This window comes from Lentibacillus populi (assembly GCA_014642895.1).
Classification (GTDB): Bacteria; Bacillota; Bacilli; order Bacillales; family Amphibacillaceae; genus Lentibacillus_C; species Lentibacillus_C populi.
On the sequence record BMJD01000038.1, the window covers coordinates 1 to 40,538 of the forward strand.

43 protein-coding genes, 2 pseudogenes and 1 riboswitch are annotated in these 40,538 nt (G+C 36.0%); of the genes and pseudogenes, 11 read left to right on the forward strand and 34 right to left on the reverse strand.

Going from position 1 to position 40,538, the window contains the following annotated elements; all coding sequences use genetic code 11:
• Positions 1 to 58: 58 nt before the first annotated feature.
• Positions 59 to 301, reverse strand: a pseudogene (locus tag IEX12_RS17660) (hypothetical protein); the annotation flags it as partial.
• A 240-nt stretch (positions 302 to 541) separates the two neighbouring features.
• Here IEX12_RS17660 and IEX12_RS17665 point away from each other — a divergent pair.
• A complete protein-coding gene (locus IEX12_RS17665) occupies positions 542 to 1,714 on the forward strand; it encodes an MFS transporter (RefSeq protein WP_188725605.1) in 1,173 nt (390 codons plus the stop codon).
• Positions 1,715 to 1,784: 70 nt separating this feature from the next.
• Here IEX12_RS17665 and IEX12_RS17670 read toward each other — a convergent pair whose 3' ends face one another.
• From IEX12_RS17670 to IEX12_RS17685, 5 genes are all read right to left on the reverse strand, one after another.
• Positions 1,785 to 3,119: an NCS2 family permease gene (locus tag IEX12_RS17670; RefSeq protein WP_188725606.1), complete on the reverse strand. Its 1,335-nt coding sequence runs from the start codon at positions 3,117 to 3,119 to the stop codon at positions 1,785 to 1,787.
• 125 nt (positions 3,120 to 3,244) lie between these two features.
• Positions 3,245 to 3,345, reverse strand: a riboswitch (purine riboswitch).
• A gap of 69 nt (positions 3,346 to 3,414) precedes the next feature.
• Positions 3,415 to 3,540, reverse strand: coding sequence for a hypothetical protein (locus IEX12_RS23535; RefSeq protein WP_269058809.1), 126 nt, complete (start codon positions 3,538 to 3,540; stop codon positions 3,415 to 3,417).
• Between the two features lie 143 nt (positions 3,541 to 3,683).
• The gene (locus tag IEX12_RS17675) at positions 3,684 to 4,601 is read right to left on the reverse strand and encodes an NAD(P)/FAD-dependent oxidoreductase (protein ID WP_102415868.1); all 918 of its coding nucleotides are present in this window, start codon (positions 4,599 to 4,601) and stop codon (positions 3,684 to 3,686) included.
• A gap of 58 nt (positions 4,602 to 4,659) precedes the next feature.
• Positions 4,660 to 5,145: an RrF2 family transcriptional regulator gene (locus IEX12_RS17680; protein ID WP_088053238.1), complete on the reverse strand. Its 486-nt coding sequence runs from the start codon at positions 5,143 to 5,145 to the stop codon at positions 4,660 to 4,662.
• A 197-nt stretch (positions 5,146 to 5,342) separates the two neighbouring features.
• The gene (locus tag IEX12_RS17685) at positions 5,343 to 5,918 is read right to left on the reverse strand and encodes a sensor domain-containing protein (protein WP_088053237.1); all 576 of its coding nucleotides are present in this window, start codon (positions 5,916 to 5,918) and stop codon (positions 5,343 to 5,345) included.
• 239 nt (positions 5,919 to 6,157) lie between these two features.
• Between IEX12_RS17685 and IEX12_RS17690 the strand changes: the two genes are divergently transcribed.
• Entirely contained in the window at positions 6,158 to 7,966 is a 1,809-nt protein-coding gene (locus tag IEX12_RS17690; RefSeq protein WP_188725607.1) for a helix-turn-helix transcriptional regulator, read from the forward strand.
• A gap of 64 nt (positions 7,967 to 8,030) precedes the next feature.
• Here the strand turns inward: IEX12_RS17690 and IEX12_RS17695 are convergent, their stop codons facing one another.
• From IEX12_RS17695 to IEX12_RS17725, 7 genes are all read right to left on the reverse strand, one after another.
• Positions 8,031 to 8,516, reverse strand: coding sequence for an anthrone oxygenase family protein (locus tag IEX12_RS17695; protein WP_155555554.1), 486 nt, complete (start codon positions 8,514 to 8,516; stop codon positions 8,031 to 8,033).
• The gene (locus IEX12_RS17700; protein ID WP_088053234.1) at positions 8,513 to 8,893 is read right to left on the reverse strand and encodes a hypothetical protein; all 381 of its coding nucleotides are present in this window, start codon (positions 8,891 to 8,893) and stop codon (positions 8,513 to 8,515) included. Before IEX12_RS17700 ends, IEX12_RS17695 begins: the two co-directional genes overlap by 4 nt.
• 69 nt (positions 8,894 to 8,962) lie before the next feature.
• Entirely contained in the window at positions 8,963 to 9,748 is a 786-nt protein-coding gene (locus tag IEX12_RS17705; protein ID WP_155555553.1) for a DUF2705 family protein, read from the reverse strand.
• Positions 9,745 to 10,650, reverse strand: coding sequence for an ABC transporter ATP-binding protein (locus IEX12_RS17710; protein ID WP_102415873.1), 906 nt, complete (start codon positions 10,648 to 10,650; stop codon positions 9,745 to 9,747). Before IEX12_RS17710 ends, IEX12_RS17705 begins: the two co-directional genes overlap by 4 nt.
• The gene (locus tag IEX12_RS17715) at positions 10,601 to 10,873 is read right to left on the reverse strand and encodes a PLDc N-terminal domain-containing protein (RefSeq protein WP_102415874.1); all 273 of its coding nucleotides are present in this window, start codon (positions 10,871 to 10,873) and stop codon (positions 10,601 to 10,603) included. The genes IEX12_RS17710 and IEX12_RS17715 overlap by 50 nt, the downstream gene beginning before the upstream one ends.
• Before the next feature lie 12 nt (positions 10,874 to 10,885).
• A complete protein-coding gene (locus IEX12_RS17720) occupies positions 10,886 to 11,428 on the reverse strand; it encodes a helix-turn-helix domain-containing protein (RefSeq protein WP_188725608.1) in 543 nt (180 codons plus the stop codon).
• 225 nt (positions 11,429 to 11,653) lie between these two features.
• Entirely contained in the window at positions 11,654 to 12,850 is a 1,197-nt protein-coding gene (locus IEX12_RS17725; protein WP_230856236.1) for an MFS transporter, read from the reverse strand.
• Positions 12,851 to 13,671: 821 nt separating this feature from the next.
• Between IEX12_RS17725 and IEX12_RS17730 the strand changes: the two are divergent.
• Positions 13,672 to 13,770: pseudogene (locus IEX12_RS17730) on the forward strand (recombinase family protein); the annotation flags it as partial.
• Positions 13,771 to 14,242: 472 nt separating this feature from the next.
• Here the strand turns inward: IEX12_RS17730 and IEX12_RS17735 are convergent.
• Positions 14,243 to 14,746, reverse strand: coding sequence for a MarR family transcriptional regulator (locus IEX12_RS17735; RefSeq protein ID WP_188725609.1), 504 nt, complete (start codon positions 14,744 to 14,746; stop codon positions 14,243 to 14,245).
• 967 nt (positions 14,747 to 15,713) lie between these two features.
• On the opposite strand from IEX12_RS17735, the gene mgtE reads away from it, so the two are divergent.
• On the forward strand, positions 15,714 to 17,072 hold the full coding sequence (gene mgtE, locus IEX12_RS17740; protein ID WP_088053227.1) for a magnesium transporter: 1,359 nt from the start codon (positions 15,714 to 15,716) through the stop codon (positions 17,070 to 17,072).
• Between the two features lie 639 nt (positions 17,073 to 17,711).
• Entirely contained in the window at positions 17,712 to 18,734 is a 1,023-nt protein-coding gene (locus tag IEX12_RS17745) for a nitroreductase family protein (protein ID WP_188725610.1), read from the forward strand.
• A gap of 219 nt (positions 18,735 to 18,953) precedes the next feature.
• Here IEX12_RS17745 and IEX12_RS17750 read toward each other — a convergent pair whose 3' ends face one another.
• Together IEX12_RS17750 and IEX12_RS17755 are read right to left on the reverse strand one after the other, a co-directional pair.
• A complete protein-coding gene (locus IEX12_RS17750) occupies positions 18,954 to 19,949 on the reverse strand; it encodes an ABC transporter permease subunit (protein WP_188725611.1) in 996 nt (331 codons plus the stop codon).
• Positions 19,950 to 20,444: 495 nt separating this feature from the next.
• Positions 20,445 to 21,050: a TetR/AcrR family transcriptional regulator gene (locus IEX12_RS17755; protein ID WP_188725612.1), complete on the reverse strand. Its 606-nt coding sequence runs from the start codon at positions 21,048 to 21,050 to the stop codon at positions 20,445 to 20,447.
• 96 nt (positions 21,051 to 21,146) lie between these two features.
• On the opposite strand from IEX12_RS17755, the gene IEX12_RS17760 reads away from it, so the two are divergent.
• The 5 genes from IEX12_RS17760 to IEX12_RS17780 all read left to right on the forward strand — a co-directional run bounded on the left by IEX12_RS17760 (position 21,147) and on the right by IEX12_RS17780 (position 24,608).
• The gene (locus tag IEX12_RS17760) at positions 21,147 to 21,860 is read left to right on the forward strand and encodes a GAP family protein (RefSeq protein WP_102415880.1); all 714 of its coding nucleotides are present in this window, start codon (positions 21,147 to 21,149) and stop codon (positions 21,858 to 21,860) included.
• A gap of 22 nt (positions 21,861 to 21,882) precedes the next feature.
• The gene (locus tag IEX12_RS17765; protein ID WP_088053216.1) at positions 21,883 to 22,104 is read left to right on the forward strand and encodes a hypothetical protein; all 222 of its coding nucleotides are present in this window, start codon (positions 21,883 to 21,885) and stop codon (positions 22,102 to 22,104) included.
• Between the two features lie 181 nt (positions 22,105 to 22,285).
• Complete coding sequence (locus IEX12_RS17770) at positions 22,286 to 23,440, forward strand: acyltransferase family protein (protein ID WP_286171243.1); 1,155 nt, start codon at positions 22,286 to 22,288, stop codon at positions 23,438 to 23,440.
• A 285-nt stretch (positions 23,441 to 23,725) separates the two neighbouring features.
• Positions 23,726 to 24,076: an ArsR/SmtB family transcription factor gene (locus IEX12_RS17775; protein ID WP_188725613.1), complete on the forward strand. Its 351-nt coding sequence runs from the start codon at positions 23,726 to 23,728 to the stop codon at positions 24,074 to 24,076.
• A 19-nt stretch (positions 24,077 to 24,095) separates the two neighbouring features.
• Positions 24,096 to 24,608, forward strand: coding sequence for an SRPBCC domain-containing protein (locus tag IEX12_RS17780; protein WP_088053215.1), 513 nt, complete (start codon positions 24,096 to 24,098; stop codon positions 24,606 to 24,608).
• Between the two features lie 696 nt (positions 24,609 to 25,304).
• On the opposite strand, the gene IEX12_RS17785 is transcribed toward IEX12_RS17780, so the two are convergent.
• Positions 25,305 to 26,744 carry a DUF6179 domain-containing protein gene (locus IEX12_RS17785; RefSeq protein ID WP_088053214.1) on the reverse strand — a complete coding sequence of 480 codons (1,440 nt, stop codon included), beginning with the start codon at positions 26,742 to 26,744 and terminating at the stop codon, positions 25,305 to 25,307.
• Positions 26,744 to 27,214: a DUF6323 family protein gene (locus tag IEX12_RS17790; protein ID WP_088053213.1), complete on the reverse strand. Its 471-nt coding sequence runs from the start codon at positions 27,212 to 27,214 to the stop codon at positions 26,744 to 26,746. Before IEX12_RS17790 ends, IEX12_RS17785 begins: the two co-directional genes overlap by 1 nt.
• Before the next feature lie 252 nt (positions 27,215 to 27,466).
• Here IEX12_RS17790 and IEX12_RS17795 point away from each other — a divergent pair, with 252 nt between their 5' ends.
• Entirely contained in the window at positions 27,467 to 27,856 is a 390-nt protein-coding gene (locus IEX12_RS17795; protein ID WP_214613745.1) for a type I restriction endonuclease subunit R, EcoR124 family, read from the forward strand.
• 93 nt (positions 27,857 to 27,949) lie between these two features.
• On the opposite strand, the gene IEX12_RS17800 is transcribed toward IEX12_RS17795, so the two are convergent.
• The 16 genes from IEX12_RS17800 to IEX12_RS17870 all read right to left on the reverse strand — a co-directional run bounded on the left by IEX12_RS17800 (position 27,950) and on the right by IEX12_RS17870 (position 40,388).
• Positions 27,950 to 29,224 carry a tyrosine-type recombinase/integrase gene (locus tag IEX12_RS17800; RefSeq protein WP_188725614.1) on the reverse strand — a complete coding sequence of 425 codons (1,275 nt, stop codon included), beginning with the start codon at positions 29,222 to 29,224 and terminating at the stop codon, positions 27,950 to 27,952.
• Positions 29,217 to 29,417, reverse strand: coding sequence for a DUF3173 domain-containing protein (locus IEX12_RS17805; RefSeq protein ID WP_088612325.1), 201 nt, complete (start codon positions 29,415 to 29,417; stop codon positions 29,217 to 29,219). The genes IEX12_RS17800 and IEX12_RS17805 overlap by 8 nt, the downstream gene beginning before the upstream one ends.
• Positions 29,418 to 29,600: 183 nt before the next feature.
• The gene (locus tag IEX12_RS17810; RefSeq protein WP_188725615.1) at positions 29,601 to 30,011 is read right to left on the reverse strand and encodes a hypothetical protein; all 411 of its coding nucleotides are present in this window, start codon (positions 30,009 to 30,011) and stop codon (positions 29,601 to 29,603) included.
• Positions 30,012 to 30,064: 53 nt separating this feature from the next.
• A complete protein-coding gene (locus tag IEX12_RS17815) occupies positions 30,065 to 30,556 on the reverse strand; it encodes a YddI family membrane protein (RefSeq protein WP_188725616.1) in 492 nt (163 codons plus the stop codon).
• A 31-nt stretch (positions 30,557 to 30,587) separates the two neighbouring features.
• Positions 30,588 to 31,655, reverse strand: coding sequence for a lysozyme family protein (locus IEX12_RS17820; protein ID WP_188725617.1), 1,068 nt, complete (start codon positions 31,653 to 31,655; stop codon positions 30,588 to 30,590).
• Positions 31,656 to 31,708: 53 nt separating this feature from the next.
• Positions 31,709 to 33,910, reverse strand: a complete 2,202-nt coding sequence (locus tag IEX12_RS17825) for a CD3337/EF1877 family mobilome membrane protein (RefSeq protein WP_188725618.1) — start codon at positions 33,908 to 33,910, stop codon at positions 31,709 to 31,711.
• Positions 33,900 to 34,091 (reverse strand): hypothetical protein, encoded by a 192-nt coding sequence (locus IEX12_RS17830; protein WP_188725619.1) that lies wholly within the window; start codon positions 34,089 to 34,091, stop codon positions 33,900 to 33,902. The genes IEX12_RS17825 and IEX12_RS17830 overlap by 11 nt, the downstream gene beginning before the upstream one ends.
• A 75-nt stretch (positions 34,092 to 34,166) precedes the next feature.
• On the reverse strand, positions 34,167 to 34,433 hold the full coding sequence (locus IEX12_RS17835; RefSeq protein ID WP_188725620.1) for a hypothetical protein: 267 nt from the start codon (positions 34,431 to 34,433) through the stop codon (positions 34,167 to 34,169).
• 58 nt (positions 34,434 to 34,491) lie between these two features.
• Positions 34,492 to 35,649 carry an ATP-binding protein gene (locus tag IEX12_RS23540; protein ID WP_286171246.1) on the reverse strand — a complete coding sequence of 386 codons (1,158 nt, stop codon included), beginning with the start codon at positions 35,647 to 35,649 and terminating at the stop codon, positions 34,492 to 34,494.
• The gene (locus tag IEX12_RS23545; RefSeq protein WP_286171247.1) at positions 35,595 to 36,719 is read right to left on the reverse strand and encodes a hypothetical protein; all 1,125 of its coding nucleotides are present in this window, start codon (positions 36,717 to 36,719) and stop codon (positions 35,595 to 35,597) included. Before IEX12_RS23545 ends, IEX12_RS23540 begins: the two co-directional genes overlap by 55 nt.
• Positions 36,625 to 37,146 (reverse strand): conjugal transfer protein, encoded by a 522-nt coding sequence (locus IEX12_RS17845; protein WP_188725621.1) that lies wholly within the window; start codon positions 37,144 to 37,146, stop codon positions 36,625 to 36,627. Before IEX12_RS17845 ends, IEX12_RS23545 begins: the two co-directional genes overlap by 95 nt.
• A gap of 12 nt (positions 37,147 to 37,158) precedes the next feature.
• Positions 37,159 to 37,410, reverse strand: a complete 252-nt coding sequence (locus tag IEX12_RS17850) for a TcpD family membrane protein (protein ID WP_188725622.1) — start codon at positions 37,408 to 37,410, stop codon at positions 37,159 to 37,161.
• A 12-nt stretch (positions 37,411 to 37,422) separates the two neighbouring features.
• Positions 37,423 to 38,469 (reverse strand): conjugal transfer protein, encoded by a 1,047-nt coding sequence (locus tag IEX12_RS17855; protein ID WP_188725623.1) that lies wholly within the window; start codon positions 38,467 to 38,469, stop codon positions 37,423 to 37,425.
• Positions 38,469 to 38,771: a hypothetical protein gene (locus IEX12_RS17860; RefSeq protein ID WP_188725624.1), complete on the reverse strand. Its 303-nt coding sequence runs from the start codon at positions 38,769 to 38,771 to the stop codon at positions 38,469 to 38,471. The genes IEX12_RS17855 and IEX12_RS17860 overlap by 1 nt, the downstream gene beginning before the upstream one ends.
• The gene (locus IEX12_RS17865; protein ID WP_188725625.1) at positions 38,771 to 39,061 is read right to left on the reverse strand and encodes a hypothetical protein; all 291 of its coding nucleotides are present in this window, start codon (positions 39,059 to 39,061) and stop codon (positions 38,771 to 38,773) included. The genes IEX12_RS17860 and IEX12_RS17865 overlap by 1 nt, the downstream gene beginning before the upstream one ends.
• A gap of 355 nt (positions 39,062 to 39,416) precedes the next feature.
• On the reverse strand, positions 39,417 to 40,388 hold the full coding sequence (locus tag IEX12_RS17870; protein WP_188725626.1) for a replication initiation factor domain-containing protein: 972 nt from the start codon (positions 40,386 to 40,388) through the stop codon (positions 39,417 to 39,419).
• Between the last annotated feature and the right edge of the window lie 150 nt (positions 40,389 to 40,538).

The window sequence follows — 40,538 nt, forward strand, 5'->3', positions numbered from 1 at the left end:
GGACGGTGCCACCTTTGATTGGACTTTGACTTTTTGGCAAAAATTACGGGAATAGTACTTACTGAACATTTTGACTATATTTATGCAATGCTAGTGTCTTCATATAAATAAATCCATCCCAGTCTATTACATAAACCATATGTGACCTTTTTAAAGGTTCAATTTCCTTATGAGTTATACCATAAAAATTACCGGAGTAATTGGTTTTGGCAATCCATTCTTTTTGAAAAAATTCTTCTTTTGTAATAAAGTAACCATCTTTTCCTTCTGTCTCCCCCACTCTTTTTGGTCGTGTACGATAGGATACAACGTAAGGAAGCCCTGACGCAAACTTGGATTTAGGTTCTTAGTTCCTGTTCCTATGGTCGGACACCTACGGGAAGTTGATCCCCCACTTATAATCCTCGGCTGCTCTCGAATTCTTGAAGTGGGGTTTACTGCCAGTTAATGAGGGATGTTTCGTTCATTTTGTATTCCGTTTTATTTCACATCATAGTATAATAATCTCTTACATAGCTTTTTGCAGATTAGGAGAGTGTGCATGTCAAAAAATGAATCGTTAACACCGCTTAAAATGCTATTATTTTGCTTTCATGCGACAAATACTATTATCTTGAGTTACTTGCCTATCTATTTAAAGTACAAAGGGTTAGACGGTACCGAAATTGGCTGGGTTCTTGCTGTTGGTCCATTCGCAGCTATTTTTTCACAGCCTTTCTGGGGCTACATGAGCGATAAGTATAAAACGGTCAAATGGACGTTAGTAATTTGTATTATCGGACTGTTAATCAGTAGTGTCCTATTCTTTCAGATGAATCAATTAATCGCAATCATCTTAATGGGAGCCGTTTTTTACTTTTTCACCACACCGATCGGAGCACTAGGTGACAGCCTTGCCCAGCGGCGGGCAGATGACTTGAATGTAAACTTTGGCGGAATTCGCATGTGGGGGTCGATTGGCTTTGCAACATCTTCCCTAATTGTCGGTAAGGTGCTGTCTACTGTTGGTGTGCGATATATGATCTTGCCGTATCTGTTTTTTGGAGCATGTGCATTAATGGTAGCATTGCGATTAACCGACGTGAAAGTCGAAACCGAACCCGTTCAGCTAAAAGATGTTATGAAAATTATTAGAAATAAGCCGTTTTTTATATTTTTATTTATCATCATGTTAATTTCCGTTTCTCATCGGGCAAATGACAGTTTTATCGGGCTTTACATCGAACAGCTTGGTGGAGATGAAACAATGATTGGTCTGGCATGGTTTGTTGGCGTCGTGAGCGAGGCTGCTGTATTCGCGTTTGCCGGGCTCTGGTTTCAAAAATTCCATACATTGATTTTCATCATGATTGCTGGCATTTTATATACCATTCGTTGGTTTATTTACGCAGCAATTAATGACCCCATTTACATCGTTTCATTACAAGTACTGCACGGGGTAACATTTGGCGTGTTTTATCTGGCAGCATTTCAATACATTACCAGATTGATTCCAAAGCTATTGCAATCAACCGGGCATCTTGTTTTTTACGCCGTTTTTTTCGGGGTATCAGGCATTTTCGGCTCCCTTATCGGGGGTGCGTTAATTGATTCATATGGAGGAAATACACTTTACTTTATAATGGGATGTTTTGCCTTGGCGGGTACGATTTTCTTAACACTCTACCATGTTTTACCGTTTGGGAAAGAACATGCAGCAAGGGAAGTGGAGTAACGTTTGTTAGGTTAGCCATTAGAAGATTTTTACACCAAAAAAGCGGAGCCACTATGCTCCGCTTTTTAATCTAACTTAGGAATATAAAATACAATACAAAAATCACAAACAGTAAATACATAATCGGGTTGATTTCCTTGATCCGACCTTTCATGATCATCGTAATCGGATAGAAAATAAAGCCGATCGCGATTCCGGTTGCAATGCTGTAGGTTAATGGCATTGCAGCAATCGTCAAGAATGCTGGTACTGCAATCTCAAATTTATCCCACTCAATATCCTTTAGCGATGACGACATCAGAACACCGACAATAATTAGTGCTGGTGCAGTCACTTCCGGAGTAATCACACTAAGTAACGGTGAGAAAAACAACGCTAAAATAAAAAGTCCTGCCGTAACGACAGCGGTAAAGCCTGATCGTCCCCCTGCTGCAACACCTGCTGATGATTCGATATACGATGTAGTTGTCGATGTTCCAACTACCGCACCAGCAACCGTAGCCGCGGAATCAGCAAACAATGCTTTTCCAGCCCTTGGCAATTTGTTGTCCTTCATCAAACCAGCCTGTGTTGCAACTGCCACCAGTGTTCCTGCTGTATCAAAGAAGTCGACAAATAAAAAGGTTAAAATAACGACAAGCATATCCATGTTAAAAATATCACCAAAATGGGCAAATGCTTGTCCGAACGTTGGTGCTAAGCTTGGTACTTCGCCGACAATTCCGCCTAATCCTGATGGCGGATCAATTAATCCCGTTACCATGCCGACAATTGCTGTCAAAATCATCCCAAAGAAGATGCCACCCTTGATATTCAAACTGAGCAAGACGACCGAAATGACAATACCAAACGTTGCCAGCATCACAGTTGGTGATGTTAAATCACCGATAGCCACTAATGTTGACTCATTGCCAACAATGATCCCGGCATTTTGAAATCCGATAAATGCAATAAAGAATCCAATTCCAACACCGACAGCTAATTTCAAGTTAGCTGGAATGGCATTAATAATTTTTTCACGCAAGCCTGTCAATGTTAATAAAACAAAAATAAGTCCAGATGCTAATACCCCAGATAAAGCTGTTTGCCACGGGATTCCATAACCGAGAACAACGGTATAAGCAAAAAACGCACTTAACCCAATTCCGGGTGCAAGTCCAATTGGGTATTTGGCAATAACCCCCATAAACAGGGAGCCAATCGCACCAGAAATGGCTGTTGCCGTAAACACTGCCCCTTGATCAATCCGGGTTACCCCTTCCGGAAGGTTTTCGACCCCGACTAAAGCAAGATTTGCCGGATTTACAAATAAGATATAGGCCATTGCCAAAAAGGTCGTTAACCCCGCCATGAATTCAGTTTTATAATTTGTGCCTAACTCCTCAAAACGGAAGTATTTTTTCATGCTTCCCCTCCTCGAACGAAAAATTAAAAACACTCTTGATCCACGACCAAGAGTGCTAACTATGCAAGAAAGAGTTATTGAAGAACATGAAACACGAATTATTCGATAGTCGTGTCAACGAACCTAAATTACCTCTTAACCTGCGTAGTCAGACCATTTACGGTGATCTGGTAGATACTTTGGGCCATATTCCCGAAATTATACGCTAGTGTTATCTAAAGATATGTTACAAGAAAACATACTTGCAGTCAATAAAAAACCGAATAATAATATTTATTATATAATAAATATTCGTTTATTCCCACTCCAAATCGGCAGGCGGCAGCTGTTTTGGGGGTATATCTCCTCTTCTTTCAGGATTATCAAGGAATTCAACTTTTTTTGCAAAAATGTCATTAGAATTATACTCTCTTTTTTGCATATGATTTAACCTCCTCTTACTAAAATGGAACTGATATAGCATAGTCCAGAATTTCTGCAATCACAATGGCGCTATTGGTCAATCCAATACCGAATGACTGGCCTATCCTCCAATATAACCTGTCATACATGTTGCAAAAATCTTCATTCATTTCTACTCCATGCTTCCATATTGAGTTCATTGTTTATGGCCGCTGCAGTAAATGCGCCCATAGAAGCGGCGGCAATCAACTGATGCATTCGTGATGCTGCATCCCCGGCGCTATATACACCCGGAATGGTCGTTTTTCCAAAGTCATCCGTGACAACCATTCCCGCATCCGTGATGTCACATCCTATGGTTTGCGGTAAGTCCGATCCTGTAATTAGATCCGGTTTAAAAAAGATTCCTCTACAGGGAATGGTCGTTCCGTCTTCGAGAACAACTTGCCGCACGAGCCCGTCGTTTGAATCGATGTACCGGATCGCCGAGTCGAACAGAGGTACTTGATGCCGCTGCAGTTCCTCGCGCTGAGCATCTGTAAGCTCATCAGGGCCATTCGTGCAGATGGTAAAATGGTTCGTCCATCCAGATATGAGTGGAGCGAAATGCATGACCTCAGACCCCTTGATAATAATGACTAGCGGTTCATCCCTTAATTCCCACCCATCGCAATATGGGCAGACGAAGGCGCTTTTTCCATAGACCTCTGCTAAGCCCGGTATGTCCAGCGGCCGATCCTTCATGCCGACAGCAAACAATATCTTTTTGCTTGTAAAGGTTTTTCCTTGCTTAGTCGTGATTTGAAACTGACCGTCCGTTCCCTCAATCGACGTAGCGATATCCGCTACAAAAGACACAGAGGGATAGGTGCTTATCTCTTTCTTCGCAATCCGTCGCAATTCACTAGGGCTAATCCCGTCACGAGTAAGAAACCCGTGAGACTCCCGAGTCACCGCGTTACGCGGACGCCCTTCATCGATCACCGTCACATTTTTCCTTGCTCTTCCTAAAACGAGGGCAGCGTTCAAACCTGCTGGGCCTCCGCCAATAATGGCTACATCGAGAATTTGTTTTTCCATTGTTAATTTAAACCTCCATAGACCTATAATATCCATAATTAAAGTACAAGAAGGTGTATCACTTCTTGTTTGCCAAATGGTTGCAGTTCTTGGCAACCGTATCCAACACGGACTGAATCGTATGCTCCTGCAAGTATTGATGCAAATGCTGTTCAGCTCCGTCCATCACTTTTTTAACCAGGCATTCGCCGTGAACAGAATCGTTTTGAATCGGTTCGGCATCTTTCACTTCGGCTAACAACCGATGCTGCTGCGAATTTAAATTAGAGCATTCGAACATCTGCTGCCTGCCTTCGATCGCCTGAATAACCTCAAGAAACGTAATCTCTCCAGCCGGTCGTGCAAGCTCATAACCGCCTTTCACTCCGGGTACAGCACGTACGATCCCATCCCTTCTAAGCTTGGACATGATTTTGGATAAGTAGCTTTCCGAAACGCTAAGCATTGCAGATAACTCCTTGATACCGATGTTGTTGCGGTGCTCCGAGTGAGCCAAATGAATTAAAGCGTGCAGGGCGTAATCGGTGCTTTTAGAATACTGCATGTTTTCCTCCTCCTTTACCAATATTACTTTTTATTATGGACCTACAATATCCATAATAAACGACTTGGTTCCTATTTGCAACAACATATTGGTCTGCAATCCTAAAGACAGACCGAATTTTTTAATAGTGACTACTTTATTAGAATATACAATCAGAAAATGATCCCTCTAATTGTTTTTGTACCATCATCAAAAGTTCATCGCCAACTTCGAATCGTTTCCATTATATTTTCTGTATAACTCCCTGCCCATTTTACAATTTTTGCTGCCAAACGGGATAACAACAACAACAAAATGATTCCTGATATGCAAGCAATAACAGCACGTGGTAATGTATCGATCGAAATCATCATGATCGTCATATCAAATAATCTGTACAAATAGGGTGATAGGATCATAGCGATTGGCAGCAAATAACATACAAAAGCAGCAATAAAACTTAAAAAGCCGAAAAGAAACCTTGGAAAAATCATGATTCCCGCAGCAAACCAATTTCTTTTGTCTGATACTTCCCTTGTTACTTTATCTTGTGGATCCCACTTTAAGCTAGGAATATTTATGTTCGCATATTTCTCCGCTGCCTTTCGATCAATATCCAATAAAAAAGGGATGGTTCGAAAAACTCCCGCCAAAATCGGAATTCCAACTACTGTAAAGCTTACTCCTACGGAAAAGGTAATGCTTATTAAATAAAACGAAAAATATAAAAATCCAATGAAAAACCAGGAAAGCATATACACCAAATTTTTAAAATTAGTTACAATAAATCCCATAACGGAAACCCACCTTTTCTTTTTTAATGAAATAATAATTTATTGATTGGCTTATTCATCATATTTCCATTCGATGATCCCTCCATCAGGTCCTTAACACCATTTGGTTATTCATTATCCATACTTTGTGTCATAAGGCATAGTGATATTTTGTCATTTGTTTTAGTGACTGATATTCCTAGTAGCTTGTAGTAAAATGATGATAGTAACAGTGTGAAAAGATAAGTGAGGGTACTATTATGTATGACATAATAAAAAAGTGGTACTGGTATGACTGGATGGTATTTGCTGTTCGCTCCATTTGGTTACTCTCGGTACTAATCGGCTTATGGGAATTTCATGATGATTTATCATTTCCGCTTTGGATTCTGTTTGGATTGCCTTTTATCGTCTTTTCAGTTCCGTTTTTAATTCAGCAATTTTACAGAAAATATTTCATACTTACCGAGATCATCATTTCTGGGAGCTACTGTATTATTTTAGCTTTCGTTCTTCACGATGCATTATGGCAGTTTATCCCGATCGCTTTTGTTATAGGTTTTTACAGCATTCAAAGCGTATATATTTGGTCTGGCCCCCTAACCATCGTGGCCATTCCTTTTATCATAGGGATGGTGACCGATCAGTCTTTGGCCGACACCGTTGTTCGTTTAATGACGAATTATGGTGTAGCGTTTGGACTCGGCTATGCTTTTCAATTACTTGTAACTAACCACAAGCAAGGTTTGATCATACGTGAGCAAAACAGCGTGCTTGAACAATATGTGCACCAGGTGGAGCAACTCACATTGTTGGAGGAACGGAATCGTTTATCACGCGAATTGCGTGATACGGTCGGTCATACCTTTACAACTATGATCATGGGGATGGAGTCGATCAGTTCTTCATTGGCTGATGAAAAGGTTGAACATAAACTGAATGCTTTGCTGGATTCAGCACGTGACGGCTTAAAAGATATGCGATTGCTTGTAAACCAGTTGGAACCATCAACAATGGATCTATCCCTTATTCAATATGCAAAGCAGTTAATGAACAAATTTATGGAGAGTACGGATACTTCTGTGAAGTTTCGGTGTTTTGGAGATGAGTACAGCTTACCGAAGGCAGTCAAATTAACAATCATTCGTTGCATACAGGAAGCATTAACGAACGCTGTCAGACACGGGCGGGCAAGTGAGATCAAAGTATCCCTTTATTTCGACAGCCTGGAGTTACGCTTACAAGTTGAAGACAATGGTGTAAAAGAACGAGGAAAAAAAATGGAGCTGGGCTTTGGCTTAAGCGCTATGAAAGAAAGATTGCAGGCCTTGCAAGGAAACTTATCCATACATACAGACAATATTGAAGAAACGGTGGTGATCTGCACGATTCCAAGAAACTCAGAAGACAACACTGAAGCCATCAAGGTAGTCCTGGTGGATGATCAACGTATTATTTTAGATAGTTTGAGGACGGCATTGGAGATTCAAAGTCAGTTGCAAATTGTCGGCATGGCTGAATCGGGAGAGGAGGCCCTGACATTATGCACTCAAACCCAGCCCGATATCGTACTCATGGATGTAAACATGCCTAATATGAACGGAATAGAGGCCATGGAGGTGATAAAGGAAAAGAACTCCATGATAAAAGTTGTCATCCTTTCATCCTTCGAGGACGTCAATCAAGCTGTAGAGGCTCTGCAAAAAGGAGCAAACGGGTATTTGCTCAAGTCCATTCAACCGAAAGAGCTGATGGAGACCCTTCGCTTCATACACCGTGGAGATACCATTATTCATCATGAAATTGCCAATCAGGTGTTTGAAGAACTGAAAGACCGAAATGTTTCATATGAAGAATATAACAAAAATGATTATGGACTTACGCCGCGGGAGCTTGAGATTATCAACTATTTAGCCAAGGGTTTGCGATATAAGGCCATTGCTGCCAGACTTTACTTATCGGAAGGTACAGTTAGAAACTATGCTTCCGATATGTATGCGAAGCTCAATGTAAGTAATCGTGATCAAGCCATAGAAAAATGTTTGGAAGAAGGTTTAATAGCGAAATGAAGATCGGACAAGAGAAATCAGGAATGCCCTTAGGTATTCCTGATTGATGATGAAAGAAAGTGGATTACATTCGCCAGAGTACGTAAACGAATATAGTTAATGCAGCAAAACTTGCCATGGTCCGTACATGGTTCCAAACGGTCCATTTTAAATGATAATCTTTCCATAGACCCACACTTTCTGCGTCCGTGGCCATTACTTTGGCTAACACATCGTTTAGAGGAACATTGCATACCGCTGTGACTAGCAAGCTACCTAGAAGATAAAGTAAACTACCAGCAAGTATATAAATGGCATTCGGATCTTTCCAATTAAATAATGAAATGATCACTAGTACCATACAAACGAGAGATGTCCCCATAAATACAGTCAGGAATAGTCGGTTTAGCACAGCGCTGTTTATGGACTGCATAGCCGAAATTCCTTGTTCTGGAGGGATCCGGTAGAGAGCGTTCATGACAAATGACGAAAATGCAAAGAACAATCCTGCAATCAGCCCAGATCCCAACGCTGCGCAAAAAATTAGAAAGGGAGTAAGTTTTTCAATCATATTTCATCATCCTTTGTAACATTGAGTGAAGGACAACGCCTCAGAATATCATTTACCAGTTGTTCTTGATCTCCCCTTTCAAATACAACTTGATCAAACTCACACCCCTTCAAACGAAGCATAACGACTTCATTTGTACTACGATAGACTAAAAAGTATTTCTCGCCTTCAATAATGAATATTCCGGCTTTATAGTCAAGTGTCGTGATGCCCGTTCTCTTAATAGCAGCTGTCAATGGAAAATGAAATTTCCCCACCCGAATTTCTTCAATTGAGGTGTAAGGTATTTTGATCTCCTTCCTCAAAGTCAAAGCCGCTGTCCATCCTGAAATATTTAGTAGTAACACACGATCACCCGCCACAACTTGAAAACTCATCTTGTATCCCCTCCAATTTAGACAGCATATCATCCATGGATTATTTAACCAGTAACCTAATTAAAAAAATCACATAGAAGGCAGTTCCTTTCGGGATAAATATGATGTTGCAAATAATAAACACAAAACAATAAGCGATAACGTTACAGCCACTGTTATGAAAAAGTATGGTAACATATTACCGGACGTTATGATGCTAACAGCCTGATTGGTCAAATGCGCCGGATTTAAGACCTGAAATCCTCCACCTAATAAGGTAACAATTTTCAACAGGATTAAAACTAAAATGGACAATAGTACAATAACCGATGATCTTGCCAATAAAGTGCCCATGACGATTACGAAGGTCAACATAAACAGGCTCCAGATGAGATAAACACCCAGTCCTGCCACAACCCTAGCCACGGAAACCGTTTGATATAAATGAAAAGTATAAAAAACTGCCGTCAGGAATCCGAGGAATACGGAACCTAGAATCATTACTGCATGCCCCAACAACTTACTTAACAAATATTCAACAAGTGTCGTGTTGCGCGTCAAAATAAACGCTAACATACCATTATTTTTATCCGATGCGATGATACCCATCGCCGCTATAACGATGACGATTAAGCCCATTTGGTCAAATTGATCGGTTAAGGTACCAGCTAATACTTCGTCAGCCGTTAACTCGGGTAATGAAATAGCCATTCCTTCAGGCAGTCCACCGGCCATTTTTAAAATTTTCGGTAAATAAAAAGACGATAAAGGTTGAAGGACTCCCAAAAACATAAATACGACGGGCAACCATAATATTTTGTAACTTCTCCTTGCATCCAACCACTCTCTCTTTAACAGAACAGTGAAGTGATTCATGATGATTTCACCATCCTTATAAAGATCTCTTCCAAGCTTTCCTGTACGAGTTCAAGCTTTTGAACCGGGAGTTGTAAACGCGTGATATTGCGTAACAGCCAGTTTCTCCCCCGCTCGATATTTTTAACCCGCACCTTGGCAGCATTTCCTGTTAGTTCAATAGATTCAACAATGTCCTCATTAACAAGCTCGTGTGTCCATTCGCCTATTCGAGGTGCCTGAATAATAAAAATAGGTTGTTGAGTCTCTTCAATGATTTGATTAATGGATCCGTTAACAAGTAATTGCCCCTGATTTATGATAAGGATCTTATCGCAAAGCTCTTCAGCATCATGCAGAATATGCGTGGAAAAAAGAATGGTTGATGTCTGTTTGATCACTTTAAGCAATTCCAATATATCCCTTCGTCCTAATGGATCCAATGCAGAAACCGGTTCATCCATGATCAATAATTTTGGTTGATGGATAAGTGCCTGTGCAATTCCTAACCTTTGCTTCATCCCTCCCGAATAGGTCCCAATAAGCTGATTTTTCACCCCACCCAGTCCTACCAGATCCAGCAATTCGTTGATTCTTTGTTCCAATACCTCCTTATCTATATTTGAAAGTCCGCCCATGAATGTAAGCAATTCCTTTCCTGTCATCCACGGATCAAAAGTGGGATGCTGCGGTAAATATCCAATAAATTGACACATTTGGTCATGGCGTTTTCCGTTAAGCAAGATTTGACCACCTGTAAGTTTGTTTATATTTAAGATCATTTTAATAATCGTTGTTTTACCTGCCCCGTTAGGACCAAGAAGAGCGACACATTCCCCCCGATTAATGTGAAAATTAATGTTTTGAACAACCTCATGACTTCCGTACTTTTTTTGAAGATGACTTACCTGAAGTAGATGCATATGTTCGTTCCTTCCTACCGAAGATAAAGTATAAAATGGGGCCGATTATATTAATCAAAATAATAATCGCTCCCCACATCCATTTATAATCCGCACTTTGATCTCTTCTTACTAAATCCCATAATGCCACAGATAATAATATGAGATGTAGGATCAAGATGGGTAAAAGCAGCGGTAACCAATCTGCGAATTCGTCGATCCCAATGTGATACCCATAATGCATGTGTGGACCCCCTTACTCTTTTGGTGATTTTTGTGGGATAAACATACTAGCAAAAATTCGAGTGGTTCGTGCAGGTGTTAGCTGATTGTGGATCACTTTCTCAATGGCCTGTTGAATGGATTGTGTAAGTTCATGAAATTCTTCATCGGATAGATGCAAAGGTGTATACGCATAACTAAATCCCTCTTTTTTATATTGTTCAGGAGACGTATCCGCCAAATAAGACGTCGCTAATTGAAGCAAATTACCGTGAAATACGGAAAAATGACGGATGTGATCTTCCCGTGATGTCGTTTCAATTTCGCTTTCAGGAATTTGCAAGTTATCTATTTTAACTGAGAATTTGCGTTCCTCTGTTCCTTTTACCTTTTTTGTTTCAATGACTTCAATAAGATTTGCCTCGAGTAAAAGATTTATATGACGATATAGCGTAGCTTGAGGAACATCACCGAGTATCTCTACAAGTTGAGCTATCGTCAGCGGTTTGTTTAGCAACAATTGTTGTACAATTCGCATTCGCACGGGATGAAGAAGTAAATCGGCCTTTCCTTTCATTGGATTACCCTCCATTTACATTATCATTTTATAAAATGATAATACCATTTCAATATACCGTTGTCAATTTGTAAGAGATTCTATTCAGATTCAGCAAAATCCAATCAGATATCCACGTTGGGCTTTAATTATGTATCTCATTGGCTGCATTTCTAAACAGCTCGATTCTTAAATCATCACGGGTACTATCAACCTATTACCAAGCCTTTTATAACTATAATGCAATTACGAAATGCTTGTTGACAAAAGGGATTTATGCTTCCATGTTACCAGCACTGAGCCAGCCAAAAAAGCTAATACTCCTACTATATAAGGGAAATAAGTGTTAATATCAAATAAAATCCCCCCTAATATAGGACCGACTACACTCCCTAGGCTTACATATGCATTGTTCATACCTGCAATAAATCCTTGTTCATTTACAGCTAACTTGGATAGCACTGTATTGATAACTGGACGCAGTATGGAAGTCGCAGTGTAAAGCAAACATGTCATCAATAAGATACTAAAAAAGCGTGTGGTGAATAAGAGCAATAAAAAACTTAAGCCACCAGCTACCAATGTACCGTTCATAACCTTCGATTCACCAAAAAGGGAAACAAATTTATTCGTAAATGTTAGTTGAACAATGACACTTACAAACGCTGCAATCGAAATCACCATCGCAATATCTTTTGCTGTAAAACCAAATTGCTTGTCGACAAACAGTCCAAAAATCGCTTCAAAAATGTATAAGGATACACTATAGAGAAAAACCAAAAGCAATGGAACAACGTAAGGTGCCCGAATTGAACGTAATAATTGCTGTATCATTGATTGGGTTGAAGTGGTGGCTTCTTTTGGCATCTGTCCCTTCTTTTCTAAGGTTTCAGGTAGTAAAAAAAACGAAAGTAAAAAGGAAACAAAAGATACGGCAGCAGCAAAATAAAAAGGTACATATAAACCATACGCTGTCAAAAAACCCCCAATTCCAGGGCCTATGACAAAACCAAATGATATGGAGGCATTAAGGAAACTCAGGCCCTTAGCCCTTTCTTCTTCTGCCGTTATATCAATAATGCATGCCATCGCACCGGGAATTAAAAGCGAGACTGCGATACCCGTGAGAAATCTTCCCAAAAAAAGCAACCAAAAATGGAAAGAAAAAGCAAAGAATAATTGAGATAAAGTAAGACAAATTAAACCCATCACAATGATTCTTTTTCGACCATAGCGATCAGCAAAACGTCCAGCAATTGGAGATAAAAAAAGCTGAATAATGCCGTATGTCGCAACTAGTAACCCCATCATTTGTCCGTTTGTATTGAATTTATCCATAAAGGCCGGTAATATCGGGATAATCAACCCAAATGCAGCCGTGGCGATAAACACACAAACCATTAAAAGAAAAAGTGTATTTATCTTACTAGGTTTAGAAATCAAATCATTCACCTCATAAACTTTTAATTTGCTGGTTTGCAGGTAATTTAAAATAAATATTCGTGACTTCGTTCATTTCCTTCCATATTGCTCTATTTTTTTCAATAGCATCCCGAGATCAAAAGCATTGGACTATTATTCCAACAACTTCAGATAATAAACAAACCTGTATTTTACTGCAAAAGACCCTCAAAAGAGTATCACACCAAACATGGTCATGATTATACGATTTAAGGATCCCAGATAGGCTTTAGTGATTGGAGAATTAAAATAGTTAATTAACACCTACTCCCAATTTGATCGTCGCCGTAATAAGTACTCAAAATATTTCATTATCATACACGATCAAGATATAAATTAGTCTTTTCTTTTCCATATACCCTCAAACCATTATCATTTTATAAAATGATAATACCATCCAGGTTTAATACTGTCAACATGTAAGAATACTGTTATTGTGACAACGCTAGAAGATTCACCAAAGGATGTCGTGCAATTTTACGCAGAATTTCCTTCAACAGGATACATATGCCCTTTTTTAGCCCCACTACTAAAGCTTAAAAGAATCGATTTAAGCCATCCAGCATGTAGAGGTTGATAAACAGAAATTGTAAAACTATTACCCAACAAAATCTTTCTGTTTTTGAATTTTCCTTTTAAGCCAATCTCTTAATCCCCGTCTTGTCTTAACTCTAACTAAATTCTTAATTTCCATTTTTAAAATTATCCTTTCTAAAATGAACATTTGTACCAAGTATAACTGTTTAATTAATTTATTAGAAATACCCAATGACTAAGGGTTCTATTATAATGATTGAAAGAAGGAAGTTTTACATAGTGGCGATAAAATTGTAGTATATAAACTTGATCGTATTTCTCGTTCCACAACGCATCTAATTCAACTTAGCGAATTGTTCAGTAATAAACGTCAAATAGACCCCACCTATATTTTTAGATGGGGTCTGGGTTATTATTTAGATAACTTGTTAAAGTAAATGCAAGTAACTGGTAAAGTTGTTGACCATGGAAGTAATTAGTCTAAGACATCAATATCTGTCAAATCTATGTTGGGAAGGTTCCCGGAAAGATAGCGAAGATAGTAATTTGGATTTAATCCATTTGCCTTACCTGTCTCCACAAAATTTTCTTCTTTTTATGCAAAAGTATTCAATACGAATTTTAAGGAATGCTGTACATATGATAGATGGATTATTATCTCATGAATCTGACCTTTAAATGGAAGAGTATTATACTGATATGGCGGGATACGAAATACGTGATGACCAATGGGGGCAAATTAAAGATTTTCTTCCACCAGAACGAAAACGGCCAGTTGTATGGCTTTTCCTACCCGGACCTTCTGTTACGGACTTTCATTCGAGTTGTAGCCTCGCGTCACGCCCTTCCGTCTCCTCTCACGATGTTGTCACTTTGATCGATCATCGTTTGAAAAAATTTCAGCGATGCCTGCAGCTCCGATTCCGAAAATGAGTTCAATAAACTGATAAATCTACGCTCTATTATTTCATGCATCATGGCGTGCACCTCGAAGATCTGTCTGCCTTTGGATGAAAGGCTGAAATACACTTCTTTCTTGTTGTCGTTCATCCGGCTCCGCTTAATGTAGCCTTCCTTAAGCAGGTTGGTGCTGATTTTCGTAATACTCGCCTTGGACAAATTCATTTTCTCTGCAATAGACTTGTTGTTTATTGGCTCGTTGTTGCCAATGCAATCAATAACGTGAACGGTTGTCATATTGTTCGGATATGAGGTAATCCCCTGCAGCCGGGCGAGATTATCAAACTCATCAATCTCGGTTGTGAAAATTTGTTCGGTTACATGCGAAAAGTGGAGAAAGCGGTCGTACAGTAATCGCTTAAGTCCCTCGGACGGATCCATTATGCTTAACATCCCCTTTTTTCCAAAATTATATTTATACTATCCTCTATTGTACAATTGTTTGTTTGTAAACTAACATATCATATTCATTATAAACAATCAATTTCTGAACATACATTTGAATTCATGATCAAATTCAGGTCCCGTTTGGTCGCTTCCATTGCCGGCTTTGTCGGTTACTTCAATACATGATAGTGAATCACAAAAAATAAATTGACAAACCTGCTTTACACGGTATATAGTTTATACGTTAACAATAATTCAAAGGAATAAAGGTGTTTGTTTATATTATTTAAATAATATATGGTTTATTTGTTAACAAAAATTAAAGAGAGTTGGCGGCTAATTCTCAAGACTTTAAACAGGCGCAGGAAACAGAGCCTTTCACAATGTTGAATGTCGAGCGCTTCAGATATATCTTAAACTCGGACATAACCTTTTTGTTGCGTTAACAAATATATAGATAGTCCTCCATCGTTGGGGGTAGCAAGTGATATGTCGATTTCCCCAAATGATTTTAAAAAAGCATAACAATTCACCTTACTATGTTTCTGTGTTGAATAAAGTTTGCCTAAGGGAAACATATTATCCATAACAAAAACGAATGGTGGTTTTATAACAAATACAAAAAGTATGGGTATGGCAACGATTTGTACATATCCTTTTTGGTCGATTCTGCCCCTTGAAGGCCAGCCCGTATCGTATTTCCGGAAACCGGGAGGCCTTTAAAGGATAAGTTAGATAAGGCGGATTTAAAAAATGACAGGGAAACAAAAATTATTACTTTATTCTATTTGTTTTATGGTGTTGTTTAATAAATTGAATGTAACAATGATGAATGTTGCGATCCCGGAATTCAGGAAAGTGTTTGAAGGGGGAGCCCTTTATTCTATTAATGAATTTCATAATTTTGAGTCCTTAAGCGCCAAGATCTTTCAGATAAAAAAACGAAAGGAGGGTGTTTTCATTGGAAAATAACCAAACACTGAAAGAATATAATGATAACTTACAAAATGCACTGGATATGGGTGAGATTACCTTATTTAGGCAATATTTTCTTGATATACATCCATATGATCGGGCGACATTTTTCAAAGAGCAGCCTGAAGAAAGCAGGATGAAAATCTATACGTTTTTATCTCCTGAAGAAACAGCTGATTTAATGGAGCATATTGAATTGGACGATACCGGTGAATATTTTTCGGAAATGGATCCGCGATTTGCTTCAGCTGTTTTATCCGAAATGGCAATAGACGATGCTGTCGACATTTTAAATGAGATGGAAAAGGACAAAGTAGCCAGTTTCCTGACTATCATGAACAAGGATGCAGCTGAGGAGATCAAGCAATTGCTGCATTATGAGGAAAAAACGGCCGGAAGTATCATGACGACCGAATTTGTCGCGTTGAATAAACGAAGCACGGTCGCCGAAACAATGAAACAGTTAAAACAGGAGGCTCCTGATGCCGAGACGATTTATTATCTTTATGTCGTTGATGAAGATAAACGTTTAGTTGGGGTACTCTCCTTGCGTGATTTGATTATTGCCGATGAGGATACCCTCGTTCGTGATATTATGAATGAAAAGGTAGTGTATGTTTCTGTCGGCAGGGACCAGGAAGAAATCGCCCAGATGATGAAAGACTATGACTTTTTGGCTGTACCCGTCGTTGATTTTCAGAAACATTTACTCGGGATTATTACAGTGGATGATATTTTGGATGTCATGGATGAAGAGGCAAGTGATGATTATTCGAAATTCGCTGCAATCTCAGATGTCGACTCCCCTGAAAGCAATCCATTCAAAGCCGCTAAAAAACGCTTGCCATGGCTGATCATTTTGCTGTTTCTCGGTATGTTCACTGCCAGTTTGATCAGCATGTTTGAAGAAACCATCTCCAAGGTGGCGCTGCTGGCAGCATTTATACCTGTTATCGCTGGAACAGCAGGAAACTCGGGAACGCAAGCCTTGGCTGTAGCGGTTCGAGGATTGGCTACTAGTGAGTATGGCCAAGGCGGTAAAACACGCTTAATGTTGAAAGAAGCTGGTACCGGTTTGATTACGGGAACAGCTTGCGGCATTGTTATCGCATTGGTTATTTTCTTATGGAAAGGTCAGCTTTTCCTTGGTTTGCTTGTAGGGATGACATTACTGGTCGCATTGACAGTAGCCACCCTCGCCGGGTCAGTAGTTCCACTCATCATGGACCGAATGAAAATCGACCCTGCAGTGGCATCAGGGCCTTTTATCACGACGATTAATGATATCATATCCATCATGATTTACTTCGGCATGGCAACAGCTTTCATGCAGTTCTTATTATAAAAAAACACGCATTTGCGTGCTTTTTTAGGTGAGGAAACCTCCATGGCTTTGTTCTCAGGAAGTCTATGTCTATACGGGCTGCTTATAATATTTATCCAAAAATACCGATCATTTAAGAAAAACAAGCAAACCCCGCCCGGTCCTTTTCAATCTATCAAGGTTATAGAAAATCCGATAGTTTATATTGCTGTCCATGTATCTTTATAATACTCTGGAAAAATTTCTCCGCCACATTTTGTACAGGTGAATCTCGGTGGAGTACTCCACCATGATGACGAATCTCAAAGAATAAATTGACAGACCTTCTTTACATAGTATATAGTTTACATGTAAACAAAATTGAAGATGGTAGGAAATGCATATGGCTAATGCACATAAAACTGGCGCAAGAAACAGAGCCATTCACAATCAGGAACACGTTCTCCCTCAATTACTTACCATTGACTTCCGGGCGTTTATAGTTAACTGTTTGAACTGCATCACGCTTTGTATGAAGAGGAGAAGCGGCGCTTTACCCATTTTTAAACAGCTACTCCGATAATGAGCTTCAGGCAATTTTTAGCCCGATATGCAAGGAAACAATAGACTAAATTTTGTTTTTAATTTACTTATAAACAATAATGATTAGGAGGGATTATATTGAATGTTTCCAAGACGATAAGAGAACGTAGATCCATCCGGAAATTTAATGCTACTCCGATAGAACAAGAATTGATCGTTTCCTTGCTGAATGAAGCTGCAAGTCTGTACGAATCTGAGGGAACGCCACACTGGCGCTGTGTGCATTTCAGCACGCAGGAGTCGCGTCAAAGGCTGGCCAAGAGCATGATAGCTAAGATGAAGGAAAGCAATCTTGGAAGGCTTTTTCCCGCCAAAATGATTGATTTTATCACAAAAAAAGTATCAGATACACCCGCTCACTTGATCTTCATTGCAGAATCCGCCGGAAATCAGCGGCAGAGCGACGAAAATTACGCTGCGGTCTGCAGCATCATGCAAAATTTTCAACTGCTCGGCTGGGAACACGGGTTGGGCATGCTATGGTATACGGAACCAATGATTAAAAGCGAGTCATTTTTTAAGGAAATCGGTTTGCGAAAAGGGGAAAGGTTCGCCGGGATTTTAAACATAGGATACCTTGAAAAAACGCCGAGAACCCGGAAAAAAAGAACGCCGGCGGAACAGAAATGGACCGCGATCGATGGGGACGATAGGCCGCAATCGGATAATCTTCGGGTTTCTTCGCAAAGCGTTCTGGAAATTCTGAATGAGGCCGTCTGGGCACCGAACGACGGACTACGGGAACCGTGGCGCTTTATCTATGTGACTGGCGGTAAAGCGACTGGTAAACTCCGAACTTCATATGAGGATGCTTCGCCGTGGTTTCTTCTGGTCGTGGCAAAGGAAGAAGCTGATCCCCACAAGCAGGAAGAGGATTATGCAGCGATATGCTGTTTGATCCAGAACTTTCAATTGTTGGCTAAATCCAAACCGTGGCACGTGCGCCGCACGATTCCGAAATGGATTTATGATCGAGAACGGTGTAAGTCATTTGGAATTCGGCCGCAGGAACGGATCGTAGCGGTACTGGAGCTCGGGGGAGACGAGCGACACTCGAATTCCGCATCCACTCCCCCAATACTAAACATCACGCATCTTTGATCATGCGATTGATAAATTGGAATGTTTGCGTTTCGAGTAGAACCTGAAAACCACGGACCACCTGTTCAACAGGTGGTTTGACTTAGCCCTATAAGGGCATGTTACTTGCAACGCCTTAAAGAAGTAGTTTCGCAAGCAGGCCATTGTTCTTAATTGTATTGCTTCGGGTTGGTTAGAACAGCTTTATAATCCTCCATATTCTCCCAACCCTCTAAAATATCATGTGACTTGGTACTGTTTCATTCGTAAATACACGACACCATCTGAAACGATTTTCATAACCAATAGAACAACAAGGGTAACCACTATATTTTGTACAAAAGAATTGAGAATAAATTCTCGTTTTGTACTCATTAGAGTTAAAAAATCCTCAATACTATAGTTATTGATTGGAAACAAGTTTAATAGCTTATATACCATGCCCCTTTTAAATAGTTGAGTTAATGCTTTTGGCAAAAAGAATAAACCTAATGATATTGTTAAAGCACTGAACGGTGAACGAGTGATAGATGAAACAAATATTGTGATCCCTACGATCGATAGCAAACTAATAAAATGAAGAACTACAGCTAAACAGAACACTTGTAAATGATTGATCTCAACCGGAAAACTAAACAGCTCTAATGAAAAGTTTGTTTGAATACTCGTGTCCCATCCAGTAAAACCACTATTATAAACATAGAAAGATCCCAGTGATATCACTTGAATAAAGAGAAATACAAAAATCGAAATCAAAGTTGCAGCGATGATTTTTGAGATTGTTAATTTATTTCTGCCAAACTTTGTAGACAATAATAACTGATTCATATTTCTCGAAGTATCGCTAGAGAAAACAAAAGAACATATTAAAATTGCTATAATACTTGTAAGAATGAATAAATCGCTTGTGACTTTAAAAAGGTCCTTCCATGTAACAAAACTTCCAATTTTCAAAGGCATTTGAAATTGGGTAAACCCTATATCTTTTATTGTTTTAAGGTTTATTTGATCAATGGTAATTTTTTCACCTTGTTCCATTGCATCATTCATTTTTGAATAGACACTTTCATCATTTGGGAAAAATGTATCAGCAATTTCCCAGGAGAATAAATCAAAAGTTCTGTTATCCACATCAGTACTTTGGAATCTATCCATATAATCTGCAAGAATTTCTCTTACTTTTTGATCTGAAAATTCTCCAGTACTTTCCCCAACGACCTTATGATAAAGTTCCATTCCCTCGCCTTGTTTAGTGTTTAGTTGTTAAATTTATTACTTTATTATGCTGTCTTATGGTCTTTTCAAAAAAATAATACTTTCTGGTCTAGGGATATCTTCACTATTCACTTCTAAATCACCATTTTCTAATATAATATTGTTAATCATTTGACTAAATGATTTTGGAAAAGTCTTGATAGAAGGAGCTTTGCAATATTAAGATGGGTGTATATAAGAAATCGGACAATTATAACCGGTAAAAATTCGTTAAGTAGCTGAAGTATTTCCCACTCAAATCCCCTATTAAACTTTTTTGCCCCTAAAAACTTATATATAATTTTAATATTAAAGTTATATTTTCCTCTTCCACTAATCTGCCTTTTTATCACAATAGGAGTTGCCAAATTTGGGCTACTCCTTGCTCAACTATTGCACCTTTTAAGTGAAAAAAGTCAAATTTTTTTCTAAAAATAGAATCTACTAACTCACTGAATAATATTGATACATGACCGATTAACTCAATTGACCTTCATTGCAGAGTGTTTCTAAATGATAACGGATTACTTCCTTCACCTTTTCTGGAGAGTAGACATCAGGTCTTAACAGAGCATGAATGGACAATCCATCAATTAATGCAGCTAGCCTACTTTTTTCTAATTTTACATTAGTTGAATCAGATAAAATCCCTTGTAGAACTAATATCTCGATCATTGAATTTGCTAATTCATACGTACCGTTAGTCATTTCATCTTTTTTTTCTTTTAATGTAGCACTTGTAAGTGACTGAAGTGCAAGGATCCACCATACACTCGTTTCGATTTTCTTTTCTTCATCAATTGGTACAAGCTCCAATAAAACTTCCTCGACTGCCTGCAATGGATTTTCTGACCAACTTTTACTTTGAGAACGTTTTTTCCCTTCTTCCAGGTAATAATTCATGATAAATAATAACATTTCATCCTTAGTTGAAAAATAATGTCTTAACGCTCCAGTAGACATGCCTGCTTCAACTGCAACTCTTCTTATTGACGCTTTCTCTGTTCCCTCTTCCTTAATAATATTCCAAGCGGCCTCAGCAATTAACTTCTGCTTTTTTTCATGATTAACAATCCTTGGCATAAAAAATCACTTCCCTTTTTTAGCACAGTGTGTTATTATCTTTTTAGCACAGTGTGTTATTTAGATGATAACATATAAAAAGGAGTGATTCTACATTTGATCGAAAGTATTGAAGCGTTATTGCCTTCTTCATCAATAGATATTTCAATAGCTTTACTAATTATTTCTATTTGCGCATTAGTTGATATATTAAGTCCTGGTGTGCTTGCTGTAACAGCCTATTTATTACTGACACAACCTAATCAATTATCCTCTCGCTTGCTTGTTTTTTTGTTTATTACGCAGTTTGGCTATTTTCTGGTGGGCTTATTACTATACTTTGGTGGGGATTCACTATTGGATGGAATCGGACAATTATCTGAATTTGACTATATCAATTGGTTTTATATCCTTTTTGGAGCGGTTATTGTTCTAATTAGCTTCAGTAAACCAAAAGATACTACAAAAAAACGTTTAATTTCATTTATACCCCAAAAAACAACGATGAAAGGGATAATCATATTAGGTATCATTGTTTTTCTAATTGAATTTGTAACTGCATTGCCTTACTTTTATTCAATTTTGTTAATGAATCACCTAACAATTGAGCCTTCCTCTTCTATCTTTATTATAATTGGCTACAATCTTGTAATGGTGCTTCCTTCTCTTCTTCTGTTAGGAGTTAATATTATGTTTAAAGAGAGACTGCAACAATTTCTTAATAAAATCAGGTCGAAATTAATTGAAGCACCGATTTCTTCACTCCTAGTAGCGATAGGAATCGTAGGTGCGGTTTTTTTCAACATCGGCCTTAGAGGCATATTAAATTAAAAAATTAAAAGAGGTGTTCATCATGAAAGAAATTATCAGTGGACTTAGTTTACTTTTCTTTATACAAGGAGTAGGCGGATTAATTAATCATTTGACTAACGGCGGGAAAAGTTGGTTTTTGGTAAATTATATTGAAGCGTTTCAGGGATTTGAAATTGTTATGGACATTGTATTTATAATTGTTGGCGGGATCATAGCTTTAATCTCTTGGAAAATAAGCGGGTCAACTAAAAGTGAAAATTAAATATACAGCAAATAGGACGGCTTATACATAGCCGTGCAATTTAAAGAGTTTAGATTTATCCACAGTTATTATAAGAAACTCATGTTAAGTACGAATTTGATGTGCTGATACTTGGTGCAGTTTTAGAAATGCTCCGCCTGATTTATATTTGTAAATTTTTATAGGGGGAAACATAAAAATTATGATGAATTCAAGCCATATAGGGAGCTCATCTCCCCAAAAGGAAGAACGATTATACTTTATTGATAACCTAAGGGCAGCTCTTACAGTGTTGGTAGTGCTACATCATTTAGTGTATTTTTCCATCTATAACGAGGTATTAACACAAAGGTCTATTGGGGTTGTTATGGGCCTTCTATTCCTTGCTTTTAATCAGACTTTCTTCATGGGGACATTTTTTCTTATTTCCGGTTATTTTGTCCCTTCATCTTTTGAACGAAATGGGGCAGCCCGATTTATCAAAGATAGATGCATCCGGTTCTTAGTCCCGTTTATCTTCTACGTTTTCATTCTTAGCCAAGTTCAATCAATTGAAGCCTATATGCTTAACCAGGAGCCATTAACATGGCAAACTTACTTTTCACATTTAACCTATGGGCCGATGTGGTATGTTGGTCTACTTTTCATATTCGTTTGTTTATACGCAATCTGGACGAAGTTTATGAGCAAAAATAAGCTTTCAGTAGTTCGTCAGAGTACGCCACCTACCTACACGATGGTTACCGTCTTTGTCATGATATTAGCAGTAGCGTATTTCATCATAAGACTGTGGGTCCCGGCTCTCGGCTTGCCTGGCGGATCTCCCGGGGTTCAAGCATTTGTTGGACTTTTTACAGCAAGTGGCTATGATCTTCCACAATATGTCGGGCTCTTCATTTTGGGCATCATTGCTTACCAACGCAATTGGTTTCGAAATACTCCTGATTCTATGGGTAAGGCGGGGTTTGGAATTGCAATTGGAGCATCGATTCTTCTCCTTCCCTTAGCCTTGATATTCGGGTTAGACGGATTACAGTTTTCTGGCGGCTGGAACTGGACATCTTTGGTCTATTCTCTTTGGGAAGCCCTATTTTGCGTTGGAATCATCCTTGGATTAATTATATTCTTTCGCAAAAGAATTTATCATCAAGGAAAGGGTTGGAGCTTCTTGTCAGCCCATTCCTTCGTGATTTACATCATTCATATACCAATTATCGCTATTGTTATTGCTGGATTGAAAGTCATTCACTTTCCACCATCCTTCATGTTTTTAGCTACGGTGCTGATCACGATACCACTTTGCTTCTTGTTGGGTTATATAATTAGGCAGATTCCCTTTGTGTCAAGGATTCTTTAGAGATGGTTAATTTTAAAGAAAAAAAGAGGAGTCGGATTATCGTGTGGAAATCCAGACCTTAAAATACTAATTTCAATTTATTTATATATAGTTGTATCATTCAATATTCAAGAGAAAGCCTATTGTTAAGATTTTTAGTGACTTCTTACAAATAAAATGATTTTATTTTGAATATAACTTGACAGTTATATTCCTATTAAGTTATATTCTAATCATATTAGTATGTCAGCCATCAGAAAGGGGATGCGATGAAAATAGATAATTGAATTAATGAGGTGAGCAACATTGTTAGGTAAATTTAAAGGCATAGATGTATCTATGCTGAGCGCACTGGCTGAACCTAATCGGATGGCAATCGTTGAACTGCTGCGCGATGGTCCACTAACCGTAGGGGAAATTGCAAATCGGCTGGAACTGAGCCAGCCGCATGCTTCAAAACATTTAAAGGTGTTAAGTAACAATGGAATTGTAGAAGTGAAGCCGGAAGCTAATCGTCGATTTTACAAGCTGCGTCTTGAGTCTTTCCGGGCAATAGAGTATTGGGCGACTTCCTTTCAAAAGAATATGGAAAAGAGATTTGACAACTTGGACGATTATGTACAAGAATTGCAAAACAAACGAAAAAGGGACGAGTGAAAAATAAGGAGGAAAAATTATGTCAAATAACAAAATGGTTTCAAGAGTAGAGAATGAAAGGGTTCTAGTTTTAGAGCGCGTTTATGATATGCCACGTGATCAACTATTTCAATTATTTAAAGAACCAGAGCATTTAAAGCGCTGGTGGAGTACGGACGGTTGGGAATTGCCTGTCTGCAACGTGGACTTTCGCACGGGAGGCGTATGGCACTATTGCATGAAATGTGTTGATAAGAATCAAGAAGAATATGGAATGGAATCTTGGAACAAAACCATTTATAAAGAAATTATTGAGCCAGAAAAGATTGTCTATAAGGATTATTTTTCAGATGCAGAAGGCAATATCAATGAATCTATGCCTTCTCCAGAGGTCACGATGGAATTCAACGATTTGGGAAGTCAAACAAAATTGATCAGTCGTTCTGAATTCGATTCAGCGAATTCCCTGCAAGCTGTTTTGGACATGGGATTGTTGGAAGGCATTACGCAAACGTGGGATAGTCTAGATGCACTGGTTAAGAGTTTGAAGTAAAGTCAGAAACAAAGCTTTGATCATTTAAGATAATTTTTAAAATGGTGAAAGAAATATTATGAAGGTGGTTGACCAGATTAGTTAACCGCCTTTTAGTGCATCTTGTATGGACGTCACCTCCCTCTTAAGAATATAGAATACTCCCATTTCAATCCATCAAAAGGTTTCCACCCGTCAATATCGATACTGGCCGATCAACTCGAGGATTGACTTTGGCTCAAAACCTCGAAAGACATAGTACTTTATCAACCTTGACCACTTTTCTGTAGATTTTCCACACTCCATACTAGATATATTTGGCATTTCATCAAAAATCTTGTCGAAGGTTATGAAAGGAGAAATCATTACCCACCTTTGCAGTTACGAAGGGAGAGGAAATCCATGATAGAACCAGATCGTATTATTGTCTATTACACTTATTTCAATAAAAATGTTTTAAAGCAAGGTTCGGCAACGATAATTACGATTCTAGAGATGGAACAACTTGCTTAATTCCACATCAGATAGGTGCAAGAAATAGGATAGGAGGACAGCGGTACGTTTTTCTTTTGATAACGTGTACATAGCCTTTGCAATCAGTTTCGGTAGACTCTTTTTCCAGCCACTTGAAAATCTTATGACTCTTCCCTGTGCAATGTTTGTCTAGGGTATAAAGTTGGTTTTCTAGGTTATATACAGTTACTTTACAATCCAATGTTAGTAAAAACTAATTTCTTCATAATCAATATCATTAACATATTTCTCAATGGCACCCTTCCTATTGATATTGATGCTTTTAATAAATTCAATAAAATGGGGCTGCCATTCACTTTCATGTTGCTCTTCCTTGTCATAGAGAGATGATAAATCCGTTGAACCATTCCGTAATTCCTCATAGAACACTATTTTTGTCAAAATAGCTAGATCTACATCACCAAAAGTCTTAAAAAGTTCTTCATATTCATCATCCAATAAACAGTTGGTATTCAGCATATCGATATAATCATGAAGGGAATGAAAATTTGTCCGAATCATGTTCACTTTATCCACTGTCTTTTCGCAATTCATGATTTTTTCAACTAATAACCGAAAGCGGCTATCACTCATTCTATCAGATGCCTTGAATGTCGTTACAATGGGTTTAGATCTCAATTCCTTTTCCACGATAACCACTGTGTCTAGGCGGTTATGTTTTACAACACTTTTAACCCTATTTACTAGATTCATTCCACATCGTTTCAAATAATCAGTCATCTGAGGATCTTTAATATTGAAATGATGTCGTAACCGATTTACGGCTTTTAAAATAATGTACTGAATCTGACTATCATCCAATTTCTCAAATAAACCTACTAACTGTTTATATTGATTTATTGAGATTTTTATTTGGCTAGCGTGTCCTCCTGATAAAATGGAAAAAACCGCATTATTTAATACCAACTCAAATATATTGAATAGTTCTATTCGATAGTCGAACCCACATATTCTCCCATAGTTAACCAAAACCGATTGAATATCGTCTTTGTTAAACAAGAGGCAAAACTGGTTTTCCATTTTTAAATGAGTTAAATATTGCCTAAAGTAATAAACACCCTGAATACTCATATCATCAATCGCTAACGGATAATCAATGCTTGCCATCGTATTATGCGCATCGAAAATGATACCATATTTCTTTAGAAACACAGGGATTGATTCATCAATCGTTAGATTATAAGCTTCTACTGCAACATCCAATTTATTATTATTGATCTCTTTATAGAGTTGTTTTGTTTCCTCAAAACAATGGCAAATCAAGTCTATCCCTTGGTCATATCCATTTTTTATATTACCGTTTTTTAAGACGTCCATTGCTTTTTCTGGATCGTTAAAATGGAGCAGATACGCATCCACAGCATATAGAACCGAAGATAATATACTGACAGCTGTTTCAGATGTTACAGAAGAGCTTTCTCCTTGGGTATACCTTCTAATTAACTTCTCTAATATAGACATCAATTGCCTTTGCGTTCCGTATATATCCTCATTATTCAACAAACCTATTCGTAATCCTTCATTCAAAATGGAGAGTGTATACTGGTTTTGTAATAGACGAGTTTGATTTACCTTTCCTTGTGTCACTAAGGAGTGATCATTGTACCGTTTTTCTGATTCCATTATCGTTCATCCCTTTCAAGAAAGGAGTTCCTGAATGAAGGTTCACTTCTAAACCTTTCCGCAAATTCTTCAAGCTTGCTCTTTAAAAGTTCCAAAGAGCCGTTACAAACACCGTCAAAGTAATCCTTCATCACGGCAATCAATGGAGAGTCGCCAATCTTATCTTCCGTCTCATTTTTTAAGTAATAAAAGATCTCTTGCAGCTCATATAGAGCGGATACATAGTTCTTATCATCAACATAGGGAGAGGCACAAAAAACCTCAGCTAACTCTTTTGTTACTTCAACACTTAATTCCACTCGACCATAGCTATGAAGTACTTGATTTCTAGAAACAATTATATTTTTTATTTCATCCCGAGTTAACACAAGCCCAAATTCTTTTGCTTTTTGGTTTACCTCTACTATTTCATCCGTATATTTTTCCAGCATCGAAGAATCTAGAGAATGTAACATTTTGGGTAAAAACATATACACATTACCTCCTTTAAATATATTCTTAAAAAACTATTGACTTTCAACTTAAAAAATGTTATGATTAGTTATTAATGAGTAAAATTTATTCAAGTGTATATTTTACGCTTTTCTTCGTAGATTGTCAACATCTATTTCTCTCCATTAAAAATCTGAATATTCAAATTAAAAAACATGATATCTACCTACTTTGTCATAATCGTGACGTTCCAAACACCGAAGACATTTGAAGAAAAGGTAAAAAAAGCCTTGGTTTTATATTCAAATGGTGGAGAAAATGATGTTTTAGCACCAGAATGGGAGGAAACCAAACAAGCCTTCCTAAAAGCTATACAAGAATTGCGTGAAGTGGCAGCTTCTCCAGAAAAAGTAGCGTTTCATCATATTCCTTTTTTGAAAAAGTTTGCGAAAGCTTACCAAGCTTTAGATAGGGCATTTTCTGCCGTACAAGTCTACAGCGAATTTGATGAGAGCCAATTAGGAAGTATTTTTTCCATTCAATTTAAAGAAATAGAAAACTACCAAGGAAAATATCATAATGCGTTAGAAGTAATCAAAAGTGAAAAAAATAATGATCCATCTGAACGCGTAGAATTGATATTGAATACGAATTGGAATCTATTAAAGCTTTATGACTAAATATGAAATAAGCAATAAAAAAGCCCTAAAAACCCTGTGCTACCAAGGCTTTTAGGGCACCTGTTACTACTCCCACTCAATCGTAGCAAGTCATTAAGAATCGTTGCTATTACAGCTTTCATTTAGGTTATTTTCACTTTTGGCAGGGTTTTGGTAGGGAATCAAATCCCCTTTAACATTTTGATTACCATTAAAATTAATCATAGTTTTTTTGGCAGGAACAAATTTAACATTCCCTGTCATTTGTTTAGCAATCGGTTCATCGTTCCTACTCCACAAATGTGCATAATGTTTCAATGTTATTTCAGGTGAACTATGTCCTAACCTTTTTGAAACAACAAGAATATCGGCATTAAACTCATTAATTAAGTAACTAACGTGAGAATGTCTTAAACCCTTGGCTTGGATCTTTGGAACCTTTGCAACTTTAGCATATCTTGCTATAATTCTTGGAATCGTTGACCTGTAAACAGGTAAACCTGTATAACTTAATATAAAATCTTCTATTCCATGATCAGATTGAACCCGTTTCCAATTTTTTAATATACTCAAACTATCATCATCTAAAGTTATTGTTCGCATTCCATCTTCTGTTTTAGTATATGGCTTTCTCTTATAGTCTTTTTGTGATTTCATTTGTAAAGTATGATGAACTCGTAACTTCTTTTTCTTGAAATCAACATCATTCCAATAAAGAGCTAACCCTTCACTTACACGAACTCCTGTCATATAATATAGCCAAATAGCGACAAAACACATATGCTCATAAAAATTATGCGTATAAATTACCGAAATAACCTTTTCGAATTCCTCTTTTGTCCAATAAGCAACAAGACTTTTACCTTTAGGGATTGATTTTGTTTTCTTTGAAATGTTTTTATCTAAAAACTGCAAATTTACAGCATAATCCATAGCTTGTCTAAAAGCTCCATAGACCAATGCAGCATAATTTTGTGAGTACCCACTTTCTTTTAAAAGCCAAGTTCTATAGAATTCACATTCTAATACATCAAACTCCCTAAGTTCTTTATCGAAAAATCTATCTCGAATTTCCGATAAAACATGTCTTCTAGTTTCCCATGTACTTTCTTCTACATTGGATTGATAGTATGGCAAATAATATGAGTTCATAAACTCGCCAAAGGTAAGTCTATAATTAGCATATCCATTCTGCATATGGTATTCATTTTTTATTCTAGTCGCTTCCTTATTAGCCTCTCTTGCTGAGGTAAACCTTTTACCATTGCTGTCTTTTCTACTTTTCTTTTGAATCCTTTTACCAGTAACCTTATCAACACCAAGTTCAATATTGTAAAAGAATCCTCCCTTTCCATCTTGATATACTCCTGAATATTTTGTTTTAGCCATTCATACCGCCTTCAAACGAAACGCCAATAATATTTTCAACAGCATGACATGGTACTCTTCCCAACCTTTTATTATTATAATATGGATAACCTTGTTGAACCATATGATACTTAGCTTGTCTAATAATATCAACTGCTTGGTATGGTAGAAAACCCATGTCTTGCAACTCTTTCTTTGAAATGGTTTTATTCATTTGTTATCCTCCTCATTTTTAAAAATAATCATAAAAAAAGAGCAGACAATTTTTCATCTGCTCTTTCGCCAAATCAAATATTTCATTTAAAGCATTGCTTTTTTATTTTTTTAAGAAACAACTTCAATATAAGATTCATCTTACCTATAATTTCTATATATTTTCTTAATATTAAATATACAATCACTCTTTAATAATTTCACCTTTTTCTTCTATATAATCGGGTTTTTGTTCCTCTAAAGAATCAAAATCAATATCTGGATGACCGTTTACATTCACAAGTTCATCATCTTTTAATCTATAATAGGTTGTTTCTTTTTTATTTTCTTCTTTATCATGAACAACAAATTTTACATATTTTCCATTTTCCCACATTGTTATATCTGAACCACTTCTTAAATCACTTCCATAATCTATATCATAAGGTTCATAGTCTAACTCACCTAACTTAGGCAACTCTGATTCAAACTTTTCAATAGTCATATCTACTATATCTTCATAGGTTAAATTTGTTTTGGCTTCTGAATTTCCACACGCTACTAGGCTGATAGAAAAAATCATTAATACCATTATTTCCAACACATGTTTATGCAAGAAAATAACCTCCAATTGGAATAATTTTCATTTAACCATATGATAACATAGAATCAATACTGAAAAAAATTAAAATCAACAATCCGCCAATCGTTGTCTATATTTTCCAAATCCATCTCAATGAATGAATCTACTAAATTTACCGCACCATCCATTTCAATCTCATTTATGAAAACTCCTAAAACTTTTTGCCTACCGTCTGTTGATTTTCCTAAATAAACATCTAAATCATTCACAGTAGATTTCACTTCAACCAATTTTTCATCATATTCTCCATTCGTTTCAAAATTTAATTCTTTTAATTTTTTCTCTGATACATACATTTCTACATCTTCCCTTACTGGTTTTCCTTGAAAATTAAAATAACCCTTAATGAATTTTTCTGCTATATCACCAGCTTCTAAATAAATAACTTCTTCCGAACTCTCAAATTGACTTATTTCATTTCTTGCTTGTTTTAATTCATTTCTATAATTATCATTCTTTATAAATAAGAAAACAATGACTAAAACGCCAACAATAATTAATGGTAAATACTTTTTCATCCTATCACCTCTAAAATTGGACATTCTTTAATCAATCTAATCCTAATGTTTTTAGTGGATCAATTTTATCTTGGTGTGCTTGACCTAGTTCAGTCAAATGCTCTAAATGCAAATGATTTCCTGTACTAGAACCCGTCGTTCCACATTTCCCAACAGCTTGACCTTGACTAACATTATCACCAAGTGAAACATTTAATAATGACATATGAGCATATCGACTAAATTCATTATTTGCATGTTGCAAAGTAACATAGTTCCCATAGCCAGTATTGCCATGAATTGCTTCTACTACTTTTCCATCCTTAACTGCCATGATATTATCTCTAGGCGTACACCCGAAATCTAAACCACCATGAAAACTCTCTAACTCACCAGTAATTGGATGTGTGCGTGGTCCAAATTTACTTGTAATTCTAATTTCATTTAATGGCAACGCCCAGTCACCACGAGCATTTATAGGAACAGAATTATCTTCTTCAAGATAACGCATAACATTATCTACATAATTAACATCACCATAACGAGACCAACCCATTTTTTTAGCCATCATATTACTGAAATCAATAGCAACCTTTTTAGAATAACCTCCTCTTTCGTTCGCATAACTTATAAATCCCGAACCAAAATTATAAGATTGCAAGGAAAGCTTCACTCCTCCCCCTGCATTTTTCATAACCTGTGCAAAATATTTCGTTCCAACATCAATAGATACTTCTGGGTCTGTAATTGAATTGGGAGGAAGTCCTATCGATTCAGAACTTTGCATTATATCTAATACCCTACCTCCACTTTCTTGCATAGTCATAGCCATCAATACATCTACATGCTGTGATATGAAGTACTTTTTTGCATATTTTTCAAAATATGGTTTATATCTCAACACTTCGGGTGCGATACTGTTACCAATATAAAATTCCGTATATTCCTCATCTTCTTCTTCTCTAAAATTATGCATTCCATCACTACTCATATTTACTGAATTAACAACAAAAAGAACAACTACCCCAATAATAAAAAAGAAGAAAAACAAAAAAATTATTAAATAGATTTTGATTTTCAACTTAGCCACTTTTAACCCAGGTATTTTATCTGTATTCAATTTTAAAACACCTCCACAAAAAGCAAAAAGAGAATTGCCTATTATAGCAATCCTCAATTCTTATCTCTTTCTCTTTTCCTTTCTTCCACAGATGATAATTCTCTCTTTCGTTTTGCTTCTAAACCTGTATCATGATGAATTTCTGTATGACTACGATTTTCTTTCTTCACACTGTTTACATCTCTTTCACTCGTGTTTTCCTGCTGATTAGTTCGCTCTACAACACGATCTTTATCATGATAAAATTCTATATGACCACGGTTTTCTTCTTTCACACTATCTATATCTCTTTCATTCGTGTTTTCTGGCTGGTTAGTTCGCTCTACAGCACGATCTTTATCATGATAAAATTCTGTATGACCACGGTTTTCTTCTTTCACACCATCTATAGTTTCATTCGTGTTTTCTAGCTGGTTAGTTCGTTCTATAGCACGCTCTTTATTATGATGAGATTCTGTATGACCACGGTTTTCTTCTTTCACACCATCTATAGCTTTTTCATTCGTGTTTTCTGCCTGTTTAGTTCGTTCTCTTGATGGATTATCTGTTTCTAATGGTACAGGAACTACTTTTTCCTTATCATCCTCTTTCTTTCGTTGTGGAGTACGTTTGGTATCAATATCTTTGCCATTTTCAATACCTTTTCTTTCTTCCTTCATATTTGTTCGATTCGTTTTTGCATTATGTTTTGTATCACTTTCTTTATCTCCATAATCCATTGGAGATACTCTCTTCTGAGAACGTCTTTGCTCTATTCTTTTTTTCGCATTAGAAAACTGGTTACTATAATATTGGTTCATATTTGGCATAATGTTTCCATCAACCGTTTGAACACGTCCTGCCGTAATAAAGCTAATGATTTTATTTCTCTTTACTATGATAAAGAAAAACAATACTATCAACAGCACTACATGTAATAAATATGTTCCTGTATCATCTGGTTTAACAAATAGATACATAGAATATGTTAATAGATACACCACAAATAAAAATATTCCTAACAAGCCCTTCGTTAGAAAGATTGTCACTATATTACCTAATGTCTTAAAACCAGTCATTGCAAAATGAGGAATAAAACTTATAACAAACGCAAAAGGTAAAACTAAAGCAATTAATACCGCTAACAATTGTAATGCGAAATTGATTAAACCTAATAATAAAAATGGAATAGACAAACCAATCACGATGAAAAGGGTCAAAAATACTAGACCCGATTGTTTAAAAGCTGAACCCGAAGCTACATTCGTATTTTCGTTTTTAGTTACTTCAAGGTAAGCGTGACCGATTCTATACGCTGAACCTTTAGAGTTTAATTTAAAAGCGAGCATTCTTTCCGCTCGTGGGTATGCTTGAAATCCAAATCCAAGATCCTTAATCTCATCTTTATTATTAATTATTTCCTCATCTGTTGTACCATAATTAATTAGGAGATATGGTCGCTTTAATGCTAAATCAAAATAAATATTACGAACAACCGCAATCGTACCTTCTATCTTTTCATTTTCATCAATATCATTAATACCTGCATAAACACCTTCTCTCTCATTATCTAGAATCCCTAAAATACCGTTTCCAGCATCCACTAGGGTTCCTTGCAATTCACCCGATAGAGCATTCATACTTTTCATTAAATAACTAGCATTCGAAACCCAATAACCAGCAACAATTAAAACGACAACAAACAACATGAATTTTCTAAAAGATTCTCTGGCATTTCCTTTTGTAAAGAATATAAAAACAAGATAAGCACATAAAAATGCAAATAATATTTCTGCAAAGTGCTCCTTTAAAACCTCATATATACTACCCGAAATACTTTCTATATCGTCCGCAAATCTATCCAACCTATCTAATGTAAATAATTGTAAAGCACTATCCGTAACACGAACCACATTCTGGATAATACCCATAAAAAAGTTATTGATAGCATACAAATTAAAACCAAAAATTCCACTTGTATCTTCATTATTCACCATATAGCGTTCCACTGGATACTTCTCTATTTCTAATTGAACACCCCCCTCCTCTTTTTCCTCTGCCTTATCCATATACTCATACGGTTCATATTCTAGATTAAATATTTTTCCAAAAAGGTTGAGAATAAACTCTCCAACTGGATAATCCTCATCAATCAAATCGGAAAGATTTCCACTCATATCAACATCTTCTTCATCTTCCGCAAAAACAGATGATGATGTTATGAAACATAAAAATAATGTAGTAAGTAAAATTAACAACCATTTTTTATTTTTCATTGGCATTCAAATCCTTTACAAAGTCTAATACTTTTTCGCAAGCATTAATACCACCTCTACAATAAGCTAAAAATTCTGTGTCCACTTTTCCCCTTTCTCTGCCCTCCTCAAGTTTTTTCAACATCTCAAAATTTGCTTCAACCCCGCTAACATAAGACTTTAAAAAAGCTTCATTATCCATATTCTCACCGCCTTTTAAAAATAAAAAAGTGACTATCTTTTGATAGCCACCCTTGTTTTTCTAAAAAATTGCTATTTAAACCTCCATACAATATTCGTAGTAAAGATACCTATCATCTTTTTCTTCTACCACAAATAAATTAAAAACAAAATCATAGGTTATATCTTTTTCTGAATGATGTTTTCTAATTCCAAAAGTTCCATTTCCATCATCCCTCAAATTATCATTCGTATAATCAATCGCTTCTTGAATGATTTTTTCTTTTTCATTAGACAAATCCAATTCCACCAATTTTTCTTCCAACTCCACATAATTTTCTACATTTGCAATATAATTACTCATTCTAACAACTCCTTTTTATATTAAAGAATGGCTACCAATTATGGATAGCCATTTCTTTTTACAAATATTTTTCTTCCGCATATGCTACAGCCGATTTATTAATTGTTTTCAATGCTCCTTCCCATTCTTCAAAGAGACATTCGACCGTAATTTTTGAAGTTCTGCCGAACATATCTTTCATCAAACATTGACCCTGTAACATGTTATCTAACATTTCTATATTTTCCTCACTCGATTCCATGTTCATCCACTTTAAAATATCGGGACGTTCATTCTCTTCATCAAATGCAAAAGCTACTCCAAAGTTCCCTGTTTCATTTTCTTTTTCTCGTAAAGCATCTTTGGTAGATTGTGAGATAAAATATAAAGCATTATTATAACTACGCCCAACACGTTTCATTTGCTTTTCGACTTTTTTACCTTGCCGCGACGAAATGATAACCCACGCTTCATCAATAAATTCTATCGTTTGTTCATCCTTATCTTGTTTTCCAAACAGTTCACAGAATTTACCCAAAGCTAACATAATAGCATTTGATTTTCGTTGACTATTTGTATAAGAATCTATACTTGCAGTTGCTTCTGGTAAATCAATATTTTCAATCTCAATAATAGAAATACGGTCATTTAACGATAAGGCAGCATTAGAGCCATCATGTATACATAATTTCAAAATACTATCAGAAACAACCTCATATAAAAAATCTCCTGCCTTAGAAACAGAAGATTCTTCACTATTCCTCATAAAATCTATTATATGCATAGAGCCAACCTCCTCACCTTGTTGCCTTCTTTCTAAAACTTCTGAAACGGCTCTTAAAAATGCAGTATGAATCTCATCTTTCCCTTTAAAATCATAGACTTCTGAAAAAATATCTTGAATTAATTCCTTTGCTTGAGACGAAGGAAGAAACGCTACAGGGTCTAATACGCCCCAATTATCCTTATCTTCAAAATCTAATGTTATAAATTTATACTTTTCCAAGTGTTCAACAAATAATGGAAAATCACGTCTAACGGTGCTATCATTAATAACTTTATTTATCCATTTCCTTATTTCTTTTTTAGGATCAATATAAAGAGTTTTTATATGGAGTAGTGTCACATAGATAAATAACAATTTTGCAAGATATGATTTTCCACTACCTGTATCTCCAGTAATCAATACATGCGGACTTCGATATTTACTACCTTTAATATTTTGGTTTGCAAGCATTGGATGTTAGCACGCAATAAACATTCTTTTTTCGTCTTACCTGTTACAGCTATTGCTGCAAGCCAGTTCATTACGGATACATCATGACTTTTTATTTCCTGTTGTAAATTTCTCATTAAAAAATGACTATCTACGACAGAATCGTCTACGGAATCACCTATTTTAGCTTGTTCATTTGCTGATTCTTTTAACTCCTTTCCTTTTAAATTTACCTTTATTTTTGATTTCCCTTTTCCTTCTGATCGAATTTTAAAATCTATAGATACCTCAAATGGTAAAGATTGCGCTTCATAAAAAATATCACTTTCTGCCATATTATCTGGAAATTCATCAATCACGACAAAACTTAAATAGCCTTCATCCTGTTCACTACTCAATTTCAAACATGATGACTCCGTGGGGTCAATAATCGTATTTGTAATTGCCTTTATATTTCCGTTTTCTTCTTCTTCACTTACATCATGATCTAAACCAGAAATAAAATCATAACGATTTACATAAATTAATTCATTTTCTTGTAATCTTGTCCCATTCACACTGGAAACCATCTTATAAATAGTATCTTCCAATTCCTCAAACTGATTGAAAAAAGAAGTGGGAACATTTTGTTCCCAACCTAAATAATTCACAAACTTATCTGTTACATTAGAAAAAACAGAATAGACATTATCTTTTAATCTACCATCTACATTTACAAATGCATTCTTTAACTTAATGCCAATAATAAAATCATTTTTTGTCATATTTCCTAAACGAGAACTTAAAATATTTCCTGTTTCATCTAAATAGTACCGTCCAACATTTTCACTATCCTTCGACAAACCTAAACTTAAATCTTCAAATCTTTCTTTAAGGCGAAACTCTTGAGGATACATTCTCAAATGAAAATCTTCATAATCTGTGATTTCCTCAAAGAAAATTTTCCAATTTCTTTTATAATTAGCTACCACTTTTTGATTTTGAATAGGAATCGATTCACTTTTTATACGATAATATGCGAACACGTCTCCCATTCTCGTTAACAGCATATTGTTTTTTATTGTTTTCAATGCTGGTTTCAGTTTTACCATTCTTTTTATCCACCACCCAGACACATTCTTTAAATGTTATTTTTTTCTCATTCATCCATTCTACTTCTTTCCCATTACAATACTTTTTCTTAGGAATTTTTATTTCGAATAAATATTTCACATAATCATACATGAACCTATAGATATTTTTACCTTCTGGCTTTATTTTAGTTACGAGCCATGTAAATAATAAGGGAACACAAACTAAAAATATAAACCACGTATTTGAAAATGCATAAGGATAAAATTTTCTTATTATCCACCCTGCCAAAAACGTCATGATTAGAAAGATCACAAAATTTAATGCAGGAATTAATTCAATTGTAAACGGCAGATAATAATTATCTGTTATCTGCCTAATTTTCTTTGGTTCCCTTAAAGCCCTTCTATAATTAAATACCACTCTACTTTCTTTTCTATCTGCCATACTATCACTCTCTTATAATGTATTCATAAAGGCTTCAATCCAACCAGCAACTGTATCCCAATTTCGAACTACAAAATAAACAATTCCTCCAACGATACAGGACACAATAATCGCACCAAATTTAAATTTAGCTAGATGCTTTGTGACTAAGAAAATTATAATGATTACAATCGCTTGTTGAACAATCTCCAATGCCCATCTTTCAATACCTCCAAAAGTAGGCAAATTAGCCTGAGCTAAAACTAAGTGATTAAAAAATTCCATTTTTCATTCCTCCTACTTATAAATAAATTTTTCCACATAAAAATTTCTTCCATTCTTAGAAATTGTCATTTCTACTGGATTCACTTGCTCAATATTGGTCAATTCGTCTCTAAACACCACCTCCATTAATGTTTTGTAATGGTCACCATCTACATAGATTTTTAAATTTCTTATATCTTCGAATAAAAAAGACCCATTTAACGTTTGTGGGTCATCCATAAGATAAGCCATTTCGTCAACTGGTTCTGTAGCATACTTTTCAAAAAAAGTATTTAGAAATTCATTGATATTTTCTTTTTCATTTCCGTTATATTCTTTTAAGTCAATCGCTGGCATTTCATATTCTATATTTCCAACCAATGAAGGTATCTGTGTAAAATATGGAACGGATTGAACACTGAACAAACCATTTTCATAAACAATAGGAATATTTAACAACAAAGATGTTTTTTTCTCCTCTGTTTCAGTCTCAACTTCAATTTCCTTCTTTTTCTCTTTACCCTTTCCTTTAGTCACTTCTTTTTCTATCTCTGTCTTTAATTCATTTTTAAATGTTACTTTATATTGAAAGAGATTTCGATTTCCTTCATCCTCTATATGAAAAAGATTAAAGGATTCTAACTGTCTTGTGCCTTTTACTTCCTCTAAGTTGTATAAAGGATTTTTTTCATTATTAAATGTGTCATTAAAAACCATGTATTCTTTTAGTTTATTTGCTCTTTCTTGTAAAGCATCACTTTCATTAGGAACATTAATATATTCCTTTATAAAATTAGATAGAAATTCATGCGCTGATTCTACAGGAATTTCTTCTATCACCTCCTCGTTTTCATTCGCTTCTACCAATCTATTTGTTTCATTCAAAGTAGAACGAGTGTTAATAGACAATAAAACTGACACTATAGCTAAAAAAAGCATTCCTAAAATCAATGACCATATAAAAAAAGCTGTGCTCGTAGATGTATCTTTACGCACATGGCTTTTCTCTTTTTTTGGTCTCTCAATTTGTTCTATCTTCCCAATAACTTTATTCTTTTTAAATTTATCTTTAATACTCATTATGAACTCCTTTCAATATAATTTATAAAAGATCTTACTCTTTGTAACACTTGGAATGGTGAAGCATTTTCCAAATACACTTTTTCATTTATTTTCCTACCTTTATCAACAAAGGTAGCTTTATAAAAAGAAAAACGATAAGTTGAATATCCCATTTTTCTATATCCTTCAACAATCAAAGACGTATTTTCAGACAAATCCTTAACAAAGACTCGATAAAAATAATGTTTTTCACCTTCCCTATATCTAGGAATATCTGAAATAAAACCTAAGTCTTTAAAACATTCCGCTAACGACTTCATTACTCATAAACCTCCAATGCAAGAAATTCTACTGTTATAATCGCATTTTTAGGATTTCCCGTTACTTTATTCTGCTTATGAGGAACATTGGCAAATATAAGATGAAATGTTTTATCTTCATCCCGTTCATTTTCAACATAAAAATATACCCTCATTTCAATATTAAGAGAGTTATCAATACCCTGTAATTCTTCTTTCAACATTTCTAAAATGACGTACTTATGATTAATCACTTTTTCTTTTTCCAAGGCTCCTATCAATTCAGCTTGATTCAAAACGAGTGGAACCATTTTTTCACTTCCTTTCAATTATCCCAAAACAAATTCTACCTACCTAATATAGTCACTAATCTACAAGCAAGGTCCAGGTAGTATTTTTCAAAACGCTTCGCTGAAAAATCTCCACCTTTTCCCCCTTGCTTTCCGATTTTTTGCAGGCTTTTGAGGCTTCGCCGAACGACCGATATACTAATTAGGACACATAAATAAATGGTCGTTCGCTTTTCTAGCGTAGCCTGCAAAATCGTTAGTGCTACCGTTCAATGTAATATTCTTTTCCGATATGAATTTACGCTATGCGGGGCTAGCCCCCACACCCCTAGCCTTCACTTCCCTCAACCTAATTAGAAGGGTAAAGACCAAAACATTAAATAATCATTTCTTCTGGTCTTGCAAGATAAACCATCATCATGTGTTCTTGCTTTTCATTCAGTTCTAATTCATCTTCAAAATTTTCTAAATCAGAAATACCTTTTGTATCTTCCACTAGCTTTATCATTTTTCTTGTTCTTGCCGCTTGATTCATATACCACCTCTTTGACTTATCATAAAAATCTTCTTGTGGCTTCGTGAAAATCTGTAATCTTTCCACATCATTTAAAAAAACCTCCCAAAAATGAGAAGTTTTCCAACGTGCTCTATTTAAGTCATCTTCCTTTTCCACAAAGCGCAAATAGTTCTTAATTATCCCTTTGCCGACATGCAGCAAATTACCAGATGTCATTATCTCTGAAACAACATTATTCGCTCTATCATTTTTAAATCGCAATTCATATCTATTCCAGTCTCCAAATTCCTCTACGGGCTTATTGTATTTTCCAGCCTGCTCATAGTTTTTTTGATAGAAACAAAAATAAACTTCTGAATGCTTTTTTGAGCCAAAATAAAGTGTCGTACCACCCTGTTCACCATCTTCCATTAATAACGAACCATTATAATCCGTTTTTTTAAATCGGGAAATCGCTTCGCCATTTCTTATCTTGTCAAAAAGAAAAGGTATTTCAAAATAAGTTTTTTTATCATCAATTGAAATATCTAATCTCGGAAATTTACCACCATTTTTCTTACAATCTCCAAAAAAGTCAATCCAGGTAATTTTCCTAGCTTTTAAAAAAGTTTCAAATTGACGGCAACCCCCTCCACTTAATTCAATAAGCGTTCCTCGAACATCTAAATCATGCGAATAAAACACTTTAATATTATCTAATTGATATGTGCCTATATAGCCATAAAAGCCACTTTCTTTATGCTCCATATATTCTTTTTTTAAATGAAGCACATTATTTAATATCAAATCGACATCATGAGTTTTAAAGGATACTCGTAAATAGTCAACCATTGCTATTAAAGGGTTTTCGGTCTCTTTTGTATTTTGTACCCCCCTGTTAGAGTGAGGCCACTGAAAATCTTATGATTTTTCAATGGAACTAATATCTGTATCAAAAAAAAGCGACTTGAAATTCATTTTATTGAATTACAAGTCGCTTTT

Bases quoted from the DNA above. Each gene is read 5' to 3' on its own strand.
- IEX12_RS17705 (WP_155555553.1), bottom strand. From the start codon at position 9,748: ATGAATCACTTCACTGTTCTGTTAAAGAGAGAGTGGTTGGATGCAAGG.
- IEX12_RS17790 (WP_088053213.1), bottom strand. From the start codon at position 27,214: ATGTTTTTACCCAAAATGTTACATTCTCTAGATTCTTCGATGCTGGAA.
- IEX12_RS17770 (WP_286171243.1), top strand. From the start codon at position 22,286: ATGATGAATTCAAGCCATATAGGGAGCTCATCTCCCCAAAAGGAAGAA.
- IEX12_RS17695 (WP_155555554.1), bottom strand. From the start codon at position 8,516: ATGATTGAAAAACTTACTCCCTTTCTAATTTTTTGCGCAGCGTTGGGA.
- IEX12_RS17860 (WP_188725624.1), bottom strand. From the start codon at position 38,771: ATGAAGTCGTTAGCGGAATGTTTTAAAGACTTAGGTTTTATTTCAGAT.
- IEX12_RS17855 (WP_188725623.1), bottom strand. From the start codon at position 38,469: ATGAGTATTAAAGATAAATTTAAAAAGAATAAAGTTATTGGGAAGATA.
- IEX12_RS17825 (WP_188725618.1), bottom strand. From the start codon at position 33,910: ATGAAAAATAAAAAATGGTTGTTAATTTTACTTACTACATTATTTTTA.
- IEX12_RS17700 (WP_088053234.1), bottom strand. From the start codon at position 8,893: ATGAGTTTTCAAGTTGTGGCGGGTGATCGTGTGTTACTACTAAATATT.
- IEX12_RS17830 (WP_188725619.1), bottom strand. From the start codon at position 34,091: ATGGATAATGAAGCTTTTTTAAAGTCTTATGTTAGCGGGGTTGAAGCA.
- IEX12_RS17685 (WP_088053237.1), bottom strand. From the start codon at position 5,918: ATGGGATTTATTGTAACTAATTTTAAAAATTTGGTGTATATGCTTTCC.
- IEX12_RS17870 (WP_188725626.1), bottom strand. From the start codon at position 40,388: ATGGTTGACTATTTACGAGTATCCTTTAAAACTCATGATGTCGATTTG.
- IEX12_RS17765 (WP_088053216.1), top strand. From the start codon at position 21,883: ATGAAAGAAATTATCAGTGGACTTAGTTTACTTTTCTTTATACAAGGA.
- IEX12_RS17845 (WP_188725621.1), bottom strand. From the start codon at position 37,146: ATGGCAGATAGAAAAGAAAGTAGAGTGGTATTTAATTATAGAAGGGCT.
- IEX12_RS17720 (WP_188725608.1), bottom strand. From the start codon at position 11,428: ATGAAAGGAAAGGCCGATTTACTTCTTCATCCCGTGCGAATGCGAATT.
- IEX12_RS17780 (WP_088053215.1), top strand. From the start codon at position 24,096: ATGTCAAATAACAAAATGGTTTCAAGAGTAGAGAATGAAAGGGTTCTA.
- IEX12_RS17850 (WP_188725622.1), bottom strand. From the start codon at position 37,410: ATGGAATTTTTTAATCACTTAGTTTTAGCTCAGGCTAATTTGCCTACT.
- IEX12_RS17710 (WP_102415873.1), bottom strand. From the start codon at position 10,650: ATGCATCTACTTCAGGTAAGTCATCTTCAAAAAAAGTACGGAAGTCAT.
- IEX12_RS17735 (WP_188725609.1), bottom strand. From the start codon at position 14,746: ATGGATCCGTCCGAGGGACTTAAGCGATTACTGTACGACCGCTTTCTC.
- IEX12_RS23545 (WP_286171247.1), bottom strand. From the start codon at position 36,719: ATGGTAAAACTGAAACCAGCATTGAAAACAATAAAAAACAATATGCTG.
- IEX12_RS17835 (WP_188725620.1), bottom strand. From the start codon at position 34,433: ATGAGTAATTATATTGCAAATGTAGAAAATTATGTGGAGTTGGAAGAA.
- IEX12_RS17805 (WP_088612325.1), bottom strand. From the start codon at position 29,417: ATGAATAAAACCATTTCAAAGAAAGAGTTGCAAGACATGGGTTTTCTA.
- IEX12_RS17865 (WP_188725625.1), bottom strand. From the start codon at position 39,061: ATGGTTCCACTCGTTTTGAATCAAGCTGAATTGATAGGAGCCTTGGAA.
- IEX12_RS17675 (WP_102415868.1), bottom strand. From the start codon at position 4,601: ATGGAAAAACAAATTCTCGATGTAGCCATTATTGGCGGAGGCCCAGCA.
- IEX12_RS17680 (WP_088053238.1), bottom strand. From the start codon at position 5,145: ATGCAGTATTCTAAAAGCACCGATTACGCCCTGCACGCTTTAATTCAT.
- IEX12_RS17670 (WP_188725606.1), bottom strand. From the start codon at position 3,119: ATGAAAAAATACTTCCGTTTTGAGGAGTTAGGCACAAATTATAAAACT.
- IEX12_RS17665 (WP_188725605.1), top strand. From the start codon at position 542: ATGTCAAAAAATGAATCGTTAACACCGCTTAAAATGCTATTATTTTGC.
- IEX12_RS17815 (WP_188725616.1), bottom strand. From the start codon at position 30,556: ATGAAAAAGTATTTACCATTAATTATTGTTGGCGTTTTAGTCATTGTT.
- IEX12_RS17750 (WP_188725611.1), bottom strand. From the start codon at position 19,949: ATGGAACTTTATCATAAGGTCGTTGGGGAAAGTACTGGAGAATTTTCA.
- IEX12_RS17715 (WP_102415874.1), bottom strand. From the start codon at position 10,873: ATGCATTATGGGTATCACATTGGGATCGACGAATTCGCAGATTGGTTA.
- IEX12_RS23535 (WP_269058809.1), bottom strand. From the start codon at position 3,540: ATGCAAAAAAGAGAGTATAATTCTAATGACATTTTTGCAAAAAAAGTT.
- IEX12_RS17755 (WP_188725612.1), bottom strand. From the start codon at position 21,050: ATGCCAAGGATTGTTAATCATGAAAAAAAGCAGAAGTTAATTGCTGAG.
- IEX12_RS23540 (WP_286171246.1), bottom strand. From the start codon at position 35,649: ATGCTTGCAAACCAAAATATTAAAGGTAGTAAATATCGAAGTCCGCAT.
- IEX12_RS17785 (WP_088053214.1), bottom strand. From the start codon at position 26,744: ATGGAATCAGAAAAACGGTACAATGATCACTCCTTAGTGACACAAGGA.
- IEX12_RS17690 (WP_188725607.1), top strand. From the start codon at position 6,158: ATGTATGACATAATAAAAAAGTGGTACTGGTATGACTGGATGGTATTT.
- IEX12_RS17800 (WP_188725614.1), bottom strand. From the start codon at position 29,224: ATGGCTAAAACAAAATATTCAGGAGTATATCAAGATGGAAAGGGAGGA.